Origin of the sequence: Mediterraneibacter sp. ICN-202921 (genome assembly GCF_037890075.1) — a bacterium.
Lineage (GTDB): Bacteria > Bacillota > Clostridia > Lachnospirales > Lachnospiraceae > Mediterraneibacter > Mediterraneibacter massiliensis.
This window is the reverse complement of the sequence record NZ_JBBKBE010000001.1, coordinates 230,123-287,793: the sequence shown is the minus strand read 5'-3', so window position 1 is coordinate 287,793 and position 57,671 is coordinate 230,123. Positions and strand designations below refer to the sequence as shown.

55 protein-coding genes and 1 pseudogene (2 of these 56 running past the window's edge) are annotated in these 57,671 nt (G+C 42.6%); 48 read left to right on the top strand and 8 right to left on the bottom strand.

The window, feature by feature from the left end:
• From WKT01_RS01405 to WKT01_RS01350, 12 genes are all read left to right on the top strand, one after another.
• On the top strand, window positions 1–232 hold the final stretch of the coding sequence (locus WKT01_RS01405) for a DHH family phosphoesterase (protein ID WP_117975529.1). Its footprint begins 749 nt before the window's first position; the window shows 232 of its 981 coding nt (coding positions 750–981); its start codon lies off the left edge, out of view; the stop codon is at window positions 230–232.
• Window positions 229–1,149, top strand: a complete 921-nt coding sequence (truB, locus tag WKT01_RS01400; RefSeq protein WP_117975528.1) for a tRNA pseudouridine(55) synthase TruB — start codon at window positions 229–231, stop codon at window positions 1,147–1,149. Before WKT01_RS01405 ends, truB begins: the two co-directional genes overlap by 4 nt.
• 5 nt (window positions 1,150–1,154) lie before the next feature.
• On the top strand, window positions 1,155–2,057 hold the full coding sequence (locus tag WKT01_RS01395; protein ID WP_117975527.1) for a bifunctional riboflavin kinase/FAD synthetase: 903 nt from the start codon (window positions 1,155–1,157) through the stop codon (window positions 2,055–2,057).
• Between the two features lie 214 nt (window positions 2,058–2,271).
• The gene (gene rpsO / locus WKT01_RS01390; RefSeq protein ID WP_059069791.1) at window positions 2,272–2,538 is read left to right on the top strand and encodes a 30S ribosomal protein S15; all 267 of its coding nucleotides are present in this window, start codon (window positions 2,272–2,274) and stop codon (window positions 2,536–2,538) included.
• A 198-nt stretch (window positions 2,539–2,736) separates the two neighbouring features.
• On the top strand, window positions 2,737–4,824 hold the full coding sequence (locus WKT01_RS01385) for a polyribonucleotide nucleotidyltransferase (RefSeq protein ID WP_340311327.1): 2,088 nt from the start codon (window positions 2,737–2,739) through the stop codon (window positions 4,822–4,824).
• A 603-nt stretch (window positions 4,825–5,427) separates the two neighbouring features.
• On the top strand, window positions 5,428–5,775 hold the full coding sequence (locus WKT01_RS01380) for a hypothetical protein (RefSeq protein ID WP_117975524.1): 348 nt from the start codon (window positions 5,428–5,430) through the stop codon (window positions 5,773–5,775).
• Window positions 5,765–7,564, top strand: a complete 1,800-nt coding sequence (locus WKT01_RS01375; RefSeq protein WP_117975523.1) for a Mu transposase C-terminal domain-containing protein — start codon at window positions 5,765–5,767, stop codon at window positions 7,562–7,564. The genes WKT01_RS01380 and WKT01_RS01375 overlap by 11 nt, the downstream gene beginning before the upstream one ends.
• The gene (locus WKT01_RS01370; protein ID WP_340311326.1) at window positions 7,557–8,789 is read left to right on the top strand and encodes an AAA family ATPase; all 1,233 of its coding nucleotides are present in this window, start codon (window positions 7,557–7,559) and stop codon (window positions 8,787–8,789) included. The genes WKT01_RS01375 and WKT01_RS01370 overlap by 8 nt, the downstream gene beginning before the upstream one ends.
• The gene (locus WKT01_RS01365) at window positions 8,786–10,423 is read left to right on the top strand and encodes a TnsD family Tn7-like transposition protein (protein ID WP_340311325.1); all 1,638 of its coding nucleotides are present in this window, start codon (window positions 8,786–8,788) and stop codon (window positions 10,421–10,423) included. The genes WKT01_RS01370 and WKT01_RS01365 overlap by 4 nt, the downstream gene beginning before the upstream one ends.
• Before the next feature lie 82 nt (window positions 10,424–10,505).
• Entirely contained in the window at window positions 10,506–10,643 is a 138-nt protein-coding gene (locus WKT01_RS01360) for a hypothetical protein (RefSeq protein ID WP_270394759.1), read from the top strand.
• Between the two features lie 15 nt (window positions 10,644–10,658).
• Window positions 10,659–10,862 carry a hypothetical protein gene (locus WKT01_RS01355; protein ID WP_117975510.1) on the top strand — a complete coding sequence of 68 codons (204 nt, stop codon included), beginning with the start codon at window positions 10,659–10,661 and terminating at the stop codon, window positions 10,860–10,862.
• Window positions 10,863–10,871: 9 nt separating this feature from the next.
• Window positions 10,872–11,357 (top strand): hypothetical protein, encoded by a 486-nt coding sequence (locus tag WKT01_RS01350; RefSeq protein ID WP_117975509.1) that lies wholly within the window; start codon window positions 10,872–10,874, stop codon window positions 11,355–11,357.
• 42 nt (window positions 11,358–11,399) lie between these two features.
• Here WKT01_RS01350 and WKT01_RS01345 read toward each other — a convergent pair whose 3' ends face one another.
• Window positions 11,400–12,257, bottom strand: coding sequence for an IS3 family transposase (locus WKT01_RS01345; RefSeq protein ID WP_340311367.1), 858 nt, complete (start codon window positions 12,255–12,257; stop codon window positions 11,400–11,402).
• A gap of 35 nt (window positions 12,258–12,292) precedes the next feature.
• Window positions 12,293–12,979, bottom strand: a complete 687-nt coding sequence (locus WKT01_RS01340; RefSeq protein WP_270394756.1) for a helix-turn-helix domain-containing protein — start codon at window positions 12,977–12,979, stop codon at window positions 12,293–12,295.
• A gap of 892 nt (window positions 12,980–13,871) precedes the next feature.
• Between WKT01_RS01340 and WKT01_RS01335 the strand changes: the two genes are divergently transcribed.
• The gene (locus tag WKT01_RS01335; protein WP_117974142.1) at window positions 13,872–15,194 is read left to right on the top strand and encodes a replication-associated recombination protein A; all 1,323 of its coding nucleotides are present in this window, start codon (window positions 13,872–13,874) and stop codon (window positions 15,192–15,194) included.
• Here the strand turns inward: WKT01_RS01335 and WKT01_RS01330 are convergent.
• The 4 genes from WKT01_RS01330 to WKT01_RS01315 form a co-directional block, all read right to left on the bottom strand.
• Window positions 15,173–16,105: a sensor histidine kinase gene (locus tag WKT01_RS01330; RefSeq protein WP_330671035.1), complete on the bottom strand. Its 933-nt coding sequence runs from the start codon at window positions 16,103–16,105 to the stop codon at window positions 15,173–15,175. The genes WKT01_RS01335 and WKT01_RS01330 overlap by 22 nt on opposite strands.
• A gap of 1 nt (window position 16,106) precedes the next feature.
• Window positions 16,107–16,940 (bottom strand): ABC transporter permease subunit, encoded by an 834-nt coding sequence (locus WKT01_RS01325; RefSeq protein ID WP_117974144.1) that lies wholly within the window; start codon window positions 16,938–16,940, stop codon window positions 16,107–16,109.
• Window positions 16,933–17,847, bottom strand: coding sequence for an ATP-binding cassette domain-containing protein (locus tag WKT01_RS01320; RefSeq protein WP_340311324.1), 915 nt, complete (start codon window positions 17,845–17,847; stop codon window positions 16,933–16,935). Before WKT01_RS01320 ends, WKT01_RS01325 begins: the two co-directional genes overlap by 8 nt.
• 84 nt (window positions 17,848–17,931) lie before the next feature.
• Window positions 17,932–18,597, bottom strand: a complete 666-nt coding sequence (locus tag WKT01_RS01315; protein ID WP_270394754.1) for a response regulator transcription factor — start codon at window positions 18,595–18,597, stop codon at window positions 17,932–17,934.
• A gap of 228 nt (window positions 18,598–18,825) precedes the next feature.
• Between WKT01_RS01315 and WKT01_RS01310 the strand changes: the two genes are divergently transcribed.
• From WKT01_RS01310 to ftsH, 35 genes and pseudogenes are all read left to right on the top strand, one after another.
• A complete protein-coding gene (locus tag WKT01_RS01310; protein WP_117974150.1) occupies window positions 18,826–19,113 on the top strand; it encodes an ArsR/SmtB family transcription factor in 288 nt (95 codons plus the stop codon).
• A gap of 95 nt (window positions 19,114–19,208) precedes the next feature.
• Entirely contained in the window at window positions 19,209–20,222 is a 1,014-nt protein-coding gene (locus WKT01_RS01305; RefSeq protein ID WP_340311323.1) for a permease, read from the top strand.
• A 34-nt stretch (window positions 20,223–20,256) separates the two neighbouring features.
• A pseudogene (locus tag WKT01_RS01300) lies at window positions 20,257–20,442 on the top strand (thioredoxin family protein); the annotation flags it as partial.
• Window positions 20,443–20,509: 67 nt separating this feature from the next.
• A complete protein-coding gene (gene spoIIIAA, locus WKT01_RS01295; RefSeq protein WP_117974155.1) occupies window positions 20,510–21,454 on the top strand; it encodes a stage III sporulation protein AA in 945 nt (314 codons plus the stop codon).
• Window positions 21,439–21,957, top strand: coding sequence for a stage III sporulation protein AB (locus WKT01_RS01290; protein WP_117974157.1), 519 nt, complete (start codon window positions 21,439–21,441; stop codon window positions 21,955–21,957). The genes spoIIIAA and WKT01_RS01290 overlap by 16 nt, the downstream gene beginning before the upstream one ends.
• A gap of 78 nt (window positions 21,958–22,035) precedes the next feature.
• Complete coding sequence (gene spoIIIAC, locus WKT01_RS01285) at window positions 22,036–22,230, top strand: stage III sporulation protein AC (protein ID WP_059069751.1); 195 nt, start codon at window positions 22,036–22,038, stop codon at window positions 22,228–22,230.
• A gap of 23 nt (window positions 22,231–22,253) precedes the next feature.
• Complete coding sequence (locus tag WKT01_RS01280) at window positions 22,254–22,640, top strand: SpoIIIAC/SpoIIIAD family protein (protein ID WP_059069749.1); 387 nt, start codon at window positions 22,254–22,256, stop codon at window positions 22,638–22,640.
• Window positions 22,637–23,830 (top strand): stage III sporulation protein AE, encoded by a 1,194-nt coding sequence (locus WKT01_RS01275; protein WP_059069748.1) that lies wholly within the window; start codon window positions 22,637–22,639, stop codon window positions 23,828–23,830. Before WKT01_RS01280 ends, WKT01_RS01275 begins: the two co-directional genes overlap by 4 nt.
• A gap of 25 nt (window positions 23,831–23,855) precedes the next feature.
• Entirely contained in the window at window positions 23,856–24,209 is a 354-nt protein-coding gene (locus tag WKT01_RS01270; protein WP_059069746.1) for a stage III sporulation protein AF, read from the top strand.
• Window positions 24,199–24,801 carry a hypothetical protein gene (locus WKT01_RS01265; protein ID WP_059069744.1) on the top strand — a complete coding sequence of 201 codons (603 nt, stop codon included), beginning with the start codon at window positions 24,199–24,201 and terminating at the stop codon, window positions 24,799–24,801. The genes WKT01_RS01270 and WKT01_RS01265 overlap by 11 nt, the downstream gene beginning before the upstream one ends.
• Before the next feature lie 11 nt (window positions 24,802–24,812).
• The gene (locus WKT01_RS01260) at window positions 24,813–25,424 is read left to right on the top strand and encodes a SpoIIIAH-like family protein (protein WP_059069742.1); all 612 of its coding nucleotides are present in this window, start codon (window positions 24,813–24,815) and stop codon (window positions 25,422–25,424) included.
• Window positions 25,425–25,590: 166 nt separating this feature from the next.
• Window positions 25,591–27,183: a peptide chain release factor 3 gene (locus WKT01_RS01255; protein WP_059069740.1), complete on the top strand. Its 1,593-nt coding sequence runs from the start codon at window positions 25,591–25,593 to the stop codon at window positions 27,181–27,183.
• 89 nt (window positions 27,184–27,272) lie between these two features.
• Window positions 27,273–27,656: an Asp23/Gls24 family envelope stress response protein gene (locus WKT01_RS01250; RefSeq protein WP_059069738.1), complete on the top strand. Its 384-nt coding sequence runs from the start codon at window positions 27,273–27,275 to the stop codon at window positions 27,654–27,656.
• A gap of 96 nt (window positions 27,657–27,752) precedes the next feature.
• On the top strand, window positions 27,753–28,151 hold the full coding sequence (gene nusB / locus WKT01_RS01245; protein WP_059069735.1) for a transcription antitermination factor NusB: 399 nt from the start codon (window positions 27,753–27,755) through the stop codon (window positions 28,149–28,151).
• A 15-nt stretch (window positions 28,152–28,166) separates the two neighbouring features.
• Window positions 28,167–29,396: an exodeoxyribonuclease VII large subunit gene (gene xseA / locus WKT01_RS01240; protein WP_270394747.1), complete on the top strand. Its 1,230-nt coding sequence runs from the start codon at window positions 28,167–28,169 to the stop codon at window positions 29,394–29,396.
• A 4-nt stretch (window positions 29,397–29,400) separates the two neighbouring features.
• Entirely contained in the window at window positions 29,401–29,616 is a 216-nt protein-coding gene (gene xseB / locus WKT01_RS01235; protein ID WP_270394746.1) for an exodeoxyribonuclease VII small subunit, read from the top strand.
• Window positions 29,606–30,502, top strand: a complete 897-nt coding sequence (locus tag WKT01_RS01230) for a polyprenyl synthetase family protein (RefSeq protein ID WP_270394745.1) — start codon at window positions 29,606–29,608, stop codon at window positions 30,500–30,502. The genes xseB and WKT01_RS01230 overlap by 11 nt, the downstream gene beginning before the upstream one ends.
• A 15-nt stretch (window positions 30,503–30,517) precedes the next feature.
• A complete protein-coding gene (gene dxs / locus WKT01_RS01225; RefSeq protein ID WP_340311321.1) occupies window positions 30,518–32,410 on the top strand; it encodes a 1-deoxy-D-xylulose-5-phosphate synthase in 1,893 nt (630 codons plus the stop codon).
• A gap of 14 nt (window positions 32,411–32,424) precedes the next feature.
• A complete protein-coding gene (locus tag WKT01_RS01220) occupies window positions 32,425–33,231 on the top strand; it encodes a TlyA family RNA methyltransferase (protein WP_270394961.1) in 807 nt (268 codons plus the stop codon).
• 10 nt (window positions 33,232–33,241) lie between these two features.
• Window positions 33,242–34,075 (top strand): NAD(+)/NADH kinase, encoded by an 834-nt coding sequence (locus WKT01_RS01215; RefSeq protein WP_270394743.1) that lies wholly within the window; start codon window positions 33,242–33,244, stop codon window positions 34,073–34,075.
• Window positions 34,076–34,079: 4 nt separating this feature from the next.
• The gene (gene argR / locus WKT01_RS01210; protein ID WP_059069725.1) at window positions 34,080–34,547 is read left to right on the top strand and encodes an arginine repressor; all 468 of its coding nucleotides are present in this window, start codon (window positions 34,080–34,082) and stop codon (window positions 34,545–34,547) included.
• A 13-nt stretch (window positions 34,548–34,560) separates the two neighbouring features.
• A complete protein-coding gene (gene recN / locus WKT01_RS01205; protein ID WP_270394741.1) occupies window positions 34,561–36,255 on the top strand; it encodes a DNA repair protein RecN in 1,695 nt (564 codons plus the stop codon).
• Window positions 36,256–36,332: 77 nt separating this feature from the next.
• Window positions 36,333–37,409 carry a SpoIVB peptidase gene (spoIVB, locus tag WKT01_RS01200; RefSeq protein WP_270394740.1) on the top strand — a complete coding sequence of 359 codons (1,077 nt, stop codon included), beginning with the start codon at window positions 36,333–36,335 and terminating at the stop codon, window positions 37,407–37,409.
• Window positions 37,410–37,535: 126 nt separating this feature from the next.
• Window positions 37,536–38,327, top strand: coding sequence for a sporulation transcription factor Spo0A (gene spo0A, locus WKT01_RS01195; RefSeq protein WP_059069720.1), 792 nt, complete (start codon window positions 37,536–37,538; stop codon window positions 38,325–38,327).
• A 113-nt stretch (window positions 38,328–38,440) separates the two neighbouring features.
• Window positions 38,441–39,889 carry a glycogen synthase GlgA gene (glgA, locus tag WKT01_RS01190; RefSeq protein ID WP_059069717.1) on the top strand — a complete coding sequence of 483 codons (1,449 nt, stop codon included), beginning with the start codon at window positions 38,441–38,443 and terminating at the stop codon, window positions 39,887–39,889.
• A gap of 35 nt (window positions 39,890–39,924) precedes the next feature.
• Window positions 39,925–40,800 carry a methylenetetrahydrofolate reductase [NAD(P)H] gene (gene metF / locus WKT01_RS01185; RefSeq protein WP_117974159.1) on the top strand — a complete coding sequence of 292 codons (876 nt, stop codon included), beginning with the start codon at window positions 39,925–39,927 and terminating at the stop codon, window positions 40,798–40,800.
• Between the two features lie 7 nt (window positions 40,801–40,807).
• Window positions 40,808–41,458 (top strand): vitamin B12 dependent-methionine synthase activation domain-containing protein, encoded by a 651-nt coding sequence (locus WKT01_RS01180; protein WP_117974161.1) that lies wholly within the window; start codon window positions 40,808–40,810, stop codon window positions 41,456–41,458.
• Window positions 41,455–43,842, top strand: a complete 2,388-nt coding sequence (locus tag WKT01_RS01175) for a homocysteine S-methyltransferase family protein (RefSeq protein ID WP_117974163.1) — start codon at window positions 41,455–41,457, stop codon at window positions 43,840–43,842. Before WKT01_RS01180 ends, WKT01_RS01175 begins: the two co-directional genes overlap by 4 nt.
• A 134-nt stretch (window positions 43,843–43,976) precedes the next feature.
• Window positions 43,977–45,488, top strand: a complete 1,512-nt coding sequence (locus tag WKT01_RS01170; protein WP_059069710.1) for a 4Fe-4S dicluster domain-containing protein — start codon at window positions 43,977–43,979, stop codon at window positions 45,486–45,488.
• Window positions 45,489–45,520: 32 nt separating this feature from the next.
• Entirely contained in the window at window positions 45,521–48,160 is a 2,640-nt protein-coding gene (gene alaS, locus WKT01_RS01165; protein ID WP_340311320.1) for an alanine--tRNA ligase, read from the top strand.
• A 126-nt stretch (window positions 48,161–48,286) separates the two neighbouring features.
• A complete protein-coding gene (rpsU, locus tag WKT01_RS01160; RefSeq protein WP_004054229.1) occupies window positions 48,287–48,463 on the top strand; it encodes a 30S ribosomal protein S21 in 177 nt (58 codons plus the stop codon).
• Between the two features lie 105 nt (window positions 48,464–48,568).
• Window positions 48,569–49,105: a putative ABC transporter permease gene (locus tag WKT01_RS01155; protein ID WP_059069706.1), complete on the top strand. Its 537-nt coding sequence runs from the start codon at window positions 48,569–48,571 to the stop codon at window positions 49,103–49,105.
• Window positions 49,106–49,392: 287 nt separating this feature from the next.
• On the top strand, window positions 49,393–50,727 hold the full coding sequence (gdhA, locus tag WKT01_RS01150) for an NADP-specific glutamate dehydrogenase (protein ID WP_059069704.1): 1,335 nt from the start codon (window positions 49,393–49,395) through the stop codon (window positions 50,725–50,727).
• Between the two features lie 342 nt (window positions 50,728–51,069).
• Window positions 51,070–53,682 (top strand): cation-translocating P-type ATPase, encoded by a 2,613-nt coding sequence (locus WKT01_RS01145; RefSeq protein ID WP_059069702.1) that lies wholly within the window; start codon window positions 51,070–51,072, stop codon window positions 53,680–53,682.
• A gap of 31 nt (window positions 53,683–53,713) precedes the next feature.
• Window positions 53,714–55,549 (top strand): ATP-dependent zinc metalloprotease FtsH, encoded by a 1,836-nt coding sequence (ftsH, locus tag WKT01_RS01140; protein WP_059069701.1) that lies wholly within the window; start codon window positions 53,714–53,716, stop codon window positions 55,547–55,549.
• A 41-nt stretch (window positions 55,550–55,590) separates the two neighbouring features.
• On the opposite strand, the gene WKT01_RS01135 is transcribed toward ftsH, so the two are convergent.
• Together WKT01_RS01135 and WKT01_RS01130 are read right to left on the bottom strand one after the other, a co-directional pair.
• Window positions 55,591–56,349: a type 1 glutamine amidotransferase gene (locus tag WKT01_RS01135; protein WP_117974169.1), complete on the bottom strand. Its 759-nt coding sequence runs from the start codon at window positions 56,347–56,349 to the stop codon at window positions 55,591–55,593.
• Window positions 56,346–57,671: the 3' portion of a Mur ligase family protein gene (locus tag WKT01_RS01130; RefSeq protein ID WP_059069697.1), read on the bottom strand. It continues 36 nt past the right edge of the window; only the last 1,326 of its 1,362 coding nucleotides appear in the window; the start codon falls outside the window, past its right edge; its stop codon occupies window positions 56,346–56,348. Before WKT01_RS01130 ends, WKT01_RS01135 begins: the two co-directional genes overlap by 4 nt.

Sequence of the window (57,671 nt, the reverse complement as noted above, 5' to 3'; positions counted from 1 at the left end):
ATGTGAAGTGGCGATATTCCTGCATGAAACAGAACTGCATACTTTTAAAGTAAGTCTGCGCTCAAAGGAGTGGGTGGATGTAAGCAGGATCGCCCGATATTTCGGAGGCGGCGGTCATGTCCGCGCAGCGGGCTGCACCTTAAAAGGAACGGCACATGATGTGATCAATAATATCAGCAGGCAGATTCTGCATCAGTTGGGACAGAGGAAAGTGCAGGATGAAAAAGCATGATAAACGGAATCTTGAATGTATATAAGGAAAAAGGATATACTTCCCATGATGTAGTGGCAAAGTTAAGAGGAATCACAAAGCAGAAAAAGATTGGGCATACGGGAACATTGGATCCGGATGCGCAGGGAGTTCTGCCGGTTTGTCTTGGGAGAGCGACTAAACTGTGCGGTCTGCTTACAGAGAAAGACAAGATATATGAGTGTACCTTGCTCCTTGGAAAGGAGACAGACACGCAGGATATTTCCGGGACGGTTCTCAAGGAAAAAGAAACAGCACATTTGACAGAAGAAAACGTGAAAAATTGTATACATGGATACATTGGCGCATATGAGCAGGTTCCACCAATGTATTCTGCCCTTAAGGTAAATGGAAAGAAATTATATGAACTTGCTAGGGAAGGAAAGGAAGTGACGCGGACACCGCGTCAGGTACAGATTTATCAGATCGATATTCTTGCGATGAAACTTCCCAGAGTCAGGATGCGTATCCATTGTTCAAAGGGGACCTACATACGCACGCTATGTCATGATATAGGGGTACAGCTCGGTACAGGAGGCTGTATGGAAGAATTGTTGCGCGCAAAGGCAGGTTGTTTTGCGGTAGAAGACAGTCTGCGGTTAGAAGAAATAGAAATGTATATGAAAAAAGGTGAGTTTGATAAAATCCTCATTCCGACAGATCGTATGTTTTCAGGTTTAAGAATGGTTACGGTAGGAGAGAAAGAGGCAAGACTTGCGTATAATGGGAATACGTTTCCGGCGCCAAAACAAGCGGATGCTGTGTGCCATCATGCAGACGAGGAAGTAAGAGTCTATGATGAAGAACAGCAGTTTATCGGGATTTTTTATTACGATGAGAAAAAGAAAAGTTTTAAGGTAAGAAAAATGTTTTTGAGCCAGGAGGAAGTGAAAGGATAAAAGACATGCAATACATTACAGACATCCAATCCTATCAAGGGAAGAAGCGGACAGCTGTAACTTTGGGAAAGTTTGACGGCATGCACAGAGGACATCAGAAATTGCTTGCTAAAATAAAAGAACATGCAGATGAAAACTGTGAAAGTGTTGTGTTTACGTTTGATATGGGCCGAGAGTGCCTGATGACAAATGCAGAACGTAAGGCAAGGCTCTCAGGAGAGGTGGACTGGCTGATCACCTGTCCATTTACGGAAGAATTGCGAACTATGAAAGCAGAGACATTTATCCGAGAAATTCTCGCAGAAAAACTTCACGCAGAGTATATCGCTGTCGGTGCAGATTTCCATTTTGGATATGGAAAAAAGGGTGATGTGAGGATGCTGGCAGAGTTTGCTTCAGAATATGGATATAAACTGGATGTGATCGAGAAGGAAAAATATAAAGGAAAGGTGATCAGCAGTACGTATATCAAAGAAGCACTTTCGCAGGGGGCGGTGGAACTTGCCAATACCCTTTTGGGATACCGTTACGGTATGACAGGCGTCGTAGAACATGGCAAACAGCTTGGACGAACTTTAGGGTTTCCGACGATGAATGTGGCGCCGGAGAAGGGAAAAATACTGCCCCGATTCGGGGTATATGCTTGTCGGATAAAAGTAGATGAGATCTGGTATGAAGGAATTGGGAATGTAGGCGTAAAGCCTACTGTGTCCGATGAACAGAAACGACTGACAGAAGTATTCGCTTTTGCATATAATGCGGATGCATATGAGAAACAGACGGAGATTGAATTCCATAGTTTTGAACGGCCGGAGACAACATTTTCTTCTTTGGAAGAACTAAAAAAACATGTGGAACAGGATATTTCTTATGGAAAGGCGTATTTCAGAGATCTTTCGTTTGATTGATCTGTCTTATTGCTTGACGAAAGCAGTCAGGTGAAGCACTAAGAAGAGAAAGCGAATATTGTCATTACGTATATAGAGGAGAAAAAAGCTTTACATAAGATATTTCCTGTGGTATACTTAGCAAGTATGAAATCAGCCGATGTTCGGTAACAGGATAACTCCAACCGTTACTTAATATCTGGCGGTTAAATAAAGAGTATAAGGAGGAGCAACAATGATTGCAAAAGAAAAGAAACAGGCGATTATCGCAGAATATGGCAGAAGTGAAGGAGATACAGGTTCTCCGGAAGTACAGATTGCGATTCTGACAGCAAGAATCAATGAACTGACTGAGCACTTTAAGGCAAATCCAAAGGATCATCATTCAAGAAGAGGTCTTTTGAAAATGGTAGGACAGAGACGTGGGCTGCTTGCATATTTGAAAAAGGTAGATATTGAGAGATATCGTAGCTTGATCGAAAGACTTGGATTAAGAAAATAGTGTATACTACAAAAAAGGAAGCTGTTGCAGCTTCCTTTTTGATTGCTTAACTATATAGAATGTGATATAATATAAAAGATTATGGACTAAAAGCATAAAGCCGAGACCACTGAAAAGGATATTGATGATGTACAATATGTTTTTCAGTAGTTTCGGGGCTTTGGTCTGAAAATGTTTGAATATAAAAAGGAGAAAAACATGTACAAGAAATTTGAAATGGAACTTGCCGGCAGAACTCTTCGTGTAGACGTTGACAGAGTAGCGAAACAGGCGAATGGAGCAGTTCTCATGCATTATGGAGATACGACTGTTCTTTGTACGGCAACGGCATCAGAAAAGCCAAGAGATGGGATCGATTTCTTCCCTTTGAGCGTAGAGTATAATGAAAGACAGTATGCGGTAGGAAAGATTCCGGGAGGATTTAATAAAAGAGAAGGAAAGGCATCTGAAAATGCGATTTTGACATGTCGTGTGATCGATCGCCCTATGCGTCCGCTTTTTCCAAAGGATTACAGAAATGATGTTACACTAGAAAATCTGGTCATGTCAGTGGATCAGGACTGCAGCCCGGAACTGACAGCAATGCTTGGTGCGGCGATCGCAACAAGTATTTCTGATATTCCGTTTGACGGACCGATTTCTACTACACAGGTAGGGCTGGTAGATGGAGAATTCGTATTTAACCCGACAGCCGCGCAGAAAGAAGCATCCGATTTTGCTCTTACAGTAGCTTCTACAAAAGAGAAGGTGATCATGATCGAGGCGGGGGCAAATGAAGTACCTGAAGCGAAGATGATCGAGGCGATTTTTGCTGCGCATGAAGTGAATCAAAAAGTCATTGCTTTTATTGATACGATCGTTGCAGAATGTGGAAAACCAAAACACACATATACAAGCTGTGCAGTGCCGGAAGAACTGTTTGCCGCTATCAAAGAAATCGTTCCTCCGACAGAAATGGAAGAAGCCGTATTTACAGATGATAAACAGACAAGAGAAGAAAATATCCGTCTGATCACACAGAAGCTGGAAGAAGCATTTGCAGAAAATGAAGAATGGCTGGAAGTTCTGGGAGAAGCAATCTACCAGTATCAGAAAAAAACAGTCAGAAAGATGATCTTAAAAGATCATAAACGTCCGGATGGACGTGCGATCGACCAGATACGTCCGCTTGCCGCAGAAGTAGATCTGATACCAAGAGTACATGGTTCTGCTATGTTTACAAGAGGGCAGACACAGATATGTACAGTGACAACATTGGCACCATTGTCTGACGCACAGCGAATCGACGGTTTGGATGAGGCAGAAACATCCAAGAGATATATGCATCACTATAATTTCCCGTCATACTCTGTAGGAGAGACGAAACCATCCAGAGGTCCGGGACGTCGCGAAATCGGACATGGGGCATTGGCAGAAAGAGCACTGCTTCCGGTACTGCCGGATGAGTCTGAATTCCCATATGCAATCCGGACCGTGTCGGAGACATTTGAATCAAATGGTTCTACATCTCAGGCAAGTGTATGTGCATCTAGTATGTCACTGATGACAGCAGGTGTGCCGATCAAGGCTGCTGTAGCCGGGATTTCAGCCGGTCTGGTAACAGGCGAGACAGATGACGATTATTTGGTGCTGACGGATATACAAGGATTGGAAGACTTTTTTGGAGATATGGATTTTAAGGTTGCAGGAACACATAAGGGAATTACTGCAATCCAGATGGATATCAAGATTCATGGTCTGACAAGACCGATTATTGAGGAAGCGATAGCTGCGACAAAGAAGGCAAGAACATATATCTTGGATGAGATCATGGATAAAGCAATTAGCGAGCCTCGACCGGAAGTTGGACCATATGCGCCTAAGATCATACAGATGCAGATTGATCCGCAGAAGATTGGAGATGTGGTTGGTCAAAGAGGAAAGACGATCAATGCGATCATTGATGAGACAGGTGTGAAGATCGATATTACAGACGACGGAGCTGTATCCATCTGCGGGACAGAAAAAGAAGGTATGGACAAGGCTGCCAAACTGATCACCACGATTGTGACAGACTTTGAAGCAGGACAAGTATTTGAAGGAAAAGTTGTCAGCATCAAAGAGTTTGGCGCATTCTTGGAATTTGCACCAGGAAAAGAAGGCATGGTTCACATTTCTAAAATTTCTAAGGAAAGAGTCAATAAAGTAGAAGATGTTCTTTCTTTAGGCGATGTGGTAAAAGTCGTATGTCTTGGCAAAGACAAGATGGGAAGATTCAGTTTCAGTATGAGAGACGTGGCAGAATGATTAATTAAGGGCAAGGCCACGTATCGTGTTAGGGAAAAAATTCCCGTATCGTCCACGACCCAGCCTAAACCCGAAAAAGTGAGACTCAGTACAGAGGTTTTCCTCTGTGTTGGGTCTCTTTTTGATGAAAGAAATTCCGAGATAAGCCACGTCAAGCCCTTGATTTATAAGACCTTCCATGGCTTTCCCAGATTCCTTCCAAAATCAGACTCAGCAAAATGAACTGCAGAAAGAATGTTGCTGTCGAGGAAAATCGGGGGACGAACCGGATAATCCAAAATTGCCCCAAACGGGCAAAACCACGATAATCCATGTTGCCCCGCGACATAGTATTTTTGGGAAGTTTTTGGGAAAGGAAAGGAGTGTATATAGTTTATTTTTCTCTGAAACCCGCATGGTTGACACGTTTGCGGGCATTTTGTATTTCCCCAAAAATTCTATGATTTTCCCAAAAACTGCAATTTTTGGGAACTTTTTTGATTTTTGGGGCGTTTTTGGGAAGTTTTTGGGGCGTTTTTGGGAAACTTTTGGGAACTTTTAAACGGAGCAATCTTCTTGCTGCAGTGTACCCTTACAATTTCATACAGACTATGGAGGATAACTATGAACAGAATGGATTACAAAGGGAGACAGCAGAAACGGAGTCTGCCTAAATTTGAATGTGTGTGTATCACCTATGATGAAATCATGTTTGCCTATGCTACTCAGCTTTCGGAGAATGCAGATATTCTAGCTGTCCGGTGCAACGTGCCTATTAAGGACCCCATTGAAGAAAAAAGATACTGTACGGACTTTGTCTTTGAGACCATGAATCATGAAAAAATAGTGCGTGAATGCGTTTACCGGAAACAACTTACAAAACCTATGACTGCAAAGCTGCTAGAAGCGTCCCGGAATTATTGGAAAGCACTAGGCATTACGGATTGGGGGATTGTTGTAGATGCAGAATAAAGTCATACAATCAAAAAAAACTGTTTATCGTATTTTGGAAGAAAATGAGACGATGGCATTGGTTATTGACTGCACTCATGAAACAATGCCATGCTGGATGCTTAAAACGGAACTGGAAGATATGAAACCGGCAGAGCTGCCTCTGGAAGAAAGAATCTTGAGCCGAAAAGAAAAACAAGTCATGCATCAAAGATTTTCTATGATATGTCCAATATTGCCACATATCGGAAAGAAAAAGGAACGCAGTGCCCGGATTCGGGAAGCAGCAGAAAAATACAATGTATCCGTACAGACTATCCGGAAATATCTGATACAGTATCTAGTAGCTCTGGACATCGAAGCACTTGCACCGAAGGAACGGATATATACGGAGAGGGCGCTGACAAAGGACGAGAAAAATATCCGATGGGCGTTGAACCGGTATTTCTATAATATGAACAAGAACAGCCTGAAAACAGCTTACCGAATTATGTTGAAGGAAAGATATTGTAATGCATCCGGCGTATTGACGGAATCCTATCCGTCTTTTTATCAGTTCCGTTATTATTATCGGAAAACGAAAAATATGCAAAACTTCTATATTTCCAGAAATGGAAAAAGTAATTACCAAAGGAATGACCGTCCCTGTATCGGGGAAGGGATTCAGGAGTTCGCTCCTTATATCGGTGTCGGGATGCTGGATGCTACGGTTTGCGATATCTATCTTATCAATGACAGCGGCGAACTGATTGGACGTCCTATTTTGACAGTCTGCGTGGATGCTCATTCCAGTTTATGCTGCGGTTATATGTTGTCCTGGGAAGGGGGCGTATATAGTCTTACAGGCCTTTTATTGAATGTACTGAAAGATAAAAAAGAACATTGCAAATCATTTGGAATCCTGATAGATGAGGCTGATTGGCCATGCTATGAACTTCCTGCGGAATTTATTACGGATATGGGCGCTGAATATACTTCCGGGACTTTTGAACAGGTAACGGAACTTGGGGTGACGCTTACGAATCTCCCGCCATACCGTCCAGAATTAAAGGGACCGGTAGAAAAGTTTTTCGATATCGTGCAGAACTATTACAAACCATATCTGAAAGGGAAAGGAGTTGTAGAAAAAGATTTTCAGGAACGCGGTGTACACGATTATCGAAAAGATGCCTGTTTAACTCTGTTTGAATTTGAGCGAATTCTTATAAAATGCATCCTTTTTTATAATAAGGAACGGGTATGCAAGACATATCCATACAGCAATGAAATGATAGACGAAGCTATACAGCCGACAGCGAATGCTATTTGGAACTGGAAAAAAGAGCATGACAGCTGGAATTTGATTCCAGTATCTGATACTGAACTGGTCAAATGCCTGTTGCCGCGGACAGAAGGCGTATTTAAACGCACAGGACTTCATGTCAACGGCATCCGGTATGCTCATCCAGACTATACAGAGCAGTATTTGAAGGGCGGCAGGGTGATTGTTGCTTATAATCCGGATGATATCAGTACGGTATGGTTACTTGATAATCTGAAATTCATACCATTTTCTTTGGTTGAATCCGGCTTAATAGATTCCACACTGGAAGAAGCCAGACAGTTAAAGAAAGAAAGGCGGTCACTGGTCACTGCGAAACAGGAGGAAGAATTACAGGCAGAAATCAGATTGATGCAGTTTATTCAAAGCGTAACTGAAAATCGGACGGTTCAGTCTGGAACTGTTCGAAAACATACCCGTAATGTCCGGAAAAAGGCTCAAAAACACAGCCATAATGATTTAGTGCTGGAGGTGGGAATCCATGAATAATATAGTTAGCTTTCTTCCGGACATGCTTTCTGGAAAAGAAATAATGAAAGCAATGACCGTTCTTCCTAATTACAACAATAATATTAGGCGAGCAGATGCGGCAAAACGTCTCCTAGCGCTATCCGATTTATACCATATATATATTCCTTCAGTAATGTCCATGGAAATTTACAGCAAGGTATATCTTGCTTTGCATCAGTCTTTTTTGAAAAAGGAAAACCGGCTGCAGGTCATTCGTCAGGGGCTTGTCAATGCAGATATAAGAAATGGTGGAAATATTGGAAATGGAGTCATAGGTGGAAGTGACAGTTTTACTATCATCGGACCTTCTGGAATCGGGAAGAGCAGTGCGCTTTCTCAATCTATCGGACTATTGGAAGGTGAAAAAGCATTTTGCACAGAGATGCCTTATCAGAAAATGATACCGATTCTGAATTGCCAGTGTCCATTTGACTGCTCTGTGAAAGGGTTTTTGTATGAAGTGCTGCGCCTTATAGACTGCAGGCTGGACTCGGACTATTATACGCCTCGGCTATCTCGCTATGCATCTACAGATGCCCTTATTGGGATTGTAAGCCAGGTATTGATGAACCACGTGGGATTGCTGATTGTGGATGAAATACAAAATGTGTGTGTGCATAAAAATGGGAACAGTTTAGTCCGGGTCTTTACCCAGCTTATCAATAACAGTGGCATTAGTATCTGTATGGTAGGCACTCCAGAGTCGGAATTGTTCTTTGAACAGAAAATGCAGCTTGCCCGACGTTCGATTGGCCTGCGATACGAAGCACTCCCGTATGACGAATTTTTCCAGAATTTCTGTAGGAAGGTGTATGCCTATCAATATGTCCGCTATAAATCGGAAATAACGGAGGGAATCATGATATGGCTGTATGAACACAGCGCTGGACTCCCCTCTACGGTAATTTCTTTATTACATGATGCACAGGAAATCGCCATTATAAAAGGTCAGGAACGGTTAAACCTGGAAGTCCTAAATCAAACTTATCAAGAACGGATGAAATTGATGCAGCAGCATATTATCCAAAAGAAAAAGACGATTACCAAAAGGCAGTCAAAGGTAGGAAAGGTCCAGCAATCAGCTGTGACCACAGAAACGGATGAGATAAATTTATATCAGATTTTAATGGAAGGAAAACGAAAGGGAGAGGATGCCTGCAAATTATTAAAAGACTATATTACAATAGAAGAGGTGACGCTGTGATTGCGTATTTTCCGGTTCCATATCCGGATGAACTACTTTTTAGCGTACTCTGCCGGGGAACAGAACATAGCGGAATGTATGCAAAACAATCCTATCTCAGCCAGTTACTGCAGGAGACGAAATCCATCCATTTGAATATGAAATACTATAACCGGTTCTCGGAAGAGGCCATTACATTCTTAGGAGGTGACGCAGCCGTCCGAAATCTGATTATGCGTCATACACTTTATCCTTATGACATGCGCTTTGCGTCCTATGATATACGGAAGAGTTTCTACGACAGCCTTCCCGAAGAATGCAGCTGTTATGGTAAAAGCATGCTGCGTCAGAAAAAGCAGCCTTTATTAAGATACTGTCCGATTTGTGCAGAATATGACCGGCATACATACGGAGAGACTTACTGGCATCGGAGTCATCAATTGGAAACAGTAGATGTCTGTCCGGAACATGGAGTAAAACTAATAGAAACCAATATCGGATTGTCTGGGAAAGCCTGTATTTCAAATCATTGTATTCCAGCAGAATCTTATGTGACTGACCTCATGGAAAACTCCGGGACACAAGAGCAACAGAAGTATGCTCGGTATCAGTGCGGAATTATGAATGGAGGCTATTTTTTACAAGAAGAGAACTTCAGTACCTATCTTGCAAACTTTTTAAAATCAACGAAATATGTAGCAAGAAATGGAGAAGTTAGGTTATTAAAGGAGTTGGACCGAGACTGTAAACGATTCTATCAAGATGCACAAATACCTTATTTGGGAACACCTGAACGCATAAATGCTATTTTTAAACAGAATCATAAGAATCCGGTTATCATTACACAGATAGCCTATTTCTTGGAAATTCCTATGGAAACAATTTTATATCCATGCATGGGACCGGTATCAATTACTTATAATCAGAAACGGGATGACATCTTAGCCTATGTAGAGGCAGGGAACAGTTATCGAAGGACTGCCGATGTTTTCCATGAGAATTTATCTAAAGTAATAGGATACTGCAAAGAAGCCGGTATTGAAAGTAGCTTTAAAAAAGAAAAGCAAACATCTCATTTACAGGAGCGCATACGGAATGAGCGTAAGGAATGGATGCGGTTAATCAAGAAATACCCCGGAAAGAACGTACATCAAATCAGCGCTATATCTAATGAAAACAGGACACATATGCGGTGGCTTAGAGAGCATGACAAGGAGTGGACGGAAGAACACATGCCAAGAGAATATATTCCTGCTAAGTGGAAAGAAATGGACCTATATTATCTGCCGTTGGTGAAACAGGCTGTTAAAGACCTCTTATATCAAAATCGCAAAAAGCCAACGTATGTAAGTTTCCACAAAATTGCACAAATGGTGGGTTGTAAAGAGAGTATACTACGCTTAAAATTACCAAAATGCAGAGAAGAAATCGAACAGAATAAAATGGATTCCAATACATTTTTGTTATGGAAGTTACAGTATGCAATCCATGCCCTGCAGAAACAGCAGTCTAATATAACATTTGCCGCAATCAGTAGAAATGGAGGACCCTGCAAAAACAGTATTTTGAAAAGAATGGACGTAATTGATGAATATGCGGATGAAGACATAAAGACAATCATCACAGAGCTTCTGCACAGGACGGGGTATAGTTGAAATACTCCGTCCAAATTGTTATTTGCAGTAAACATATTTAACATACTACAAATAGAAATCAAAAAATGAAAGGATTAAGATTATGGGAAAGAAAGGAATAATTAAAATAAGATATGACAAAGACATGGCCAAAAAACTTCACGAGGAGCGTCAGTCAGCCGTTGTCAGAAACAAAGAAAATTATGTGTCTGCAAAGATTGTTTCCAGTATTACAAAATGATGGGGATGGAAAAATATGGAGCGAAACGAGGTACATACTCTTCTGATGGAAAAGATACAGACCTGCTTTAGTCCTACAGCAGAAGAGATTAAAATTATTGAAGACAGGTTTTCGATGTATGATGATACACAGCTGATGCATCTGGAACGAAATTTTGAAGTATTTGGTGTAAATGCGGTCGTGGAATGTCTGTATGGATTGAAATTTAATGAAGTGTGAGGTATACACATGACAAGGAAGGAAATTACGAAATTCCTACAACATCTACTGATACAAGACCGGCTGTCCGGACAGGGAAAGTACTATGCCAGTGAGGTATCATTAGACTATGGTACAGCAAAGGTTCGCCGTGTGGATTTCATGCAATTTGTGCCGGTAAACTGCGTCTATGTAGATGGATTAGAGAAGGGATATTTTATTTCGTATGAGCTGAAAAGCTGTAAATCAGACTATCATAGCGGATATGGAAAAAATTTCATAACAGAAAAAAATTATTTTGTAATGCCTATTTCCGTATATAAAGAATTGACTGAAGAACTAAAAAAGGAATATGGTATAGGAATCATGTGTCCGGTTCCAAAATATCGGGATACAAGAGATGAATTCAAAAATCCAACTCCGTTGGATAAAACAGACATTGAATGGGAAATGAAAATCCTGAAGCCTGCAAAAACAAAATGGTGTGCTACCCGTCAAGAGAACAATGAAAAATAATAAATTTTTCTCCGTCAGCCTATTAACCGGCTGGCGGTATTTTTATGCTGCTTTCAACGTAAATTCATGAAAGGCCATTGGTGTCATTATATGTAACTTACGCTGTAGTCGTCGGTTGTTATAGTATTCAATATAGTCTTGGATGCTTTGGATTAATTCTTCGTTTGATGTAAAGCGTTTCCCATAATACATTTCCCGTTTTAAGATTCCCCAAAATCCTTCCATTGGTCCATTGTCAATACAGTGTGCAACTCTGGACATGCTTTGTTTCATATGATGTTTCTTCAGCCGACTATAAAATGCCTGACTGGTATATTGGAATCCCCGGTCCGAATGAAAAAGCGGATGCGCATCAGGCTCTGCTTTTACCGCCTGATCAAATGTATCCATAACAAGGGCATTATCATTATGCGTGCTGATTTCATACGAGACAATCCTGCGGTCGCACAGATCAAGAATCGCACTTAAATATATTTTGTGTACTTCTACCCCTATATAATATTTGAACTCTGTTACATCTGTCAGCCATTTCTTATTCGGTTTATCTGCGTGAAACTCCCGGTGAAGAAAGTTTTTCGCAATGTGGGAGGGATTCCTGTCTGGTTTCGTACAGCTCTTCGGCTTCCATTTGATAGATGACTGTATTCCGATTTTCCGGCAGATTCTCAGAATCCTCTTATCATTTGCAGGAATCCCATAATTTACAGCTAGTTCATCACGGATACGCCGATACCCCATATCTGGATGCAGCCGATGTATTTTCCTGATAATATCGGCAATCTGTTCATTCCTGATCTCATTGTCACTTTTTGGATGTTTCAGCCATCGGTAATAAGAAGAACGAGTAATTCCAAGGTATCTGCACATTTGTCTGACCGGATATCCTTTTGATTTGGACAGTTCCCTGATTGCCTGATATTCACATAATTTATGTATTAAAGAAAGCGATCCCTCCTTTCTAATTCCCTTACTTTTTTTAACAGGTCATTCTCCATCTGTAAGTCTTTATTTTTTCGTTCCAGCTCTGCGATACGGTCCCGTAATTCTTCTTCTGGAGTGCGGCTTGGCTTAGAGCCGATCCGCCTGCCTCTCCTATCCTCCAAACCGGCACTTCCCATTTTTTCATACCGGTCCACCCAATTTCGGACCTGCTGATAGGAGCAATCATACTTCAAGGCCATTGCCCCATAATTCCGGTCATGGTCAAGACAGTCTTTTACAATGCAGATCCGTTCCGCCAGTGTTGTTTTTCTTGCTTTCTTCATAGCGCTACCTCCGGTAAATTCTTTTAATTCCTTACCTTCATTATACGCCTTGATCCAACTTGAAAGTTGAGAATGCTGTCGAATTCCGAATTTTACACATATTTCATCTAACGATCCCTCTCCGGAAAGGTACGCATGAACTGCCTGCAATTTCAATTCTTTTGAGTAGCGTTTATTTGTCTTAGGGGACAGTAAACTTTCTGGTCCGTCTGTTTTATAGATCCTGATCCAATCCTGAACACTCCGCTTATTTACACCGCACATTTTTGCAGCGCCTTTTTGGCTAAGTTCTCCGTTCAGGTACTGTTCTACGATTTCTACCTTTTTTACTGCATCAATTTTACTTTTTCTGGACATAAAATACCCCCAAGTAGGTTTTTATATTTTTGTGTCCTACTTGAGGGTATCATATCATTGGTCAGGGCGGTTACTTTTTTGATTGATTTATGTATGCAATCAGAATCGTTACGACAATACTAAGTATCATCAGTACGATGGAGAGCATCTCGAAATTGCTCATAAGTTTGCCCTCCTTTCCCAGATTTCCTGTAAGCAGGATTTCTATGTAATCAGAGGGCTCAGTCCCTCTGCTGAAGGACTAACCGCCTACCGTTCTCATGTAGTGCCTTAATTTATTTTATCAAAACGCTCTTCTTTTGACAAGTTTTCCTCTGCCTCAATTCTAAATACTCCGTCCGAAAGTTGTACAGAAAGAAAAATCTTTGTCATACAATACATATTTAAAATCCTCCTTTGTATGTGTTCTACTTATAAAGACGAAATCAAATCTATTTTGGTTTTATAAATATCTAAAAATTTTAATATGTATTATTTTTCATGGAAAAACCATATCCTGCCAAATTCAACAAGAACTCATTCTGAAACCATCCAAAATATACGCTGAATTTACTTGGCGGAGTGTAGAAATAGCAGGTTAAAAATGCTACCGCCGTCCTTGCGGGATTAGAAAACCTGCGAGGATACAAATCATTCTTTATAACAAAAAGATAAGAGAGGACAAGAAATAATGCAGACACAGCAAATACAGAGAATCTCGGCATTTCGTATCCGAGGGTGACTACAACGGCGATTTGTTCATTTACAGGAGTAGGCGGATCGATTCTTGCAGTAACGCTTTTGACAGTAATAATGGTCGCTATTGAGGAGCAGATAAGCTTGTGATTTCCTTTTCACAAGAGTAAAATAAAAATGAACAGGTTGTTTGGTTTAAGAACAGAGGGATGTATAGATGGAACAGATGACATTATTTGGAAATCGTCCGGCTATAGTACCGCTCGCCAGCAGGATACGGCCGGATTCTCTTGAAAAATTCGCAGGTCAGGAGCATCTCCTTGGCCCGGGAAAGGTGCTGCGGCAGCTTATTGAGCGGGATCAGATATCCTCCATGATATTCTGGGGACCTCCCGGAGTAGGAAAGACAACGCTTGCCAGTATCATAGCAGGAAAGACAAAGGCAGAGTTTATTAATTTCAGCGCAGTGACAAGTGGCATCAAGGAAATCAAGGAGGTTATGAACAGGGCGGAGCAGAGCCGCAGAATGGGCATGCGGACAGTCTTATTTGTAGACGAGATCCATAGGTTTAATAAGGCGCAGCAGGACGCGTTTTTGCCTTTTGTGGAAAAGGGAAGTATCATACTAATAGGAGCAACAACAGAAAATCCATCTTTTGAGATCAATGCGGCGCTTCTATCCAGATGCCGTGTGTTTGTACTAAAAGCGCTGGAAGAAAAAGATGTGATAAAGCTTTTAAAGAATGCTCTTTCAAATCCGGCAGGGTTTGGCGGGCAGAACGTGCAGATCACAGAGGATGATCTGAAGGCGATCGCAGCCTTTGCTAACGGGGATGCCCGCACAGCTTTAAATACGCTGGAGATGGCAGTGTTAAACGGAGAGATCAGTGCGCAGGGAATTCTAGTTACAGAGGAAGGACTGGCGCAGTGTATTAGCCATCGCTCTCTTTTGTATGATAAAACAGGAGAGGAGCATTATAATCTAATATCCGCGCTTCACAAATCCATGCGAAACAGTGATGTAGATGCGGCAATCTATTGGATGTGCCGTATGTTGGATGGCGGAGAGGATCCTCTGTACATCGCCAGGCGTCTGGTACGGTTCGCCAGTGAGGATATTGGAATGGCAGACAGCAACGCATTACAGGTAGCGGTGGCGGCATATCAGGCATGCCATTTTCTGGGAATGCCGGAATGTGATGTGCATCTGACTCATGCGGTTACTTATCTGGCAGCAGCGCCCAAGTCAAATGCATTATATAGGGCATGTGAGAAATGTAAACAGGATATAAAAAATATGCCGGCACAACCGGTCCCCCTACATCTGCGCAATGCGCCTACCAGACTTATGAAAGAGCTGGAATATGGAAAAGGCTATATCTATGCACATGATACAGAAGAAAAAATGGCACATATGCAGTGCATGCCGGACGCCTTAAGAGACAGGCGGTACTATATGCCTACAGAAGAAGGCGCTGAAAGAAGGGTGAAAAGCCGGCTGGAAAAAATTGCGGAATTTCAGGCAGGAAAGAACAGATGAATACTTAAGACCCCGTCGTGATATACAGCATCGATCGTCCCATGCATTTGTTCTGTGAGGGCTTTTGCGATAGAAAGCCCAAGTCCTGTTGACTTGGAGGCTGTTTCGACCGTATAAAAACGGTCGAACAGCCTTTTTGCCTGAATTTCATCCATGTTGGCAGCGTGATTGGAAAAAATAATTTCTCCGGTATTTTCCAGCGTGATATGCAGGTCTCCGTCGCTGTATTTGAGCACATTGCTCAAGATATTTGCGAAAATGCGCAGAAGCATATCAAAGTCCAGGGTACGCTGTATCTTTTCTCCGGACAGGGAGATCACGGGACAGATCTTTTTTTGCTTTAATGCTGCATAGTATGCCGATATGCTGTATTCAAGCGCCTTGTTTAAAATGACAGGCGTGTAGTTTACTTCTTTTGACAAGGAAGAAAATACAGAATAACGAAATAATTCTTCCGTCAATTGCCGCAAAACGACGGCGCGTTCCCGGACGATATGAAGGTAACGTTCTGCAGTTTCTGTTGTTTCTTCCTTTTCTAACAAATCAAGATAGCCAAAGATGGCGGTGAGCGGAGTTCGCAGATCATGAGATATATTCGTTACCGCTTCTTTGAGTTCCAGATCTCCCTGTAAAAAACGATGGCGCTGTACACGGAGTTCTTTTAGCTGTATGTTGATTTGAGCAGCTAATTTCTGCATAGATGGATCTCGGCCGGATATACTGATCAGGATATTCGTATCTTCCTGTAATCTTGCGGTAAACTGTGTCTCTATTTCTCTGGCAGATTTTTTTAGAAGCCAGATCTTTATAGAAAGCCAGAGCAAGAGGATACTGAGAATAAAGAGGATGCACGTAAGGTAAAATGTCATATATGTGGAAGGTCCTTTCCATAATTTTACGGCTGCTGCCATGTTATTGGATATCTTTTTTGCGAAATGCCACCATTCCGGCTCCGGAGGCGAGTACACAGACGGCGGCTGAAGAAAGGCCGGATACTAAGGGATTGTCAGGGAGCATCTGTGTGAACTGGATAGATTGCCCGGTGGGAAGCGCATCAAAGCAAAATTGGTATATGCTTCTTTTTCTTCCGGAGAGGTAATTGGGATTTTTTTCTTCGCCTTCTTCTTCGATCACGCCGGAATCTGTGGCATATATATAAGCGTCATAGGTTTCGGGCTCCTGGAGACGCGCATTGATATATGCCGCGAGAAATAAAAGCAGAAAGACACCCAGTATATTGATGACAGATGCTATGGCCCGGCTTTGCTTCAGCATGGAGATCAAAGTGAAAAGTGAGACAAAAGCAAACATCATGGCAATGCTCAAAAAGAAAATGAGCAGGATAAAGCGCAAGTCTGCGGAGAAAAAACCAAAAAGTACAATCCCGATCGCCAGTGTAGGAAGGATAAAACAAAGGCACATGACCAGTCCGGCAAAACAGCAGGCGAGCAGATTTGCCAGATAAATGGCACAGCGGGAATGTCCGACGACAATTTTATTACGGATCGTACCGTCGCTGTATTCCGTCCCGATAAAAAGGCTGACAAAAGCGGACAGCAGGATGCCAATAAAGGTACAATAAGTGAAAAATAGTGTTTCCAAGGTGATAGTAAAATCATGTAGGATCATATTTCTGTAATAGGTGATCTCCAGAAAAACAGAGAGAACGATCATAAAGACGTTACAGATCCAGAAGGTTTTATCTTTTTTTAAACGGGAAAAATTGGCAGCAAGCAGCTTATACATTGTGGGCACCTCCGATCAGATTAACATAATAGCTTTCCAGTGTTTCTTCCCGTTCGGTGACAGAGAGGATATCGCAGTCCCGTTCAAGAAGGGAAAGAGCAAGTTGGGAAATATTGACTTTTGAAAAGATATCTGCCAGGGTGTCTGATAAAATATGATAATCGATCCCCATCGTGTCCAATGTCAGAGCGAGCGCTTTCATATCAGAAACCTGTATACGGATACACTTACGGCATGCGGCTTCCAGCTCTTTTGCCCCGATCTCTTTTATCATACGGCCATTGTCTATGAAACCGTAACAAGTGGCAAGACGGGACAATTCATCCAGAATATGACTGGATATCAATACCGTGATCTGTTTTTCCCGGTTCAGTTTGAGTATCAGTTCCCGCATTTCAATGATCCCTTGCGGATCCAATCCATTGATCGGTTCATCCAGAACAAGAAAATCCGGACTGCCTGCAAGTGCGACGGCAATACCAAGCCGCTGCCGCATACCAAGAGAAAAATTTTTGGCCTTCTTTTTTCCTGTATCTGCTAGTCCTACAAGGCAGAGCAGTTCCGGGATATCATCAAAAGAAGGCAGACCTAAGATCCGGTATTGTTCCCGCAGATTTTCTTCGGCCGTCATATCCAGATAAATAGAAGGGGTCTCGACGACAGCTCCTATCCTGCGGCGGCATTGCTGTATCTCCTTTTTTGTGTGTTTAGTCCCATACAATGTATAGGTTCCCTGGGTCGGCTTCTGCAGTCCGCAGATCAGACGGATAAGCGTGGTTTTTCCGGCGCCGTTTTTGCCGACGAAACCATAGATCGCTCCTTTTGGAATATGCATACAAAGCATATCCAATGCTTTAAAATTCCCATAGTGTTTGGAAAGGGAATCTGTTGTCAGAATATACTCCATAAATATGAATCCTCCTTGTTGTTGATAGGAGTATTTTACTGTATACGAGTTAAGAAACCAGTAAAGGAAAACGTAAAGAAATGGTTAAGGATTTTCTCTTATCTTAAATCCGATTCCCCATACAGATTCAATATGATCTTTGCCGTCGGCTTCCTTTAATTTTCGGCGCAGGTTACTGATATGCACTTTTAGAGAACTTTCTACGCAGTCAGGAGTATCGGCACTTATCTCATCCAGCATGACAGATTTTGTGATGACCTGGGACGGATTTTTTAACAAAAGCTTGAGAATCGCATATTCTGTTTTTGTCAGCTTTACAGAAATACCGTTTACAGTGACACGGCGGGAGGACAGGTCCATCTGTATAGGTTCAAAGCACAGAAGAGAAGAAGCAGACAATGTCCGATTCCGTAAATGTACTTCTATGCGTGCAAGTAACTCTGCTGTGTTAAAAGGTTTGGTCATATAGTCTACAGCGCCTCCCCTGAGCAATGCTACTTTACCGCACACATCTGTTTTGGCGCTGACAACAATGACAGGCAAGTCTTTGATATAAGGAAGCAGTTCCTCTCCGTTTAATCCCGGCAGCATCAGATCCAGCAGGATCAGATCGGGCGTGTGGTCTTTCAGATATAAAAGGACTTCTGTCCCGGAATAGGCGCGGGCAGCAGCATATCCCTCGCGTATAAGGAGTTCTTCTAGCATATTTCCTATGGATACATCATCGTCTACAATCAAAATCGTTTTCAAATTCACGGCCTCCAGTCTATAGTATGAAAAATAATCGTATCTCTGTGTGATTTCTAGAGATATTATATCCATATGAAAGAGCGTTTACAAGAAAAATTTGGGGAGGAGGCAGAGCGGAACAGGGATGGACGGATACACTTTTATAGTTATTGATTGAAATATTGACAAATTTTTGTAAGCGTTTTATAATAAACACATCAAAAATATTTGATATAAGGAGTGGCGGCAGTGACAGATTTTTCAAAAGATGTGAAAATTTTCAGGGCTCTCTGTGATACAAAAAGATTAATGATTTTAGATTACTTAAAAAGTGGTGAGAAATGTGCGTGTGTTCTGATTGAAAATATGAATATAGGACAATCGTCTTTATCTTATCACATGAAGATACTTTGCGACTCCGGTATTGTGAGTGCAAGACAAGAGGGAAAATGGACGCATTACAGCCTTAACAAAAAAGGGAGTGAATATGCGTCAAAACGCTTGTTGGAATTAACGGCGCCAAATAGCGAAAATTAAGCAAATTGTTGCAAATAAAGGTCATCGAAAGATGGCTTTTATAAAACTTTATCAAATCAAAAAAAGTTGATATGATATATAAAGGAGGAATTGTTTTGGAAGCAGTAAATGTAATATGGTTATTTTTTCAAGACCAAATATTAGGTATGAAATGGTTGAATGGCTTAATAGGCAAGGGACTATCACTACTTAGTGTAGATATCGACAGCCGTTTAGGCGGAAGTGTTCAATTCTTTCTATATGATGTAATCAAGATCACAATTTTATTATGTTTATTAATTTTTTTAATTTCGTATATTCAAAGTTATTTTCCACCGGAACGGAGCAGACAGATTTTAGGACAGTTTCATGGAATCGGAGCAAATATTATCTCCGCACTATTAGGAACAGTTACGCCATTTTGTTCCTGTTCTTCTATCCCTCTATTTATAGGTTTTACAAGTGCAGGATTACCACTGGGCGTAACGTTTTCTTTTTTGATTTCTTCTCCTATGGTTGATTTAGGAAGTCTTGTATTGTTAATGAGCATTTTCGGAGCTAAAGTTGCCTTTGCTTATGTGATCGTCGGTTTGATTATTGCTGTGATCGGCGGTACTTTGATTGAAAAATTATATATGGAAAAATATGTAGAAGATTTCGTCAAAAATGCAAGTAATGTGGATATTAGTTCTCCTGCTTTAACCAAAAAGGACAGAGTTCGATATGCAAAGGAACAAGTTGTAGGAACATTGAAAAAAGTATTCCCATACATTTTAATTGGTGTGGGTATCGGAGCAATCATCCATAATTGGATACCTAAAAGATGGATTGAAAACATTTTAGGAAGTAATAACCCGTTTGGTGTTATTTTAGCTACTCTTATCGGAGTTCCTATGTATGCGGATATTTTTGGGACAATTCCAGTCGCGGAGGCATTACTTGCGAAGGGAGCACAGTTAGGTACGATTTTATCGTTTATGATGGCGGTAACAACATTAAGTTTGCCGTCTTTGATCATGTTGAAAAAGGCAGTAAAGCCTAAATTATTGACACTGTTTATTACCATTTGCACAGTTGGTATTATCATTGTAGGTTATCTCTTTAATATTTTTAGTACGATATTTATTTAAAAGGAGCGAATAAGAAATGAAATTATTTGGAAAGAAAAAAGCAACTAGAACTGCATTATCTGAACTGCAATTAGATTATGATATTGAACATATTACAGATTTTTCAGAAATCGCCGGTTATGGAGTAATGTCTACGCCTGCGCTTGTGTTTAATGGCAAAGTTATATCCTATGGCAAAGTATTGACCGTAGAAGAAGTAAAAGCACTATTGATCAAGTAATAAATTTATATTTTCAGTCATATTTTATTTCTTTTCTCAATATATATTGTTTTAAGAGGTGGACAAGATGGAAGCAGAGAAAAGAAAAGCGCAGATCCTACAAGTTCTGGCAAGAACAGTGCGTAAGATCTTGGAGGAGGAAAAGATGGAATTTACATATTTACAGGAGATACGGCTCAGAATAGGACAGCCTTTACGTGTGATCTATGATAATGAGGAAAAAACACTCCCGATAAGAGAAAAACAGAAATACATTGTTACTAAGGAGGTAATTAGAGAGACGATGGAGTATATCAGTCATTATTCTCTGTATGCCTATGAACATGAACTAAAACAAGGATTTTTGACAATAGAAGGAGGACACCGGACAGGTGTGACAGGTAAAGTGATCGTAGAACAAGGCAAGGTAAAAAACATACAGTATATTTCATCTATTAATATTAGGATGTCTCATGAGATCCTGGGATGTGCAGAGGGACTTCTTCCTTTTATAACAAAAAATAGACAGGTATGTCATACATTGATCATTTCTCCGCCTCGTTGTGGAAAGACCACTTTGATACGGGATTTAGTCCGGCAGATCTCGGATGGAAATGAATATGTGAAAGGCTGTACAGTGGGAGTCGTGGATGAGCGTTCAGAGTTGGGAGGATGTTATCTGGGAGTAGCACAGAATCATTTGGGGAGCAGAACGGATATTCTGGATTGCTGTCCGAAAGCAGAAGGGATGATCATGCTCATTCGTTCTATGGCGCCCCAGGTGATCGCTGTAGATGAAATCGGCACGCAGGAAGAGATCCATGCGGTTGAATATGCGATGCAGTGCGGGTGCAAAATGCTTGCGAGTGTACATGGCGCTTCTTTGGAAGAAGCCAGAAATAAACCTGTTCTGGGAGAATTGATACGAAGAAAACGATTTGAACGCTACGTTGTACTGAAAAATGAGAGAAAACCAGGAGAAATTCAGGCAATCTATGATGAGCGGGGGAGTTCGTTATGCAACGAGTGTTAGGAAGTTTTCTGATCATTACAGCAACGACATGTGGAGGACTTCTTTACGCGGCAGAATTAAAAAACTATTTGGAAAAATTACTCTATATCCGCCATGTCCTTTATCTGATACAAGGAGAGATGGAGTATACAAATGCGCCATTAAGTGAAGTGTTCGGGAAAATATGCATGCGGGTAAAGGAGCCTTACCGTGCATGGCTAAAAGCAATGGAACATGAGGTGGAGTCGAGAAGAGAACAAGGGTTTGCAAAGATATGGAATCGTTCTATAGATAAATACCTGTGTGATCTGCGTCTAAAGAGCGTACATTCTATCCAACTGAAAGAACTGGGAACATTTTTGGGACAGCTTGACAGAGAGAGTTTTCAGCATACTATGCAGATCTATTTAAATCAAATGGAACTCGAGATAGAAAAAGTGCGGGAAGGGATGGCTTCTAAAAGACGGATAAGCAGTTGGCTGGGAGTGATGGGAGGAATTTTTCTGGTTGTGATATTACTCTGAACATTAGAGATAGTTCTGCGCCTTTCTGTTCGGAAAAATATGGGAAGCAGGCAAACAAAGAGAAAACAGGAGGGAGACATGACGATAAATCTGATATTTAAAATTGCGGCAGTGGGGATACTGGTCTCTATTTTGAGCCAGGTATTAAAACACAGCGGGAGAGAAGAACAGGCTTTTCTGACCAGTTTTGCAGGACTGATCTTAGTCCTGTCGTGGGTTCTGCCGTATATTTATGATTTGTTTCTGTCTATCAAACAACTGTTTTCCATGTAGTTTTCAAGAGAAGGGGAGAAAGCATGAGCGTATTGCAGATAGGGATCATTGGTGTGATAGGCGCTTTGCTGGCGATCCAGTTTAAAAGCGGGAAAAGTGAATATGGGATCTATATGGGTGTAGGGGCTAGCATACTTTTATTTTCCTGTATTGTCGACCGACTGGAGATATTCATTCGGACAGTAGAACAGATCAGCCATTTTATCAAGGCAGACATGAGTTATATTTCAACGATGATGAAAATGATAGGGATCACATATATCGCAGAATTCTCTTCTAGTATCTGTAAAGATGCGGGATATCAGACAATAGCAGTACAGATCGAGATTTTTAGTAAATTGACGATATTGGCATTGGGAATGCCGGTTTTGCTTGCACTTTTAGAAACAATTCAGGAGTTCTTATTATGAAGCGCTTCTGCAGGCCGTTTTTTTTCTGTTTGTTGTTGCTTTTTCTTTTGCAGTGGACAAAAAGCGTATGCGGCGGCGCAATAACAGTATTTGCAGAAGAAGGAGAAATGACGGAGGAAGAAGAAAAACAGATACAAAACGAAGTAGAGAAAGCTGTGATAGAAGAGTTTGATTTTTCAGAAGTAGATGAAAGCTTAAGGCAGATGTTTCCGTCGGAAAAAGTAAAGTTTAAAGATGTTTTGATGCCGCTTCTGTCTGGAAATATAGAGGAGGCGGGAAAACTATTGCTCACTCTTCTTACAGATCAGCTGTCGTATGAATTTAGATATAACAGACAAAATCTTGTTTATATATTGTTGATTGCGTTGATCGCAGCTGTATTTACAAATTTTTCTAATACGTTCCAAAACAGACAGGCATCGGAGATTAGTTTTTATGTGTTGTATATGCTTTTGATCGTACTGTGTTTACAGTCTTTTTGTGTCGCGATAGAGGGGGTGGAGGAAAAACTGTCGTTTCTTACCACGTTTATGAGGGTGTTATGCCCCAGCTATTTTCTCGCTGTAGCGCTTGCGGCAGGAAGTGTTACGTCATTATTTTTCTATAATGTGATCTTATTTTTAATATATGTTGTGGAAATACTGATCCTTCAGTTTTTACTTCCGCTTATCAATATTTATATCATGGTACAGGTTCTAAGCAATCTGACAGGGGAAGACTTTCTCTCACAGTTTGCAGGACTTTTACAAAAACTCGTGGCATGGATATTAAAGACACTGCTGGCATGTGTGCTGGGGATCAATGTAGTACAAGGGCTTCTCGCCCCGGCGGTCGATTCTTTGAAAAGAGGCGTACTTACAAAAACGGCGGAGGCTTTGCCGGGCATTGGAAATGTAGTTGGAGGAGTGACAGATGTGATACTTGGGACGACCGTATTGATAAAAAATGGGATTGGTATGGCAGGAGCTGTGATCGCTGTAGGAATCTGTGTGATCCCGCTGCTTCAGATGCTTTTGATGGCGTTTCTGTACAAATTTGCCGCTGCCCTAGTACAACCGGTATCCGACAAGAGGATTGTCGGCTGCATAGGGAGTGTTAGTGAGGGTTATGAACTGATCGTAAAAGTAATTTTTTCTACAGGGATCCTTTTCCTGTTGACGATTGCAGTTGTGGCGGTTTCGACGACTTAAAAGACGGACAAAAAGGAGAAAACAGATGTTGACACAGTTATATGACTGGATTATGGATATTACTTCTTATCTGATCGTTGTTTCAGCGGTTTTACAGGTAATACCGGGAAAAGAATACAAAAAATATATTCAATTTTTTTCGGGACTTGTTCTAATACTACTTTTATGTACACCAATTTTGAAACTATCCGGAATGCAGGACACTTTCACAGCTATATATAGCAGCAGAGAATATGAAATGGAAAAACAAGAAATAGAACGCAGAGCACAATATTTTGAAGATCTGGATATCCTCAAGTTTGTGCCTGAACAATACAAGGAACGTATGGAAGAAAGCGGGGGACAGATAGAGGTGGAGGAGATTAAGGTTGGAAAATAAATGGAAGGAATGGCTGTCTAAAATTAAGAAGAATGAGAAACTTCCAAAGAAAAACCAGATACTGATTCTTCTTCTGGCAGGGATACTCTTATTGGTCATTGTATTTCCGGTACCTGAAGACGATAAAAAGGAAGAAGAAAAAATACAGGCACAGTTTCAGGAGCAGACAGAAGATCAAAGCATGTCTGCGTATCAGGAGTATTTAGAGAGGAGAACAGCAGAAGCTTTAGAAGAAGTAGAAGGGGTGGGGAAAGTATCGGTCATGCTTACATTGAGATCGTCTGCGCAAAAGGTGATAGAAAAAGATCAGCAGACATCCAGCCAATCGACAGAGGAGGCAGACAGTGAAGGAGGGACTCGCAGTACGACAGACAATTCTTCTGATAAGACGAGTGTATATGAACAAGGCGCGGACGGAAGTCAGTCTCCCTATGTCAGTAAGGAATTGACTCCGGAGGTAGAAGGGGTAGTTGTAGTGGCAGACGGAGGAGACAACGCAGTGACAGTACAAAATATAAGCGAGGCAGTTCAGGCATTATTCGGGGTGGAAGCGCATAAGATTAAAATAATGAAACGTCACAGTACATCATAAAGGAGGATTCCATGAAACGTTTATTTAAGAAGAATCAAATCATTATCACTACACTTGCAGTGATGATTGCGATTGCCGGGTATCTCAACTATTCGGGCAAGCTGTTCGGAGAAAAAGAGAAAAATACGACAGAAGCAAATGCAGAGTTGGCAAATCAGGAACTTCTGGATATTTCTCAAGAAGACATTGAAACAGGCTCCGAAGATATTGAAAGTAATGATTCTGAGGTGGAGGGAACGCCGGGAGAAGCTGTTCTGACAAGCGGAAGCGCGGATACCACTGTAGCGCAGGCAAAGATCTCCAGAGAACAGGTGCGCGCGCAGAATAAAGAAACTTTGCAGGCGATCATCGATAATACAGATTTAAGCGACGCAGAAAAACAGGACGCAGTGGCACAGATGGTACAGCTTACGGAAATATCGGAACAAGAAGTAGCTATAGAGACATTGATGGCTTCTAAAGGATTTTCAGAGGCAGTCGTAAGCTTAACAGCAGATTCGGCGGATGTTGTAGTAAATGCAGAAGAACTGACAGATGCAAATCGTGCGCAGATCGAAGACATCGTGACACGCAAGACAGAAATCGCCCCTGAAAATATCGTGATCACACCGATACACGAGTAAGTTGGGGATTGCAGTCTTTTATTACATATGCTAAACTAAATTCGTATGTCCAGAAGGAGAACAGTGCCGGACTCACATGCCTGTTTTTGTCTGTTTCATTTTGTTAAAACAGACATGCAGACCAGACCGGCACTGCAGAATTTTATAAATAGGAGAATCAGAAGCTATGTCCGAAATTACGAATGAGATCAAAAAAAGAAGAACATTTGCGATTATTTCTCACCCGGATGCGGGAAAAACGACACTTACAGAAAAATTCCTTTTATATGGAGGTGCGATCAATCTGGCAGGATCTGTAAAGGGAAAAGCGACTGCCAGACATGCTGTATCGGATTGGATGGAGATTGAAAAGGAAAGAGGAATTTCGGTGACATCTTCTGTGCTGCAGTTTAATTACGGCGGATTTTGTATTAATATCCTGGATACGCCGGGACACCAGGATTTTTCCGAGGATACGTACCGTACGTTGATGGCCGCGGATTCTGCCGTGATGGTCATTGATGCGTCAAAAGGTGTGGAGGCTCAGACGAGAAAGCTGTTTAAAGTCTGTGTCATGCGTCATATTCCAATCTTTACATTTATCAATAAGATGGATAGGGAAGCAAAAGATACATTTGATCTGCTGGATGATATAGAAAAAGAATTGGGAATTGCTACATGTCCGGTCAACTGGCCGATCGGTTCGGGAAAGGAATTCAAAGGGGTTTATGACAGACAAAAGAAAGAAGTAGAATTGTTTTCTGAGACGCATAAAGGGACGACAACGGGGGAAGTTAAGACAGTAGATGCAAATAATCCGGAATTGGACTGGCTGATAGGCACAGAGGCAAAAACAAATCTGTTGGAAGAAATCGAGTTATTGGACGGCGCTGCTGCGGAGTTTGATCAGGAAATGGTGGACAAAGGCGAGTTGTCGCCTGTCTTTTTCGGTTCGGCGCTTACAAATTTTGGTGTGGAGACTTTCTTAAAGCATTTTTTGAAAATGACGACTGCTCCTCTTCCAAGGATGTCGGATCAGGGAGAGATAGATCCAATGACAGAACCGGATTTTTCGGCGTTTGTATTTAAGATACAGGCAAATATGAATAAAGCACATAGAGACAGGATCGCCTTTATGCGTATCTGCTCGGGAGAATTTCAGGCAGGTATGTCTGCGTACCATGTACAGGGAAAGAAGGAAGTGCGCCTTTCTCAGCCACAGCAGATGATGGCGAGCGAGAGAAAGATGATAGACAAAGCATGTGGCGGGGATATCATCGGTATATTTGACCCGGGCATTTTTTCGATCGGCGATACATTGACAACATCTAAAAAGAAATTTGCATATGAAGGGATCCCTACTTTTGCGCCGGAACATTTTGCACGGGTGCGGCAGGAAGATACGATGAAGAGAAAACAGTTTGTCAAAGGGATCAACCAGATTGCGCAAGAAGGGGCAATCCAGATCTTTCAGGAGTTTAATACCGGAATGGAAGAGATCATTGTCGGTGTAGTCGGGGTTCTGCAGTTTGACGTGCTCAAATATCGTCTGAAAAATGAGTATAATGTGGAGATACGCCTTGAAACTCTGCCATATGAGTATATCCGCTGGGTAGAAAATGAAGAGATAGATATGAGCAAACTAACTGGTACATCTGATATGAAGAAGATCAAAGATCTGAAGGGCAGACCGCTTCTTTTATTCGTACATGAATGGAGCATCCGTATGACACAGGAGAGAAACGAAGGACTGATCTTATCCGAGTTTGGCCGCTCCTGATGATTCCCCTTTGCAAACAGAGGGATATTTGTTATAATGATAAAAGAGAAAAAGCAAAACGAGTGGAAATAAAACAGGAGGTTTTTAAGATGGCAAGAGACGAAAGAAATACGTATACAATACAGAATGATGCAAATATGGGAGAAGTAAAGATCGCAGACGAAGTGGTTGCGATCATTGCCGCGCTGGCAGCCACAGAAGTGGATGGCGTTGCATCTATGGCAGGAAATATCACGAATGAGCTAATCAGCAGGCTGGGCATGAAAAATCTGTCAAAAGGCGTAAAAGTGGATGTGTTGGAAGGTGTTGTGACAGTTTCTCTTGCTCTGAATTTAAAATATAATTATAGTATTATGGATGTTTCCGGCAAGGTACAGGAAAAAGTAAAAAATGCAGTAGAAACTATGACAGGATTAGAAGTTGCAGATGTAAATATCAAAGTCGCGGGAGTAGAAATGAGTTCTCAGGAGTAAGCTTTTATTGCCAAAGCGTATATCTATGTAGTATAATAAGGGATGTCGTAAGACATCCTTTTTCATTTTAAAGGAAACCTTTAGGAGGAACCAGATATGGTAAGAACAGAACTTCGGGAGCATATTTTTAAAATGTTGTTCCAGATTGAATTTAATAAACAAGAGGATATGCCGGAACATATAAGGTTGTATTTTGACAGTATTCCGCACGCAAAAGAAAAGGATCGAGAATATATACAGAAAAAGTATGATGCAGTCGTGGAAAAAGTGCCGCAGATTGACAGGCTCTTAAATGAAAAGGCAAAAGGATGGAAGACTGCCCGTATGAATAAAGTGGATCTGACGATCCTGCGACTTGCTTCTTATGAGATTTTGTGGGATGATGATATTCCTACTTCTGTCGCTATTAACGAGGCGGTAGAACTGGCAAAGCGTTTCAGCGGTGAGGACGGTCCGGCTTTTGTGAACGGAGTCCTGGCTAAAATGGCGGAGTAAACAGGAGGCATTTTTATGCGCAGTGTCTATACGGTCAAGCAGGTCAATGCGTACATCAAAAATATGTTTGCGCAGGACTTTATGCTGAATCGCATATATATAAAGGGAGAGGTATCTAACTGTAAATATCATACCTCGGGGCACATTTATTTTTCCTTGAAAGACGAGTCCGGCTTGATAGCCTGTGTCATGTTCGCAGGCTCACGGTCAGGGCTTTCTTTTCGTATGCGGGACGGGCAGCAGGTCATAGCAGGAGGAAGTATAGGCGTCTACGAGCGGGATGGAAAGTATCAGCTTTACGCAAAGGAAATCCTATTAGACGGAGCAGGGCTCTTGCATGAAAAATTTGAAGCACTGAAGAAGGAACTGGCGGAAATGGGAATGTTCGCTCCGGAATATAAGCAGCCGATCCCGAAATTTGTACAGACAGTCGGGATTGTGACGGCTTCTACCGGTGCAGCTGTAAGAGATATCATCAACATCGCTTCCCGCAGAAATCCGTTTGTCCAGTTATTGCTTTATCCTGCACAGGTACAAGGAGAAGGAGCGGCAGCTAGTATTATCCGTGGTATTCATGTGCTAGAGAGAAAAAACGTAGATGTGATAATCGTCGGCAGAGGCGGCGGAAGCATAGAAGATCTGTGGGCGTTTAATGAAGAAGCTGTGGCGCGTGCGGTATTTGAGTGCCGGGTTCCGATCATTTCTGCGGTGGGGCATGAGACAGACACGACGATCATAGATTTTGTGGCAGATATGCGGGCACCTACCCCCTCGGCAGCAGCAGAACTTGCTGTTTATGATTATCGGGATGTAAAACAGGTATTGGGCGAGAAGAGGGAAAGAATCAAAAGACAGATGCTCAGCAAAATCGAGAAGGAACGTGCAAGGGCAGCGCAGGCAGCTCTGAAGCTGAAATTATCTCATCCCAGGCAGAAGTTGTTTAACAACAGACAGTATGCGGCTGATCTGGAAAATAAAATACGTACGCTTTTGGAGGAAAAATTAAGAACGAGCAGGCATAGGCTTGCTATATATGCGGAAAGGATGAAAGGATTATCCCCGCTTAGCAAGTTGAGTCAGGGATATTCTTATATTGAAAACAGCAGGAAGGAAAATATAAAATCTGTTTTGCAGGTTGAAAAAGGAGAAATACTGCAAGTATATATGACAGATGGAGTTGTGCAGGCGAAAGTCTGCGAGGTAGAGAAGCAGCAGGGAATTTGTGAGTCAAAAGAAGGAGTATAAAAAGATGGCAGAAAGAGAAAAACGCGAAGGTCTGGAGGGATTATTTGAAAAGCTTGAGACAGTTATGTTGGCTTTAGAAGCAGAGGACGTGACACTGGAAGAATCTTTCCGTCTCTATAACGAGGGAATGCATCTTTTGAAAAAATGTAATGAAACAATGGATGAAGTAGAGAAGAAAGTCCTGATCTTGGACGAGGATGGAGAAGCTCATGAATTTTAAAGAAGAATATCAGAAAAAGGTCATACAGATCGAACAAATCTTAAAGCAGTATCTTCCTGAAAAAGAGGGAAAGCAGGCGCTTATTATGGAGGCGATGGAATATAGTCTTATGGCAGGAGGAAAACGTCTGCGGCCTATGCTCATGTGGGAGACGTATCAGCTGTTTGGAGGTGAGGGAAAATGTATTGCGCCCTTTATGGCAGCTATGGAAATGATCCATACTTACTCTCTTGTGCATGACGACCTGCCGGCAATGGATAATGACGCATACCGCAGAGGACGCAAGACGACACATATTGTCTACGGAGAGGACATGGGGATCCTAGCGGGAGACGCTCTTTTGAACTATGCCTTTGAAACAGCAGGCAAGGCATTTGACTTAGAACCAGAAAACAGCCTGAAAATCGGAAAAGCAATACAGATCCTAGCGAAAAAGGCCGGTATTTATGGAATGATCGGCGGTCAGGTGGTGGATGTAAAAGAATCCGGACATGCAGTATCTGCAGAAACCTTAGATTTTATCTATCGCTTAAAGACCGCGGCACTCATCGAGTCGTCCATGATGATCGGAGCAGTACTGGCCGGCGCAGATAAAGAAAACGTGCAGAAGGCAGAACAGATCGCTGGAAAGATAGGAATCGCTTTTCAGATCCAGGATGATGTCCTGGATGTGACCGGGACGATGGAAGAACTTGGAAAACCGCTCCATAGCGATGAGAAAAATGAAAAGACGACATATGTGACCTTAAAAGGGCTTCAGGAAGCAAAAGAAATCGTAGGTGAACTGACCGGTCAGGCAATTGCAATACTGGAAGGGATCGAGACGAAAGGATCCTGTGAATTCTTAGAGCAGTTATTACGATCTCTGATCTATAGAAAAAAATAAGGAGGATCTTCCCTTATGCTGTTGGAAAAAATTCAGAAAGAAAATGATATAAAGAAATTAAAGCCGGAAGAATTAAAGCTTCTGGCTGATGAAATACGAAAATTTTTAATCGAAAAGATCAGCAGGACAGGAGGGCATTTGGCCTCAAATCTGGGAGTTATAGAACTGACGATCGCGCTGCATCTGTTTTTGGATTTTCCCCACGATAAGCTGATTTGGGACGTGGGACATCAATCCTATACTCACAAGCTTTTGACGGGAAGACAGGCAGGGTTTGATGAACTGCGTAAATATGGAGGAATGAGCGGCTTCCCGAAGAGAAAGGAAAGTGCGTGCGACGCTTTTGATACAGGGCACAGTTCTACTTCTATTTCTGCAGGGCTTGGCTATGTGGCAGCGAGAGAGCTGCAGGAGGAAAAGTACAAGGTCGTTTCTGTCATCGGAGACGGGGCAATGACCGGGGGAATGGCGTATGAGGCATTGAATAATGCTTCCCGCATAAAGAGTAATTTTATTATCGTACTTAACGATAACAATATGTCGATTTCCGAAAATGTGGGTGGTATGTCCAGCTATCTGGATGGGATCCGCACTGCCCAGGCCTACACAGAATTAAAAAAAGGCGTGGAGGATACTTTGCGGAAGATTCCAGGTACAGGCGAAAAGATCATACAGCAGGTAAAGAAGACGAAAAGTGGGATCAAGCAGCTCTTTGTACCGGGAATGTTTTTTGAAGACATGGGAATCACATATTTAGGTCCAGTAGACGGACATGACATCCGCAAGCTCTATAGGACTTTCTGTGAGGCAAAACGGGTGGATCATGCGGTGCTTGTACATGTACTGACAAAAAAAGGAAAAGGCTATACGCCTGCGGAAGAGGATCCCGCCCGTTTCCATGGAACAGGGCCTTTTGAGATTGAGACGGGCAAGGCAAAAGAAGGCAAAGGAAAAGATACATATACAGAAGTGTTTTCAAAAGTTTTTTTGGATATTGCGCGGCACAATGAGAAAGTGGTCGGGATTACGGCTGCAATGGCAGACGGGACAGGACTTGTCAGATTTGCCAAGAAATATCCTCAGAGATATTTTGATGTGGGAATTGCAGAAGGGCATGCGGTGACTTTTGCCGCGGGCTTAGCAGCAGGAGGGATGAAGCCAGTGTTTGCTGTATATTCTTCTTTTCTGCAAAGAGGATATGATCAATTGATCCATGATGCCTGTCTGCAAAATCTACCGATTGTATTTGCCATAGACCGGGCGGGCTTGGTAGGAAGTGACGGAGAGACACACCAAGGTTTGTTTGACTTGTCATATTTGTCCATGATCCCAAATCTGATTGTCATGTCACCCAAGAATCGCTGGGAGATGGCGGATATGCTCCGTTTTGCCGTGGAACTGGATGCCCCAGTGGCGCTGCGTTATCCGCGCGGTGAGGCATACGAGGGGCTGGAGAAATTCCGTGCTCCGATCGTACTTGGAAAAAGTGAGATCTTGTACGAGGAAGAGAGCATCGCGCTGATCTTTGCGGGGCATATGGCGTCTGTAGCGGAAAAAGTACGCCGGAAGCTTAAAGAGATCGGATATAGCTGCAGTCTTGTCAATGCCAGATTTGTAAAACCTGTAGATACACAGATGCTGGAGTATCTGGCACAAGATCATTCTTTATTTGTCACGCTGGAAGAAAATGTGCTTTCCGGCGGTTTTGGAGAACAAGTACTTGCATATGTGACAAAGGCAAAATTAAATGTAAAGGTACGTACGATCGGGATTCCAGATGAGTATGTGGAGCATGGAAATGTAGAAGTTCTGCGCAGGGAAGTAGGATTGACTCCGGAAGTGATTGTAAAACAGATCATAACAGACTATGCGGCTATAGTTGAAGGTGAATGGAAAAAAACAGTGTAGCAGAGGAAAAGAAGATGAAAGAACGTTTAGATATACTGCTTGTAAAGAGGAATCTTGCGCCGTCCAGAGAAAAAGCGAAAGCGATCATCATGTCGGGAAATGTATTTGTAGACGGTCAGCGGGAAGATAAAGCAGGAACTACCTTTTCAGAAAAGGTGCACATAGAGATCAAAGGACATACATTAAAATATGTAAGCAGAGGCGGATTAAAGCTAGAAAAGGCACTTACACATTTTCAAACAGATGTAAAGGGAAAGGTCTGTACAGATGTGGGAGCTTCCACAGGAGGGTTCACAGACTGCATGCTGCAAAACGGTGCCAGTAAGGTATATGCGATAGATGTAGGATATGGGCAGCTGGATTGGAAACTGCGTCAGGATGAACGGGTCGTTTGTATGGAGAAGACAAATATTCGTTACGTGACACCGGAAGATATAGGAGAACCGGTTGATTTTTCATCCATCGATGTTTCTTTTATCTCTCTGACCAAAGTGTTGCTGCCTATCCGGAATTATTTAAAAGAGAATGGGGAGATTGTGGCATTGATCAAGCCGCAGTTCGAAGCAGGCAGAGAAAAAGTTGGAAAAAAAGGAGTTGTGCGTGAAAAGAGTACTCACATTGAAGTGATCGAGAAAGTAACAGAGTATGCGCAGGAGAACGGTTTTGCTGTTCTTGCCCTGGAGTTTTCTCCGATCAAAGGACCGGAGGGCAATATTGAATATCTGGTGCATCTCAAGAAATGTCCGCAGAAAACAGAAAAGAAAAATCTGACCGACATTATAAAAACTGTAGACAGTGCATTTGAAACACTGTCAAAATAAGAGGAAAGCTATGAAGCGATTTTATATTATCACAAATACATTAAAGGATAAGGACTACAAGATCACACAGGAAATACAAACGTATATCGAACAAAATGGCGGGGAATGTATTTTGTCTGAAAAAGATGGAGACGGTCATATTCTTCCGGAAAGTATCCCAAAAGATGTAGACTGTGCCCTAGTGTTGGGGGGAGACGGGACCATGATCCGGGCGGCAAGAGAGTTGGGTGAACATTCAATCCCTCTTTTGGGCATCAATCTTGGAACGTTGGGATATTTGGCAGAGGTAGAGGTCAAAGATTTAAAGGATGCTCTTACATTTCTTCTGCAGGGAAAACCGGATATAGAAGAACGGATGATGATCGAGGGAACGGTGGAACATGTTGTCAAAGATGTGGCGATCAATGATATTGTTCTGACCAGACAAGGGGGACTTAGAATCGTACAATTTGCTGTCTATGTAAACGGGATCCTTTTAAATACGTATCTGGCAGATGGTTTGATCATTTCTACACCTACTGGTTCAACAGGGTATAATCTTTCAGCAGGCGGGCCAGTGGTAGAACCGACAGCAAGTATATTCGTGCTTACTCCGATCTGTTCTCATGCCTTAAATACGAGCAGTATTGTACTTTCTGCCAAAGACAAGATCGAAATAGAAGTGTGCAGAGGAAGGTATGGCAGAGAAGAACATGTTCTTCTGAATTTTGACGGAACTGACGGAATACCGCTTGTAACAGGGAACAGGGTCTGTATACAGAAGGCAAAGGCAACAACGAAACTGGTAAAGCTAAGTAAAGAGAGTTTTATGAAAACTATGCGCAAAAAAATGAAAGGAAACTAAAAAAATGAAAGTCAGCCGACATGCAAAAATTATTGAATTGATCAGCCAGTATGATATCGAGACGCAGGAAGAACTTGCCGAACGCCTCTTAAGTGCCGGCTTTAAAGTGACGCAGGCAACAGTATCGAGAGATATTCGCGATTTAAAACTGACGAAGGTTTCAGTGGATGGAGGAAAGCAGAAATATGTGATCCATAGACAGGCAGAAGAAGGGATGAGTGAAAAATATGTACGTGTCCTGAAAGACGGGTATGTATCTATGGATATGGCACAGAATATACTTGTCATTAAAACAGTATCTGGTATGGCAATGGCAGTGGCAGTAGCGGTAGATGCTATGAAGTGGAATGAAGTAGTCGGCTGTATCGCGGGAGATGATACGATCATGTGTGCGATCCGCAGCGTAGAAGAGACCGTGACAGTGATGGAAAAAATACGGAAGATTGTGTTAAAACCTGCGGGCGAGTCTTGAAAGGTAGGCAAATATGTTACAAAATCTGTATGTTAAAAATCTGGCTTTGATCGATGAAGCAGAAGTTACATTCCAGCCCGGATTGAATATATTGACAGGAGAGACAGGCGCGGGAAAATCGATCCTGCTCGGTTCGGTCAATCTTGCCCTGGGCGGACGATATTCGGGTGATATTTTGAGGAACGGCGCCAAAGCAGGTGTTGTAGAACTGACTTTTTCGGTGGAAGATGAAAATCTACAGGAACAACTAGAGGCATATGATGTTTTCCCAGAAGAAGGAATGCTTACGCTAAGCCGAAAACTGATGGAAGGGCGCAGTGTCAGCCGGGTTAATGGAGAAACAGTCAGCAAGAATGTCCTGAAAAACGTAGCCAGTCTTTTGATCGACATTCATGGGCAGCATGAGCACCAGACACTGCTCAATAAAAAGAATCATCTTGTGCTTCTGGATATGTATGCAAAGGAAGAAACGGATGGTCTGAAGAAAAAAGCAGAGCAGGCGTTCCGAGATTATAAAATATGCAGGAAGAAATTAGAAGAATCGTCTCTGAATGAAGAAGAACGCAGGAAGGAAATGTCGCTTGCTCAATTCGAAGTGTCTGAGATTGAAGAAGCCTCTCTCAGGGAAGGAGAGGACGAAGAACTGGAAACGTTGTACCGTCGCATGGTGAAAAGCAGAAAGCTAAAAGAAGGTATCACAGAGGCATATCAATACACAAGCGCAGATGAGGTAAATAACGCAAGTACGCTGTTAAGTCGTGCTATACGTGCGCTGTCTGAGGCGGCAGATTGTGACGAAAAAGGCGGACAGCTCTATGAACAGATTTTAGAAATCGACAGTCTCCTCAATGATTTTAACCGGGAATTGTCAGATTATGCGAAAAGTTTTGATTTTTCTGAAGAAGAATTTTATGAGACAGAGACTCGTCTAAATCTTCTGAATCATTTAAAGTCAAAATATGGAAGCACAATACAAGAAATCTTGACATATTATGACGGCAAAGTACAAAGACTAAAAGAACTGGAGGATTATGACGCTTATATTCTGAAACTAGAACAGCAGGCAGAAGAAAGTGAGATAAAGTTAAAAAAAATCTGTGAATGCCTGCATACTGTAAGAGAAAAGGCGGCAAAAGGATTTGCGCAGGAGATTAAAAAGCAGCTTGCGGATTTGAATTTTATGGACAATCAGTTTGAGATTCGCATTTCTGATCTTGGACATTATACGGAAAGTGGGCGGGATGACGCGGAAATTTACATCGCGGTTAATCCGGGAGAAGCTTTGCGTCCTCTTTCTCTGGTCGCTTCCGGCGGAGAACTTTCTAGGATCATGCTGGCAGTTAAGACGGTTCTTGCCGATGAAGAAGATACGCCGACGCTGATATTCGATGAGATCGATACAGGGATTTCCGGGATCACAGCCGGAAAAGTAGCGGAAAAGATGCAGGTCATAGGCAAAAATAGACAGGTAATCTGCATTACCCATCTTCCCCAGATCGCCGCGGCGGCAGACAGTCATTTCCTTATAGAAAAAACAGCAGAGTCCGGCAAGACCAGGACGCAGATACGCGCTCTTGACAAAGAGGAATCTATAAGAGAGCTGGCGCGCATTTTAGGCGGAGCGAATGTGACAGACAGTATTTTGGATAGTGCGAAAGAGTTAAAAGAATTAGCGGCCAGTGAGAGGAAATACCAGTGTGAAAAATAAAAAAAGCTCATATACTAAAAGCGGATACACATACGTATCCGCTTTATTCTATACAGAAGAAAGGATGTGGGCTTACAATGATAAAGGACAGAAAAGTGGGAAAAAGATATGTGTTTTCTTTTATCCTGATGGCGCTTCTGATCGTCTGTCTGACCGGCTATCAGGTAAGAAGCAGGGAGAAGGCGAGTTGGCAGGCAGAGGCAAGTACAGATGCCTTTTCTGACAATACTGTACTTCTTGGCGGGATGCCTGTGGGGATATATATGGAAACAGATGGCGTGATGGTCTTAAATACAGAGAAAATAGAAGGTGTGGACGGGGAAGAATATGACCCGGCAGGCAATCTGGTAAAGGCGGGAGACTATATTACTGGCATCAATGACCAGGAAATCCATAATAAGAAAGAGCTTCTGCGAGCATTAGAAGAACTGGATGAGGCAGAAGTGATACTTGCTGTCCGGAGAAACGAGGCACAGTTGGAAGTGAAGATCAATCCGGTGGAATGCGGACCCAATGAATATAAGCTGGGAATCTGGGTGAGGGATAATGTACAGGGTCTGGGAACGATTACTTTTTTGAATGAAAAGAGCAGATTTGGCGCACTGGGGCATGGAATCCATGATACAGATACAAATGTGCTTATGTCTATTGCGGAAGGGAGTCTGTATAAAACAAGTATACAGGCAGTGCAAAAAGGAGAAAACGGAATTCCCGGCAGTATGGAAGGGATCATTGTCTACAACGGGTATAATAAACTAGGTAGTATTGATAAAAATACAGATGCGGGAATATATGGAACGGTAGAAAAAATTGACGAATTATTTGAAGAACAGATCCCAATTGAGACTGCGTCCAAAGAAGAAATCGAGAAAGGACCGGCTACGATACGTTGCTTTGTCGACGGAAAAATACAGGAATATGACATACTGGTGACAGATATCGACACTTCTGAACAGGAGATCAACAAAGGTCTTGTCATCCAGGTGACGGATCAGGCGCTTTTGGACAAGACAGGCGGGATTATCCAGGGAATGAGCGGCAGTCCCATCATACAGAATGGGAAGCTGATCGGGGCGGTAACGCATGTATTTGTACAAGATTCGACAAAAGGTTACGGCATTTTTATAGAAAATATGCTGCAGGAAGCAAAGTAGTGTTTTGTCGAATATGTGTCGAATTACTGCAACAAATTCTCCTTGATTCTGCATAGATGTGTAGATATAATAGGCATTGTGGCGTTTTCAAAAGAAAGGTTTTCTGTCTAAAGGAGAAAAAGGGTTATGGAACATTTGAATGTAGCCATTGCTGATGATAATCAGAGAATCCTGGATCTGATGGAAGAGATTATCAATATGGACAATGAGCTAAATGTAGTAGGGAAGGCAAAAAATGGTGAAGAAATGTGTCAGATCATCAGAAATAAACAGCCGGATGTGGTTTTGTTGGATCTGATCATGCCGAAAATGGATGGGTTGACGGTCATGGAGCAGGTCAGCCAGGACAAAAGGGTAAATAAGCGTCCTTACTTTATCGTTGTAACAGCAGTCGGCCAGGAGAAGATTACAGAAGATGCCTTTAACAAAGGGGCAAATTACTACATTATGAAGCCGTTTAACAACGAAATGCTGTTAAATCGGATTAAATCTGTCAGAAAAATGTTCCGAAATTATGAGAAAAAGAACGAAGATACAACACAAGATATTGTTAGCAGAGAAAAAGAATTGGAAAATCATGTCACAAACATGCTGCATGAAATTGGGATCCCGGCACATATCAAGGGATATCATTATCTGCGTGATGCGATCATTATGGCAGTGGATGATATGGATGTTTTAAATGCGATTACGAAGGTACTTTATCCGACAGTGGCAAAAAAATACCAGACAACATCCAGCAGGGTCGAGCGTGCGATCCGTCATGCGATTGAAGTGGCATGGAACAGAGGCAAGCTGGATACACTGGATGAATTGTTTGGATATACAGTCAGTACAGGAAAAGGGAAGCCTACGAATTCTGAATTCATTGCGTTGATCGCAGATACCATACAACTAGAGTACAAACATAGAAACTAAATGGATATTTTAGGAGATTTTCGAAAGATAAAAATCTTTTCATTATAGAGAAAATGCGTTATAATGGACTACAATAGATATTGTTCTTAAATACCTGAAAGAGAGGGGAAAAGATGAAAAATATTTTATTTGCGTCCTCAGAGTGTGTACCATTTATAAAAACGGGAGGGCTTGCCGATGTGGTAGGGTCGCTGCCTAAATATTTCAATAAAAAGAAATATGATACCCGTGTGGTATTGCCCAAATATGCCTGTATGAAGCAGGAGTGGAAAGACAAACTGGAATATGTGGATCATTTTTATATGGATATTGCAGGGCAGAATCAGTATGTAGGGATCCTGCGATATGTACATAATAAGATTACGTTTTATTTTATTGACAATGAATATTATTTCAGTGGATTTGCTCCATACGATGGAGATCCAAAGTGGAATATTGAGAAGTTTGCATTTTTCTCAAAAGCAGTTCTGAGCATTTTGCCTGTTATTGGCTTCCGCCCGGATCTGATCCACTGCAATGACTGGCAGACGGGACTGATACCGGTATATTTGGATAATTTTCGGTATATGGGAGAATATTACAGAGGAATCAAAACAGTGATTACGATACATAACCTGAAATTCCAAGGCGTGTGGGATACAAAATCGGTACGGGAGATCACCGGACTGCCGGAATATTATTTCGTGCCGGATAAGATGGAGGCATATAAGGATGCAAATCTCTTAAAAGGCGGAATCGTTTATGCGGATAAAGTGACGACGGTGAGCCGGACATATGCCGAAGAAATCAAGACGTCATTTTTCGGAGAAGGGTTAGAAGGGCTGATGAGCGCAAGATCCAATGACTTGTGCGGGATCATCAATGGATTGGACTATGAGGAATATGCTCCATTTTCAGATAACAAAATTGTTAAAAAGTTTACAGTAGATACCTTTCGGAAGAATAAGACAGTCAATAAGCTGGCGCTGCAGGAGGAATTAGGACTAAATAAGGATTCCCATGTGATGATGATTGGGATCGTATCCCGACTGACAGACCAGAAAGGTTTTGACTTGATTGATTATGTGATGGATGAACTGTGTCAGGACGCCGTACAGATTGTGGCTCTTGGGACAGGAGAAGTAAAATATGAAAATATGTTCCGCCATTTTGCGTGGAAGTATTCGGGGAAAGTTTCCGCAAATATCTATTATTCTGATGAACTTTCTCACAAAATCTATGCATCCTGTGACGCGTTTCTTATGCCATCTTTATTTGAACCATGTGGTCTAAGCCAGCTGATGAGTTTGAGATATGGAACGCTTCCGATCGTCAGAGAGACAGGCGGACTTAAAGATACAGTAGAACCATACAATGAGTATGAAAAGACGGGCACAGGTTTTAGCTTTGCAAATTATAATGCACATGAGATGTTAAATACTATTCGTTATGCGGAACACATCTTTTATGACAAAAAGAGAGAGTGGAATAAGATCGCGGAGCGCGCGATGCAGAAGAATTTTTCCTGGAAGAATTCAGCCAGACAGTATGAAGAACTTTATAAGAGCCTGCTTGGCGAATAGCGACAAAAGTAAGATAGACAAGAACAGGAGTTTACATGAAGATCATAGACCGACTAAGAGAAGAGAAGATCCATATTTCTTTTGAGGTGTTTCCGCCCAAAAATCAAGATGGATTTGAAAAAGTACTGACAGCAACAAACAAAATCGCAGAACTTCATCCGGCGTTTATCAGTGTGACGTACGGCGCAGGAGGAGGGACAAGTAAAAATACAGCAAAGATAGCCTCTCATATTAAAAGAGATCTGGGTGTGGAGAGTATTGCGCATTTGACATGCGTTTCTTCTACAAAGGAAGAAGTAAGAGAGGTGATCGCAAATTTAAAAAAGCTTGACATAGAGAATATCCTCGCGCTGCGCGGGGATATTCCTGCGGGAATGCAGTTCCCGTCGGGAGAACGGTTTCACTATGCCTATGAGCTTATAGAGGAGATTAAAAAACAGGGAGACTTTTGTGTCGGTGCGGCCTGTTATCCGGAAGGACATGTGGAAAATGAACATAAAGTAGACGATATCAAATATCTGAAACATAAAGTAGACTGTGGTGTTGATTTCTTAACTACCCAGATGTTTTTTGACAACGATATCCACTATAACTTTTTGTATCGGATACGGGAAGCGGGAATTACGGTTCCAGTTCTTCCGGGGATTATGCCGATCACAAGTGCGGCGCAGATGAAACGGAGCCAGGAACTTTCAGGAACCGTATTTCCACGCAGATTTTTGGCGATTTTAGATCGATTTGGCAGTTCTCCGGAAGCAATGAGGCAGGCGGGGGTTGCTTATGCGACAGATCAGATTATCGATCTGCTTGCCAATGGTGTAAGGAACATACATATTTATTCTATGAATAAGCCAGAAATTGCATGTGCTATTATGCGAAATTTATCTGAGATCGTGAAATGTCAGGGGTGACGTGCGAATGGATAAGAAGGTCAGAGAGGCCATACGTTATCTGGGTTTTGGCAGAAATGCGGTAGATGATCAGACTCTTGCGATGATTTCAGATTCCTTCCGGGAACTGAAACAGGCGGCAGACCCTAAATCCATCTATCGTATTTTTGATTTTAAGCAATACAGTGACACTAAGATTATGGCAGGAAATTTAAAAATAGAAAGTAGGAATTTGGGGAAGAATTTAAAAGGCTGTGAACAGGTTATATTTTTTGGTGCAACTTTGGGGACGGGAGTGGACACGCTGCTTCGCAGATATACCATTGCGGATATGGCGAAAACAGTTGTCCTGCAGGCCTGTGCGGCTGCTATGCTGGAAGAATACTGTGATATGTGTCAGGAAAAGATCGGGGAGGCATTGCGAAAAGAAAACAAATATCTGCGTCCACGTTTTAGTCCGGGATACGGAGATTTTGGCATGGAATACCAAGAAGCTCTGATCCGAATGTTGGATTGTGCAAAGCGGATCGGGCTTACTATGACAGGAGGAGCTATGATGGTACCTACAAAATCTGTTACAGCTGTTATAGGGGTCAGTCCCACAGAAGAAAAGTGCCATATAAAGGGCTGCGAGTCCTGCGAGAAAAAAGATTGCATCTACAGAAGGGATACAGAATGATAAAAGAACGTTTAGGAAGAGAACTGTTATTTTTTGATGGAGGAATGGGAACGCTTCTGCAAGAAGAAGGCCTGTTCCCGGGAGAATTGCCGGAGACTTGGAATCTGACGCATCCTGAAGTGATCCGGAAGATACATAGAAAGTATATCGAGGCAGGCAGCGATATCATACTGACAAATACATTTGGCGCGAATGCTCTAAAATTTCATGATGAGACATTTTCTTTGAAAGAAATCGTAGAGAGTGCAGTTTCTCATGTACAAGCAGCGGCAGAATCTGTCGGGAGGAAGATCTATACAGCATTAGATATAGGACCTACGGGAAAACTCTTAAAGCCCATGGGGGACTTGAGTTTTGAAGAAGCATATGCAGCTTTTAGGGAAGTAGTTCTGTATGGAAGAGAAGCCGGTGTGGATGTGATCCATATTGAGACGATGAGTGATACATATGAGATGAAAGCGGCAGTACTTGCGGCGAAAGAAAATACATCGCTCCCCGTCTTCGTGACAACGATTTTTGATGAAAGAGGAAAGTTGCTGACCGGTGCGGATGTCCCTTCCGTTGTCGCATTGCTGGAAGGACTTAGAGTGGATGCGCTGGGGATTAATTGCGGCATGGGGCCGAGACAGATGAAGCCGATCCTGGATACGATACTGCGGTATACATCTCTTCCGGTGATCGTGAAGCCAAATGCGGGTCTTCCAAGACAGAAGGATGGAAATACATATTATGATGTGAGTCCGCAGGAATTTGCCGACGTTATGGTTAAGATTGTTGAAAAAGGTGCTGCGGCGGTAGGGGGATGCTGCGGTACGACTCCGGAACATATCCGAGCGATGACAGATGCTTTAAGGGGAAAAAGCTTAAGACCGGTGGAAAAGAAAAATTTTACAGTAGTTTCCTCCTACGGACAGGCTGTTTTTTTAGATAAAGGATCCAAGATTATCGGGGAGCGTATCAATCCGACCGGGAAGAAAAAGTTTAAACAGGCTTTAAAAGATCATGATCTGGATTATATTTTGAAAGAAGGCATCATGCAGCAGGAGAAAGGAGCGCATATCCTGGATGTAAATGTGGGATTGCCGGATATTGATGAGCCGGCGATGATGAGAGAGGTCGTAGAAAGTCTGCAAAGTATCACAAGTCTCCCTCTCCAGATAGATACAGTCGATATAGAAGCGCTTGAGACAGCACTTCGTATCTATAATGGAAAGGCCATGGTCAATTCCGTCAGCGGCAAACAAGAGTCTATGGACAAAGTGTTTCCGCTGCTTGCCAAATATGGCGGCGTAGTCATTGGACTTACATTGGATGAAAAGGGGATTCCGACAGACGCACAGGGAAGAGTGGAGATTGCTGAGCGGATCATAAAAGAGGCGGCAAAATACGGGATTGAGAAAAAGGATATTGTTATCGATGCGCTTGCTATGACGATCAGTTCTGAGCCGCAGGGAGCGAAAGTAACGCTTGAGACATTGAAAAGGCTTCGGGAAGAACTGCAGGTACACACAGTGCTGGGAGTATCGAATATCTCTTTTGGACTTCCGAACCGTCCGATCATCAATGCGGCGTTTTATACCATGGCAATGCTAAATGGACTCAGCGCCGGCATTATAAATCCGGCATCTGAAGACATGATGAAATCTTGGTATGCCTATCATGCACTGCAGGATCTGGATGTGAACTGTGAAAGATATATTGAAAAATATGCAGATATGCCAAAAACATCTGCTGTGCCTGTTTTGGCCGCAGATAATATGACTTTACAGACAGCCATTGAAAAAGGTTTAAAGGAAGAAGCACATACCATCGCGGAATATCTGGCGGAGAAGGAGGATCCACTGTCTGTCATCAACACATATATGATCCCAGCTCTGGATAATGTGGGGCAGGGGTTTGAAAAAGGAAGCGTATTTCTGCCGCAGCTGTTAATGAGCGCGGAAGCGGCAAAGAGTGCTTTTGCGGTAGTAAAGGAAAAAATAGCCGAAAAGGGCGGCGCTGGTGAAAAAAAGGAAAAGATCGTCCTTGCCACTGTGAAAGGAGACATCCACGATATTGGAAAGAATATTGTGAAAGTATTATTGGAAAACTACAGTTTTGAAGTAATAGATCTTGGCAAGGATGTATCGCCGGAGAAGATCGTGGAGACGGTATGTGAAAAGAATATCCGTCTGGTAGGTTTAAGCGCGCTTATGACAACGACAGTCGTGAGCATGGAAGATACGATACAACAGTTAAGAGAAAGGGCTCCGGGCTGCAAGGTAATGGTAGGGGGCGCTGTTTTAAACAAGGAGTATGCAGACATGATCGGAGCAGATTTCTATGGAAAAGATGCTATGCAGTCTGTCTATTATGCGCAGGAAGTATTTGCAAGAACACGATAGAAAAAAGTTGTACCGTCTTTTGTACAAATAAGCGTGTTGACAATGCTTTAAGAGGGCGTTATATTTGTTAAGGGAAAAGAGAGGAAAGAAACACGCCTGCTTTGGCAGGAAGAGAGAATCAGAAGGAGGAAACTATGATGAGAGGATTGCAGACACCGGTGAGAGCGATTCGAAGACGGGTGTTTACAGAAGTTGCGAAATTGGGGTTCAAGGCGGACGCGAAGACCTTATTGGATGATATGGAATCTATACCCTATGAAATCGTAAATGACGATACAGAGAAATACAGAGAAAGTACGTATCGTTCCAGAGCGATCGTAAGAGAAAGACTGAGACTGGCAATGGGGCTCTCCCTGCGCCCGGAGAACAAGCCTGTGCACCTGACCGCAGGGGTGGAGGCGAGCAATATTTCTGAGAAATATTATGAACCGCCGCTTATGCAGGTCATTCCCTCTGCGTGTGAAAGCTGTGAGGAAAATAAATATGAGGTGAGTAATGTCTGCAAGGGGTGTCTGGCACATCCCTGTCAGGAGGTCTGCCCGCGAGATGCTATTTCTATGGTGAACGGACGCTCCTATATTGATCAGGAGAAATGTATCAAGTGCGGAAGATGTAAATCTGTCTGTCCATATGATGCGATTGCAAAGAAAGAACGGCCATGCCAGAAGGCATGTGGAGTAGGCGCGATCGTGTCAGATCAATATGGACGTGCTTTGATCGATAATGACAAATGTGTATCTTGCGGAATGTGTATGGTAAGCTGCCCGTTTGGAGCAATCTCTGATAAATCACAGATCTTCCAGCTTGCGAGAGCGCTTTCAGAAGGAGAAAAGGTTGTCGCGGAGATTGCGCCGGCATTTGTGGGGCAGTTTGGCAAGAATATCACACCGAGAAACATTAAAGCAGCTTTGCGTGAACTAGGCTTTACAGAAGTGTATGAAGTGGCTTTGGGAGCAGATATTGGTGCGATTGCCGAAGCACATCATTATGTGGATAAAGTTGTGACAGGAGAATTGCCGTTTCTTCTGACTTCCTGCTGTCCATCCTGGGCAGTGATGGCAAAGAAGTTTTTCCCGGATGTGATCGATCAGATTTCTCAGGAGCTTACTCCTATGGTCGCGACGGCGAGAACGATCAAACAGGAGCATCCGGATGCGAAGGTTGTATTTATCGGACCATGTGCGGCAAAGAAACTGGAAGCTTCCAGAAGAAGTGTGCGCAGTGATGTAGACTTTGTCGTTACGTTTGAGGAAATGCAGGCGATGTTTGATGCGAAGGGAATCGATCTGACACAGTATGAAGCGGAGTCATCCTTCCATGACGCTACCGGAGCAGGCCGCGGTTATGCCTGTGCGGGCGGCGTGGCAGAAGCAATTGAAAAATGTATCAATGAATATTATCCGGATGTGCAGGTGAATATAGAGCATGCAGAAGGGCTTGCAGAGTGTAAAAAGATCCTGACTCTGGCAAAAGCAGGCCGTATGAACGGCTGCCTGATAGAAGGAATGGGCTGCCCAGGGGGATGTATCGCGGGGGCAGGAACGAATATTCCTGTACCGGCAGCGAAAAAAGATCTTGCGGCATATGTAAAGAATTCCAGCAAGGCAATTCCGCCGAAAGAGTTGGAAGAGATCGAACTGAAATAAAATAGAAAACAAAAGAACCAGGAGGAGAAAGAATGCAGCCTTATGGAGTAAACCAGTTAAGAAAAATGTTTTTAGAGTTTTTTGAGAGCAAAGGGCACCTTGCTCTTAAGAGTTTCTCTCTAGTGCCACACAATGATAAGAGTCTTCTGCTTATTAACTCAGGAATGGCACCTTTGAAGCCTTATTTTACAGGACAGGAGATCCCGCCAAAGAAGCGGGTCACGACCTGTCAGAAGTGCATCCGTACAGGAGATATCGAAAATGTTGGGAAGACAGCGCGGCATGGTACTTTTTTTGAAATGCTGGGGAATTTCTCTTTTGGGGATTATTTTAAGAGGGAGGCGATCCACTGGTCCTGGGAATTTTTGACAGACGTGGTAGGATTGGATCCGCAGCGTTTGTATCCGTCAGTATATCTGGAAGATGATGAAGCGTTTGAAATCTGGAATAAAGAGATGGGAATCCCGGCAGAGAGGATTTTTAAATTTGGAAAAGAAGATAATTTCTGGGAACATGGTTCTGGTCCCTGCGGTCCTTGTTCGGAAATTTACTATGACAGGGGAGAAAAGTATGGGTGCGGCAGCCCGGATTGTACGGTAGGCTGTGAATGTGACCGGTACATGGAAATCTGGAATAATGTATTTACACAGTTTGATAATGATGGAAATGGACATTATTCTGAACTGGAACAGAAAAATATTGATACAGGCATGGGATTAGAACGTCTGGCTTCTGTTGTGCAAGATGTGGATTCTATCTTCGATGTAGACACGATCAAAGCCTTAAGAGATCATGTGTGTGCCCTTGCAGAGGAAGAATACGGAAAAGAGAATAAAAAGGATATATCCATTCGTGTTATCACAGACCATATCCGGTCAGTAACATTTATGATCTCCGATGGGATCATGCCTTCAAATGAAGGGCGAGGCTACGTGCTGCGCCGTCTGCTAAGGCGTGCCTGCCGCCATGGAAGGCTTTTGGATATAAAAAATGGTTTTCTGCCAGAACTGGCACAGACAGTCATCGAGGGCTCAAAAGACGGTTATCCGGAATTGGAAGAAAAGAAAGAGTTTATCTTGAAAGTAATCGCAAAGGAAGAAGAACAGTTCAATAAGACTATTGATCAAGGCCTGGGCATTCTATCTGATATGATCACGCAGATGGAGAAAGAAAAAACCGAGATCCTAAAGGGGGACGAGGCGTTTAAATTGTATGACACCCATGGGTTTCCGTTGGATCTGACAAAAGAAATTCTGGAAGAAAAGAATTTGAAAGTAGATGAAGAAGGCTTTCACACAGCAATGGAAGTACAAAGAAAGACAGCCAGAGAAACCAGAGAAGTGACTAATTATATGGGAGCGGACGTGACGGTTTATGAATCTATCGATCCGAGTATCACGAGCACATTTGTAGGATATGATCATCTTAGCTGGGAATCAGAAGTGACAGTATTGACAACGGAAGAAGAAGTGACAGAAGCTCTTTCTGACGGAGAACGAGGAACAGTTTTTGTACAGGAGACACCGTTTTATGCAGCCAGCGGAGGTCAAGAGGCAGATACGGGAACCATATGTACGGAAACAGGAGAATTTCGGGTAGAAGATACCATCAAGCTGTTAGGCGGCAAGATCGGTCATGTAGGAATTGTTACAAAGGGAATGATAAAGACCTCTGATAAAGTAACCTTAAAAGTAGACGCGCGTAAGCGTGCCCTTTCCGCACGCAATCACAGTGCGACGCATCTGTTGCAGAAAGCGCTCCGTACAGTGCTCGGTACCCATGTAGAGCAGGCGGGATCTAGTGTAAATGAGGATAGACTTCGGTTTGACTTTACCCATTTTTCAGCGGTGAAACCGGAAGAACTGAAAAAGGTAGAGCAGATTGTAAATGAGCAGATTGAAAATGCGCTGCCGGTCATCGTAAAAAATATGCCTATTGAAGAAGCAAGAAAGACAGGAGCGCAGGCTCTGTTTGGAGAAAAATACGGCGATATCGTGCGTGTGGTGGATATGGGGGGATTTTCTATTGAATTTTGCGGAGGAACCCATGTAAAAAATACCAGCGAGATCATGTCTTTCAAGATTATTTCAGAAACCGGCGTAGCGGCGGGTGTAAGAAGGATAGAGGCGCTCACGTCAAACGGGCTGATGGAGTATTATGACAGACTGGAGAAAAAGCTGAAAGAAGCAGCGCTTCTGATAAAGGCAACGCCGGAAAATCTTGCCGAAAAGATCACGCATATGATTTCGGAAAATAAGGCGCTCCATGCTGAAGTGGAAGGTTTAAAGAGCAAGATTGCGCAGAGTGCTGCCGGCGATATTCTGGATAAAGTGACAGAGATAGGCGGGGTAAAACTTCTTGCCGCTAAGATAGACGGCGTGGATATGAATGGCTTAAGAGAGTTGGGAGACCAGTTGAAAGAAAAACTGGGTGAAGGAGTGGTTGTACTTGCATCCGGCGCGGAGAATAAGGTCAGCTTGATGGCAACAGCTACAGAAGGCGCAATGAAGCAAGGCGCCCATGCCGGCAATCTGGTGAAGGCGATCGCAGGTCTTGTCGGTGGAGGCGGAGGCGGTCGTCCGAATATGGCGCAGGCAGGCGGCAAAAATCCTGCTGGGATTGAGGAAGCCCTTTCAAAAGCAACAGAAGTACTAAAAAGTCAGGTTTCTTAAGTTTTTTGAAGGAAAACAGTTGACGGAACTGAAAAATATGATATAATCTTGTGTAGTGCAATAAATATACCCGAACAGTCGTATGATGCACAATACAAGGCTGGAGGGGAGGTTAGGTGTGAGACTATGTCGAATGTAATCGTGAAAGAAAACGAGACGTTAGATAGTGCTTTACGCAGATTCAAAAGAAACTGTGCAAAGGCAGGCATTCAGCAGGAGATTCGTAAAAGAGAACATTACGAAAAACCAAGCGTTAGACGTAAGAAAAAATCTGAAGCCGCTAGAAAACGTAAATATAATTAATGATGTGCAGATAAATAGAGTGTTGTGATCCAACACTCTATTTTTGTATCATGATAGGCCCTTAAGAGCGGCTTTACCTGCTCTAAGGGAGAAGGAAGGAATATTATGTGGAATGGGGTCATTTTTGGAAGGGATGTTTATCATATCGTTATGTGGTTCCTTACATACAGTGTACTCGGATGGATCGTAGAATCTATCTATATGTCGATCTGCAACAGGAAATGGACGAACCGGGGCTTTTCAAGAGGTCCTTTTTGCCCCATATATGGGGTGGGGGCTTTAACGGTTTATTTTGTGTTGTATCCTTACAGTCATAATAAACTGCTGCTTTTCGTGTTGGGAGCAGCGCTTGCGACTTTTATCGAGTGGGTGACGGCGAAGATCATGCAGAAAATCTTTGGAGAGATCTGGTGGGATTACAAAGATAAACCTTTTAATTATAAAGGGATCTTGTGCCTGGAAAGCACCATTGCATGGGGTGTTTATACATTGGTCTTGTTTGGGATCCTGCACAGTATGGTAGAACGGATCGTAGATGGAATACCGCGCAGTATAGGAGAAAAGGCAGGTCTTCTTATTTTGTTCGTATATTTCATAGATTTTTTGACGATCGCTTATAAGGAAAGAAGAAAAATTGTATAAAAATAAAAACAAAAATGAATAAATGAAATTCAATTCCTGCAAAAATAATTTGTAAGAGGAATGAGTTCTGAGTTTTGCATAAGGCGATTTTCTATGAAAAATAATAGAAAATCACAAAAAAATCATATATATTTTATCTGAATGAAGTGATAAAGTTATAAAATAAATGAAATTTATTGTTGACAAAATTGCATTTACCTTATAGAATAGACGAGTAGATGATTCTGTCACAGATAGCAGGCAGCATTGTCTGCCGGCTATTTTGTATATTTAGGAGGTAAATAGGGATGTCATATGTAGATGAAGTAATTGATTTAGTTGTAAAAAAGAATCCGGCAGAGCCGGAATTTCATCAAGCGGTAAAAGAAGTTTTAGAATCGTTGCGTGTCGTTGTAGAGGCAAATGAAGAACAATTCCGTAGAGATGCTCTCTTAGAGAGAATGACAGAGCCTGAAAGGCAGTTGAAATTCCGTGTGCCGTGGGTAGATGACAATGGACAAGTACAGGTAAATACTGGGTACCGTGTACAGTTCAACAGCGCGATCGGACCATACAAAGGAGGACTTCGTCTGCATCCATCCGTGAACCTTGGTATTATAAAATTCTTGGGATTTGAGCAGATTTTCAAGAACTCTCTGACAGGACTTCCGATCGGTGGAGGAAAAGGAGGGTCAGATTTTGATCCAAAAGGAAAATCAGATCGGGAAGTAATGGCATTTTGCCAGAGTTTTATGACAGAATTATGTAAATATATTGGAGCAGATACAGATGTACCGGCAGGAGATATCGGAACAGGAGCCAGAGAGATCGGTTACATGTATGGGCAATATAAACGTATACGCGGGCTTTCTGAAGGAGTTCTTACAGGCAAAGGATTGAGTTACGGAGGCTCACTGGCACGTACAGAGGCGACAGGATACGGACTTTTATATCTGACAGAAGAAATGTTAAAATTAAATGGACAGGATATCAAGGGCAAGAGGATTGCCGTATCCGGCTCCGGAAACGTTGCCATTTATGCTACCCAAAAGGCACAGCAGATGGGTGCGAAGGTTGTGACAGTAAGCGATTCAAACGGCTGGGTGTATGATCCGGAAGGGATTGATGTAGAGGCATTAAAAGAGATTAAAGAAATTAAGAGAGAAAGACTGACAGAATATAAAAACTACCGTCCGAATGCACAATATCATGAAGGAAGAGGCGTGTGGTCAGTGAAAGTGGATATCGCTCTTCCATGTGCAACGCAGAATGAACTGCTGCTTGAAGATGCAAAGATGCTTGTGGCAAATGGATGTATCGCAGTAGCGGAGGGAGCAAATATGCCGACTACGCTGGAAGCGACAGAGTATCTGCAGGAGAACGGCGTTCTGTTTGCACCGGGGAAAGCTGCAAATGCAGGAGGTGTGGCAACTTCTGCTTTAGAAATGTCACAGAATAGTGAAAGATTAAGCTGGTCATTTGAGGAAGTAGACAACAGACTGCAGCGGATCATGGTGGACATCTGCCACAATATAGCAGAGGCGGCTGAGAGATATGGTTTCAAAGGAAACTATGTGATCGGTGCGAATATTGCTGGTTTTGAAAAAGTAGTAGATGCTATGAATGCACAGGGGATCGTGTAGAATACGGTTTAAATTTTTGATATGAGGAAATACTGATCATATAAATTAAGATAGGTTCCACTGTCTGAGATTATGAAAATATTGTAAACAGAATTGACAGAAGATAAAAAATGCATTATAGTATCTTTTGTAAAAGGGAGTAACTGGCGTTTATAAAAACGTTTGCGATGTCGTCAATACGATGAGTATTCATCCGTATCGTGATTAAACAGTGAGACTTTTATTGCGTTTAAGTATGCAATGAAAGTCTCATTTTTTATATGCCATAGCAAATAACACGCTGTGTTGAGTCATAAAAGTATTGCTTCCCATACTTTTTTCAGAAGAAAAGGAGGTTTCATGATGAAAAAATATTATCAGTTGTCGGGAGAGGAAACTCTACAAGACATAAACGGGCAGACAGAGCCGCTTAGCGACAGTCAGGTAAAAGAACATCAGGAAAAATACGGACCAAATGAATTGGTAGAGGGGAAAAAGAAGACGACGCTTCAGATTTTTTTAGAGCAGTATAAAGATTTTCTTGTCATCATATTGATCATAGCTGCGATCGTATCCGGATTTCTGGGAGATATAGAGAGTACAGCGGTTATTTTGATCGTTATCACAATGAATGCTGTTTTGGGAACGGTACAGACTGTAAAGGCAGAGCAGTCTCTTGCGAGTTTGAAAAAGCTTTCCGGACCAGAAGCAAAAGTATTAAGAGATGGGAATGTCATTCAGATCCCGTCTGCGGAGGTGACGGTAGGAGATAGAGTCATGCTCGACGCAGGAGACTATATTCCGGCTGATGGACGTCTGTTAGAATCAGCCAGTCTGAAGGTGGATGAAAGTGCACTGACAGGAGAAAGCCTTGGCGTTGACAAAACGATCGAACCTATACAAGGAGAAGTGCCGCTTGGAGACAGAACAAACATGGTATATTCTGGAAGTTTTGTCACATATGGAAGAGCCTCCTTTGTAGTAACAGATATAGGCATGCAGACAGAGGTAGGAAAGATTGCAAGCCTATTAAAGACGACATCAGAGAAGAGAACGCCGTTACAGATCAATCTGGATCAATTCGGGCAGAAACTTTCTATATTGATATTAGTCTTCTGTGGAATCTTGTTTGGCATCAGTGTATTTAGAGGAGACAATATCGGGGATGCTTTCTTATTCGCGGTAGCTCTCGCAGTAGCGGCGATTCCAGAGGCATTAAGCTCAATCGTCACGATCGTCCTTTCTTTTGGCACACAGAAAATGGCAAAGGAACATGCGATCATACGAAAACTGCAGGCAGTGGAAGGTCTGGGCAGTGTGTCTATCATCTGTTCTGACAAGACTGGAACTTTGACACAGAATAAAATGACAGTGGAGGATTATTATGTAGATGAGACTTGTGTGGCGGCGGATGAGATCAATACACAGAATCTTTCACATAGCAGGCTGCTTCTGGCTAGTATCCTCTGTAATGATTCTACTAATATAGATGGCGTGGAAATCGGTGATCCAACGGAGACTGCGCTGATCAATCTTGGCACTCGTCTGGGAGTCTGTCCGGAAGATGTAAGAGAAAAATATCCTCGTGAAAGTGAGAACCCATTTGACAGTGACAGAAAACTGATGTCCACCAAGCATACGATGGAAGGAAAACCGACGATGCTTGTGAAAGGGGCCGTAGATGTATTGATGGGACGCATGGAGCAGATCCAGATCGGCGCTGAAATACGTCCTATCACCGAAGAGGACAAAAAAAAGATCGAGGAGCAGAACCAGGCTTTTTCCAGATCCGGATTAAGAGTATTGGGATTTGCCTATAAAATAGTTTCAGATGAATTGGAATTATCACTGGAAGATGAATATGGATTGACATTTTTAGGCCTTGTCGCTATGATGGATCCGCCGAGAGAGGAGTCAAAGGCTGCGGTAGCTGAATGTAAGAGCGCAGGTATCCGTCCTATTATGATAACAGGCGATCATAAAGTAACGGCTGCGGCAATCGCGAAGAGAATCGGGATCCTGGAACAGGAATCGGAAGCCTGTGAAGGCGCAGAGATTGATTCTCTTTCAGATGAAGAACTGAAAGATTTTGTGGAAGGTATCTCTGTATATGCACGTGTATCACCGGAACATAAAATACGAATCGTCAGAGCATGGCAGGATAAAGGGAATATCGTCTCTATGACAGGCGACGGTGTCAATGACGCCCCGGCGCTTAAGCAGGCAGACATAGGTGTAGCGATGGGTATCACAGGAAGTGAAGTTTCCAAGGACGCTGCGGCAATGGTGCTGACAGATGACAATTTTGCTACGATCGTAAAAGCAGTGGAAAATGGAAGAAATCTTTACCGTAATATCAAAAGCGCTATCCAGTTTTTGCTGTCAGGGAATTTTGGCGCTATTCTGGCCGTACTGTATGCCTCTATTGCGGCGCTGCCGGTACCGTTCGCGCCTGTACATTTATTGTTCATCAATCTCCTGACAGACAGTCTTCCGGCGATCGCATTGGGACTGGAGCCTCATACAAAAGATGTGATGAAAGAAAAACCAAGACCGCTGAATGAATCTATTTTGACAAAAGAATTTCTGTTAAAAGTAGGAATCGAAGGGTTATCGATCGGTGTAACTACAATGATTGCCTTTATGATCGGTTATAATCAGGGCGGAAACGCATTACTTGCAAGTACGATGGCATTTGCAACATTATGCTGCGCAAGACTGTTCCACGGATTTAACTGTAAATCAGATAAACCGGTTGTCTTTACAAAAGCGGTAGGAAACAATATTTATTTGATCGGTGCATTTGTCCTTGGTATTGCGCTGATTACCAGTGTTGTCATGATCCCGGGACTGCACAGTATCTTTAAGGTGCAGACATTGACTATGACCCAGCTGTTCACAGTATATGGACTTGCAGCTTTGAACATTCCGATCGTTCAAATTTTGAAAGCAGTGAGGGCAGCGCTTTTCAAGTAAATTGCAGATAAGAGAAAAAGGAGGAAATAAAATGCAGCAAGTAAAGAAGCCAAAGAGGCCCTTATATATATATTATTTGATCGCTCTGGCTGTCCTGATCCTTTTAAACGCCCTTATTTTTCCTAAATTTATGGGACAGTCAGTGGAGACGGTAGATTATGGTACTTTTTTAAAGATGGTGGAAAATCAAAAAGTATCCAAAGTACAGATTGAAAATGAAAACATTTATTTTACAGATAAAAGTAAAGAGCCAAAATACTATGAAACAACGACATTTGACGATCCTGAATTAGTGGACCGCCTGTATGATTCAGGCTGTTCTTTTGGCAGAGTTGTGAAGGAAGAGATGAATCCGATTTTGAGTTTTATCCTTACCTGGATCGTTCCACTTCTGATATTCTGGGGATTAGGGCAGCTGCTTGCACGCCAGATGATGAAAAAAATGGGCGGAGGCGGTGCAGGCAATCCGTTCATGCAGTTTGGAAAGAGTAACGCAAAGGTATATGTGGCATCTACAACTGGCATAAAATTTGATGATGTGGCGGGAGAGGATGAGGCTAAGGAGTTGCTGACGGAGATTGTGGATTTCCTGCATAATCCGCAGAAATATCAGGAAATTGGGGCAACCTGTCCCAAAGGAGCCCTTCTCGTAGGACCTCCGGGAACAGGAAAAACACTTCTGGCAAAAGCGGTGGCCGGAGAAGCAAACGTTCCGTTTTTCTCCATATCCGGTTCTGAATTTGTAGAGATGTTTGTAGGAATGGGTGCTTCCAAGGTGCGGGATCTGTTCAAACAGGCGAATGAAAAGGCTCCCTGTATTGTCTTTATTGATGAGATCGATACAATTGGGAAGAAACGCGATAACCAGGGATTTGGCGGAAATGATGAACGAGAACAGACTTTGAATCAACTGCTGACAGAGATGGATGGTTTTGATGCTTCAAAAGGGGTGGTTATCCTTGCGGCTACAAACCGTCCGGATACATTAGATCCGGCATTGTTGCGACCGGGGAGATTTGACCGCCGGATACCTGTAGAACTTCCGGATCTAAAAGGCCGGGAAGAAATACTGAAAGTGCATGCAAAGAAGATCAAGATTGGCGATAATGTAGACTTTAATGCTATTGCGCGTGCCGCTTCCGGTGCTTCCGGCGCAGAACTTGCTAATATGATCAATGAAGCTGCGCTGCGGGCTGTCAGGGAAAATAGAAAATATGTGACCCAGGCAGACCTGGAGGAGAGTATAGAAGTAGTCATTGCAGGATACCAAAAGAAGAATAAAGTGCTTTCTACGAAAGAAAAGCTGATTGTCTCCTATCATGAGATCGGCCATGCTCTTGTGGCTGCCCTGCAGTCTCATTCCGCGCCGGTAACAAAGATTACGATCATTCCCCGTACTTCCGGTGCTTTAGGATATACAATGCAGGTAGAAGAAGGAGAGCGCAATCTGATGTCAAAGGAAGAAATACAAAACCGTATTGCTACGCTGACAGGAGGAAGATGCGCAGAAGATTTGATCTTTCACTCTATCACTACGGGTGCATCAAATGACATTGAGCAGGCAACAAAGCTGGCCAGAGCAATGGTCACAAAATATGGAATGTCGGAATATTTTGGCATGGTGGCACTGGAAACAGATGTCAATCCATATCTGGGCGGGGACAGCAGTTTAAGTTGTGCGCCGGAAACAGCGAAGACGATTGATGAGATGGTGATACAGACGGTCAAAGATGCTTACGACAAGGCAATGCATCTGCTGAAAGAAAATGAAGGAAAACTCCATGAACTTGCGAAATACCTGTATGAGAAAGAAACGATAACAGGAGAGGAATTCATGGAAATATTGGAGAAGAAAGAACAAATATAAGAAATAGACCGCCGTCACGAAGAAGTGACGGCGGTTGCTTTTTACGTATGCCGTTTAATGGTTTCTTTTAAGACATACTTTTTATCACTGTATCTGTCTACGATATATTGATTGGCAGCATGTTCGAGTTCATCCGGCAGAGGAGAAAGTGTTACATCGGGACCGTATTTGCGTTTTAGCGCTCGTTCCAGCAGATAATCGCATACATGCGGGTTTTTAGGGAGTAGAGGACCGTGCAGGTAAGTGGCGATCACATTTTTATAGACAACTCCCTCATAACCGGATTTTCCGGTATTCCCCAGGCCATAGAAGACTTTTCCGAAAGGTGTATGATCTTTGATATATGTGCGGCCTCCGTGATTTTCAAAACCTACTACAGGCGTATCAAACAGAGGACTGTTAAGAACGATATTTCGTATCAGACGTTCAGGCTGCCATTCTGTGGTAATATCCAGAATAGAAAGTCCCTGGATCGTCTTTTTATCTGTTTTGTAATATTTTCCAAGAAGCTGATAGCCGCCGCAGACAGCCAGAACAACGCCGTTATCTTCTACGAATTTCTGGAAGTCATCCCGGATATCTAGTAAATAATTGCAGACGATTTCTTGTTCCCGATCAGAACCTCCGCCTAAGAGGACGATGTCAAGATTTTGAAAGTCGATCGGATCTCCGGACAGAAAAGGGATGACTTCTGCTTCTATGCCGCGCCATTCAAGGCGTTTGCGGAAACATTGGATATTTCCCCGATCACCGTATAGATTCAACAGATCAGGATATAAGTGTCCAATTGTCAGTTTCATGAAAGTGCGCCTCCTTCCGTTTCTTTTTCCAGAGCAGTGAGCAAATGGTTCGTCCGGTAGAGACCGGAATAATTTACGATCACATAGAGATTTTTTGTACCGTTTTCTGCACGGTCTAAAATAGCGGTACGCAGATCCGTAGTAGAGTCACAGGGAATGCCTTCATACTTCAAACGAAGTCCCATATCGTGCCTGCGGGTACCTGCAGTCGTAATAGACTGCGCATGGCTGTTACAAAGATATTGAAAGTCTACGTCCCACAACCAAGAAATATCCTCTCCATCTTGGTAAGTATCGTTTATCTGTATGATGATGTCTTTTGGCTTATCATCTTTTAATACAAGAGATACCTTCTGCTGGAAACCGATTGGATTTTTGGCAAGATGAAGCTGTACCCGGGCTCCTTTGATGGTAAAAATACTCTCACGGTTATTACCATAGTCAAACGCTTCGATCATAGATTTAAAATCTTGATAGCCTGCCCCTAGAGTCTTCAATGCCGTATAGGCAGAGAGGGTATTATATATATTGTAAGGTGTCCGTACAGTGGAATGAATAGAGAGCCCATCCATATCAAAAGAATATATTTCATCATGGAAAACAATATTTTCAGCAGTGTGATCTGGTACGGGACGCTTCCATCCGCAGTTTGCGCAATGATAGATGCCAAGCTGTCCATAGTGGAAAAAATCATAGTGCAGTTTCTTTCCACAGTTACGGCAGAAAATACTTTCTCGTATTTCGGAACGGGAAATATCGTCAAAAATCTGTTCATTGATGCCATATGTGACAAAGGGGTTCCCACTCTTTTCTGCAAGAGAATAGGAGAGGATATCGTCACAGTTGATGATCAGCGTGGTGTCTGGAACACTTGTTACGGCAGTCAACAATTTGTTGTAGGTGATGTCTACTTCACCGAAACGATCCAGCTGGTCTCTGGAGATATTTGTCAGGAGGGCGCAGTCTGGCTTGAGCTTTGGCAAAACGCCCACAGAGGCAATCTCATCTACTTCGATACAGGCATAGTCTGCGTCCAGCAGACCGTGGCGGTCTGTAGAGAGCACAAAGGCAGAAATAATTCCATTTAGCATATTCGCTCCAGTGCGATTGATGATGACCTTTTTATCTTCTGCTTTTAATGCCTGATAAAGGATTGCATTGGTGGTAGTTTTTCCGTTTGTTCCCATTGTGACAATGATTTTTTCACGGATCTGACCGGATAATTCGGTTAAAATATCCGGGTCGATAAGACGGGCAACGTATCCGGGAAGTGTTACGCCGCTTCCTCGATTTAATTTTTTGATCAGAGTGCTCGTCCCTTT

Excerpts from the sequence above, each read along its gene's own strand:
- WKT01_RS01230 (WP_270394745.1), top strand. The coding sequence starts at position 29,606 with ATGAATTTTAAAGAAGAATATCAGAAAAAGGTCATACAGATCGAACAA.
- recN (WP_270394741.1), top strand. The coding sequence starts at position 34,561 with ATGTTACAAAATCTGTATGTTAAAAATCTGGCTTTGATCGATGAAGCA.
- WKT01_RS01330 (WP_330671035.1), bottom strand. The coding sequence starts at position 16,105 with ATGGCAGCAGCCGTAAAATTATGGAAAGGACCTTCCACATATATGACA.
- WKT01_RS01135 (WP_117974169.1), bottom strand. The coding sequence starts at position 56,349 with ATGAAACTGACAATTGGACACTTATATCCTGATCTGTTGAATCTATAC.
- spo0A (WP_059069720.1), top strand. The coding sequence starts at position 37,536 with ATGGAACATTTGAATGTAGCCATTGCTGATGATAATCAGAGAATCCTG.
- truB (WP_117975528.1), top strand. The coding sequence starts at position 229 with ATGATAAACGGAATCTTGAATGTATATAAGGAAAAAGGATATACTTCC.
- WKT01_RS01170 (WP_059069710.1), top strand. The coding sequence starts at position 43,977 with ATGATGAGAGGATTGCAGACACCGGTGAGAGCGATTCGAAGACGGGTG.
- nusB (WP_059069735.1), top strand. The coding sequence starts at position 27,753 with ATGGTAAGAACAGAACTTCGGGAGCATATTTTTAAAATGTTGTTCCAG.
- WKT01_RS01250 (WP_059069738.1), top strand. The coding sequence starts at position 27,273 with ATGGCAAGAGACGAAAGAAATACGTATACAATACAGAATGATGCAAAT.
- WKT01_RS01320 (WP_340311324.1), bottom strand. The coding sequence starts at position 17,847 with ATGGAGTATATTCTGACAACAGATTCCCTTTCCAAACACTATGGGAAT.
- WKT01_RS01215 (WP_270394743.1), top strand. The coding sequence starts at position 33,242 with ATGAAGCGATTTTATATTATCACAAATACATTAAAGGATAAGGACTAC.
- WKT01_RS01325 (WP_117974144.1), bottom strand. The coding sequence starts at position 16,940 with ATGTATAAGCTGCTTGCTGCCAATTTTTCCCGTTTAAAAAAAGATAAA.
- WKT01_RS01385 (WP_340311327.1), top strand. The coding sequence starts at position 2,737 with ATGTACAAGAAATTTGAAATGGAACTTGCCGGCAGAACTCTTCGTGTA.
- WKT01_RS01355 (WP_117975510.1), top strand. The coding sequence starts at position 10,659 with ATGGAGCGAAACGAGGTACATACTCTTCTGATGGAAAAGATACAGACC.
- xseA (WP_270394747.1), top strand. The coding sequence starts at position 28,167 with ATGCGCAGTGTCTATACGGTCAAGCAGGTCAATGCGTACATCAAAAAT.
- WKT01_RS01360 (WP_270394759.1), top strand. The coding sequence starts at position 10,506 with ATGGGAAAGAAAGGAATAATTAAAATAAGATATGACAAAGACATGGCC.
- WKT01_RS01270 (WP_059069746.1), top strand. The coding sequence starts at position 23,856 with ATGTTGACACAGTTATATGACTGGATTATGGATATTACTTCTTATCTG.
- ftsH (WP_059069701.1), top strand. The coding sequence starts at position 53,714 with ATGCAGCAAGTAAAGAAGCCAAAGAGGCCCTTATATATATATTATTTG.
- spoIIIAA (WP_117974155.1), top strand. The coding sequence starts at position 20,510 with ATGGAAGCAGAGAAAAGAAAAGCGCAGATCCTACAAGTTCTGGCAAGA.
- WKT01_RS01380 (WP_117975524.1), top strand. The coding sequence starts at position 5,428 with ATGAACAGAATGGATTACAAAGGGAGACAGCAGAAACGGAGTCTGCCT.
- WKT01_RS01180 (WP_117974161.1), top strand. The coding sequence starts at position 40,808 with ATGGATAAGAAGGTCAGAGAGGCCATACGTTATCTGGGTTTTGGCAGA.
- WKT01_RS01340 (WP_270394756.1), bottom strand. The coding sequence starts at position 12,979 with ATGTCCAGAAAAAGTAAAATTGATGCAGTAAAAAAGGTAGAAATCGTA.
- xseB (WP_270394746.1), top strand. The coding sequence starts at position 29,401 with ATGGCAGAAAGAGAAAAACGCGAAGGTCTGGAGGGATTATTTGAAAAG.
- WKT01_RS01255 (WP_059069740.1), top strand. The coding sequence starts at position 25,591 with ATGTCCGAAATTACGAATGAGATCAAAAAAAGAAGAACATTTGCGATT.
- rpsO (WP_059069791.1), top strand. The coding sequence starts at position 2,272 with ATGATTGCAAAAGAAAAGAAACAGGCGATTATCGCAGAATATGGCAGA.
- rpsU (WP_004054229.1), top strand. The coding sequence starts at position 48,287 with ATGTCGAATGTAATCGTGAAAGAAAACGAGACGTTAGATAGTGCTTTA.
- WKT01_RS01335 (WP_117974142.1), top strand. The coding sequence starts at position 13,872 with ATGGAACAGATGACATTATTTGGAAATCGTCCGGCTATAGTACCGCTC.
- dxs (WP_340311321.1), top strand. The coding sequence starts at position 30,518 with ATGCTGTTGGAAAAAATTCAGAAAGAAAATGATATAAAGAAATTAAAG.
- glgA (WP_059069717.1), top strand. The coding sequence starts at position 38,441 with ATGAAAAATATTTTATTTGCGTCCTCAGAGTGTGTACCATTTATAAAA.
- argR (WP_059069725.1), top strand. The coding sequence starts at position 34,080 with ATGAAAGTCAGCCGACATGCAAAAATTATTGAATTGATCAGCCAGTAT.
- WKT01_RS01175 (WP_117974163.1), top strand. The coding sequence starts at position 41,455 with ATGATAAAAGAACGTTTAGGAAGAGAACTGTTATTTTTTGATGGAGGA.
- WKT01_RS01260 (WP_059069742.1), top strand. The coding sequence starts at position 24,813 with ATGAAACGTTTATTTAAGAAGAATCAAATCATTATCACTACACTTGCA.
- WKT01_RS01350 (WP_117975509.1), top strand. The coding sequence starts at position 10,872 with ATGACAAGGAAGGAAATTACGAAATTCCTACAACATCTACTGATACAA.
- spoIVB (WP_270394740.1), top strand. The coding sequence starts at position 36,333 with ATGATAAAGGACAGAAAAGTGGGAAAAAGATATGTGTTTTCTTTTATC.
- WKT01_RS01290 (WP_117974157.1), top strand. The coding sequence starts at position 21,439 with ATGCAACGAGTGTTAGGAAGTTTTCTGATCATTACAGCAACGACATGT.
- gdhA (WP_059069704.1), top strand. The coding sequence starts at position 49,393 with ATGTCATATGTAGATGAAGTAATTGATTTAGTTGTAAAAAAGAATCCG.
- WKT01_RS01370 (WP_340311326.1), top strand. The coding sequence starts at position 7,557 with ATGAATAATATAGTTAGCTTTCTTCCGGACATGCTTTCTGGAAAAGAA.
- metF (WP_117974159.1), top strand. The coding sequence starts at position 39,925 with ATGAAGATCATAGACCGACTAAGAGAAGAGAAGATCCATATTTCTTTT.
- WKT01_RS01395 (WP_117975527.1), top strand. The coding sequence starts at position 1,155 with ATGCAATACATTACAGACATCCAATCCTATCAAGGGAAGAAGCGGACA.
- WKT01_RS01155 (WP_059069706.1), top strand. The coding sequence starts at position 48,569 with ATGTGGAATGGGGTCATTTTTGGAAGGGATGTTTATCATATCGTTATG.
- WKT01_RS01220 (WP_270394961.1), top strand. The coding sequence starts at position 32,425 with ATGAAAGAACGTTTAGATATACTGCTTGTAAAGAGGAATCTTGCGCCG.
- alaS (WP_340311320.1), top strand. The coding sequence starts at position 45,521 with ATGCAGCCTTATGGAGTAAACCAGTTAAGAAAAATGTTTTTAGAGTTT.
- WKT01_RS01275 (WP_059069748.1), top strand. The coding sequence starts at position 22,637 with ATGAAGCGCTTCTGCAGGCCGTTTTTTTTCTGTTTGTTGTTGCTTTTT.
- WKT01_RS01280 (WP_059069749.1), top strand. The coding sequence starts at position 22,254 with ATGAGCGTATTGCAGATAGGGATCATTGGTGTGATAGGCGCTTTGCTG.
- spoIIIAC (WP_059069751.1), top strand. The coding sequence starts at position 22,036 with ATGACGATAAATCTGATATTTAAAATTGCGGCAGTGGGGATACTGGTC.
- WKT01_RS01375 (WP_117975523.1), top strand. The coding sequence starts at position 5,765 with ATGCAGAATAAAGTCATACAATCAAAAAAAACTGTTTATCGTATTTTG.
- WKT01_RS01145 (WP_059069702.1), top strand. The coding sequence starts at position 51,070 with ATGAAAAAATATTATCAGTTGTCGGGAGAGGAAACTCTACAAGACATA.